Below are 47,152 nucleotides of genomic sequence, written 5' to 3' on the forward strand. Positions count from 1 at the left end.
TGGCCGCCTGCCTTGGCGGCGGCGCCTGTGCGCTGGCCCTGGTGGCCCTGTACCTGCCCGCGCCCTTGTGGCTGCCGCTGCTGCTCTGCTCGCAGCTCTGCGCCACGGGCCTGGCCACCCTCTCCGATGCCGCAGCCTCGGACACGGCGGAACGGCACGGCCATCCCACGCATACGCTGGCTTCCTATGCCTTCATCGTGGATTGCGGCGCGGCCGCGGGCCCGGTGCTGGCCTACGGCGTGCAGGGGCTTTGGGGCATGGATGCGGCCTACCTTACGGCAGCGGCCCTGCTGCTCTGCCTGCTGCCGCTCTGGATGCGCAGGGAAACATCACAGGCCCACTCCTGAAAAATAACATAAGCGATTTCAAGTAGATGAACTCCTTGCAGGCAAGGTCCCGGAGAACTACAATAAAAAAATTTGCCGGAAAATGATTTTTTTATTGACAGGCAGGGGGCTTTTGGCTAGAAAGGACTTCTCGCACGGATGACGTGCGAATGCTACCGCGTCGCGGGGTGGAGCAGCTCGGTAGCTCGTCGGGCTCATAACCCGAAGGTCGTAGGTTCAAATCCTGCCCCCGCAACCAGAAAGATCAAAGGCTTCCGATTTTCATCGGAAGCCTTTTTTCGTAAGCGGGATCTTTTCCCCTCTTCCTATCCCCAATATCCATGTTTCAGTCGCGGAACTACGCAGCTGTCGAGCTGCGGCAGTATCGCCATGCGCTCTCCGGCGAACGACACTCCCCCTGCGCCGCTGTCCCGTATTTTTTGCCGGTGGCGCGCTCCGGCACGCCTCATCCCCGCAAGGAGATGCCAGCCCGGGCAACCGGACGGCTCGCCACCACTAACAGCGTTGACGAAATACCCTGCCGGCCCCAAAAGAAGCAGCCGGACGATCGTCCTCCATGGCGTGCCGCTTCTTTTGCCGCCGTCTACTCCTGGTCGAACAGGTCCTCGACACGTTGCAGGGTCATGCCCAGCTCAGAGGCCGCCGCGAACGCTTCCGCGACCTTGTCGCTCGGTACGACCATAAAGACATATTCATCACCGCCCGTATCCCACAGCAGAATCGTCAGGCCATAGCGGTCATGCAAGACGGGGCTGCAAGCGCGGAGCACCTCCTCGGGGTACGCGTCTTCATCGTCGCAGGGGGGCAGGTGTTCCTTTGCCCCCGGCGGCAAGAGGCAGCACAGGGAGGCGAAAACTTCTTCCGGCGCTTCCTTCCAGTCCACCCAGTCCAGGCGCTTCCGGTCCCGCAGGGCCAATCGCATCAACGTAACATGCCAGCCGGTGTAGGCTTCTTCCATGTCGAACTCTTCACAAAGCTCGGCACACTGTGCCGGTGTCGTGGCGGCGGCGTGGATCTTGTCCGCCAGCGCTTCGGCATCGGCAACACCGAGCAAGGTAAAGAACGTGAGCAGGGCCGGGCGCGATATGGGCACAGGCGCCGGTATCCTGGGCTTATTCGCATCCAGGAGCATTGCCAGCGTGCGCTCCATTTTAGCTATGACGGCAGGATCCGTGACTTCGGTATCCCGTCCCACCGTCTCATACCACGGACAGTCCCAGCGTACATAGCGCAGTTCCACGGCATCACCGCAAAGCACCACGAAGTAATAATCGACGGCCCAGCCGGCGTTGACGACTTCCCCCATGCAGATGCTTTTTGGGATATAGAACGTCCCTTTCTCATACACATATTCGGAATCCGTGTCTTCCCCCATATCGATATCGCATTTGGGAAAGGCGTTAGCAACGCGCAACGTTTCTGCGGAAGGGATGGTACGCGATCTTTTTCCCTGAAAAAATGCGAACAGGTCTGTATTGATGATGTCGCTGTGATAGGAGTTTCCGCGCAGTCCCTTGGTGGTATAATAGATATGCATGGCTCCCTCCTTGATGAACATTCTATCCGTGAAAACGGCGCGCCAGAAAGACAGGCAGCAAAGGAACGTCGCCGCATCCGGGAATTCCGCCTCGCTTCCCCCGGGATGCGTCCCCGCCAAAGCGACGCTCATAAAGGTGCCGCACGCCATGCCCATGCTGCCGACTTTTTCCTTGTTGTCACCCTTCAGGGAAAGCATAGCCGAGAATGCCCGTTCTATCAAAAATGGCGGGCAACCGTGGGGCGGCGGCATGTACGGCCAGTCTGTTTTGCGGTGCATTCTGGATACTGTCAAAGCAGGACGCCATCCGTACCATCCGGGCCGGAGGCGGACAGCATCCGGGCGCTCATTGACACGGATGGAGCGAAGGTGTTCCGGCGGTTCGCGGATCCCGGCGACCTTGGCGGCCAGACGTTCAGATCCCGCCCCCGCGACTGGAATGAAAAAGCCCTTACGGTAAATGCCGTAAGGGCTTTTTCGTTTGGGCTGTCCTCTTTTTCATCCTGCGGCAAGGCCCTGTGCCCTGCTGCCGCTTTCAGGCGCCCGCTCCCTGTTGCTAACGCAGCTTCAGCACGAAGCGCGTCCGGGTATCCGTCGCTGCGTCCTTTTTATAGTCAAGGACGGCCCCGATGGGCACATCCTTGTCGAAACCGAAACGCTCCTTGAGCTCCCTGATACTGCGGGAAGCGATGGCGGAAAACTCCGCCCGCGTCATCTTCCGGTCAGCCGCGACGAAGACGATGTCGATGCCCTTGGCATAGGCGGCGACATCCACGGACCTGATCCCCTTGTCGGCATAACGGGCCAGCAGCTCCTCCTCAAAAGCGGTAAAACGATCACTGTCGTCCACGAACACTTCGGAATCACTGTTCTCCGTGACGGTATCCGCCTGCTGCTCCGCAGACAGGGCGATGCCGGGCAAGACAGCGGAAAGGACGCACGCGACCACGAGCAGGCAAAAGAATTTCTTCATGGCACCTCCGGCCAGACAAGAGGGAATGGGCTACAGGGGCTCACCACAGGTCGTGACGCCAACGACTTCACACCAAACTCTGATGATATCGTTTTGATTCAGATGATACCCCTACTCACTATAATTAATAATTTCTATTTAAAATATCGTAACTTATTAAAAAAAGATTTAAGATATATGTAGCCATGTTTACTTCAACTCAATTATATAATATAAAGTATAGTATAATCTTATTTAGCAAAAGAGGTCTAAAATGGAGATTAACATCTTAAAGGGAAATATTTCAGTTTTTTCAAATCAATTCGTCAAATTCCAAGAGAAAGATTATCAAGAAGACTGGTTAGAAACTCTTAGAAAAGGAACAGATTTTATAAAAATAGTCGTTGATTTTATAAACAATCAACATAATTTAGATATACTACAAAAATATAGCACAAATAATCATAAAAATATAGAAGAATGTCCGTTAGGGAAATTGAGTAAAGATATTTTAGAAAGCTTATCTAACTTGAATGATTTTATAGAAAAAAAATGTACTTTCAGATGAAACACAATTTACGACGTCATATGACGTTATTCAAATCTATGTGAACCTAATCAATACATTTAATCAATTAAAAAATAAATTAGCTGCGTATAAAATTTTAAAACATCTAGACGGCCACAATAAAACTCTAATAATTCTAGGACCTAATGGAAGCGGCAAAACTTCTCTTGCAAATCATCTTAAGAATCTAGAAGAAAATGTTAAGGTAATTCCAGCATCAAAACCAATAAAAGCTATAGGATATATTTCTCATTTATATGATTCAACACTACTACGTTTTAATGATAGCCTATATGGAGGAGCATCAGATACAGAATTACTTCAAAAATTAATAATTGGATTATGCAAAGAACACGATGATATTGCTCGAAAATTTTACGATACGGAAATTAAAGATCAAGAATCTATTTATATAAAAGTAAAAGCTATATTTGACGATTTTTTTGAAGTGAAACTAAATAATTCGGCATTTTCAGAAAAAGAAATGAAAGCTCAAAAAGGAACAGAGGATCCTTTTGATTTTAACAATATGAGCGATGGAGAACGTGTCGCATTTTTCTATATTGCCACTGTACTGGCAGCACCTCGTCAAGCATTTATTATTGTTGACGAACCAGAAAATCATTTAAATCCAGCAATCTATAATAAAATTTGGGATAGACTGATAACAGCTCGAAATGACTGCCAATTCATTTTTATTTCACATACCATTGGCTTCATCAGAGCGAGAACAAACTTTGAGCTTGTCAAAATAAAAAGCTTCGTACACCCAAATGACTTTGAATTTGAATTTCTTGGATGTTCACTTGAAGATATACAAACAGAGCACATTGTTGAAATAATAGGAAGCCGCAAGAAAATTTTATTCTGTGAAGGTACAAAAACTGACTATGACTATAAAGTATATGAAAAACTCTTTGGAGAAAAATTTACGGTAATTGCCACAGGTTCATGTACCTCTGTTATTAATAGTGTTAGTTCCTGCAATAAACATGCACAGACATACAGCATACAGTCTGCCGTTGGCATTATAGACTCAGACTTAAAAAGTGAAGAATCTTTGGAAAATTTTAAAAAACAGTCTGTTTTTTCATTAAGATGCAATGAAATCGAGATGCTGCTTTTAGACGAGTTTATCTTCAAAGCAGTGCTAGAACATTCTTTTAAGGAGTCTCAATTATTTGAACAATTTAAGAAGGAGTTTTTTAATAAGCTTAACAACAGGAAAGAACATATCATCAGCAGACTTGTCAAAACACAAATCGATGACAAACTTAGAAGTTCTGTTATAGACGATAAGCAGCACAAAACAAAAGAAGGAATGAAAGATAATATCCATAAAATTTTTACTCAAATAGATATCGACAAGATATGGAATACATGCGATGAAAAAGTAAATAATATAATTGAACGTAAAAATTACGACGAGGCACTCAAATTCTGCTGTTTAGGACATGGAGAGATAATTAATGGCATCGCGAATACATTTGCCCCAAGATACTCTGAACTTGCACTGGGACTATTAGGGAGTAACAAAGGTTTAGCTGACAATATACGCAACAAGTATTTTCCAGAATTATCGTCATAGCATAATGCTATATATTTAAAATGCCTCGTACTCCCCGATGGCGCAGCGATCCTGCAACGCGGGCAGCGTGCGCTCCAGCAGCACGCCGTCGCTGTGGCGGGTGTCGTAGCCGTAGGTGACGCGGATGCCCAGGGTCACGAAGCGCACCGCGCGCTCCAGGGCCACGGGCAGGCTGTCCCCCTGAAGGAACGCCCCCACCAGCACGCTGGAGAAGGTATCGCCCGTGCCGGGATAGAAGGCCGGGATATAGGGCGACTCCATCTTCCAGAAGCGCCCCTGCCCGCGGTCGTAGGCCACGGCCGCGCAATGGCCGGAGCGGGCCGCCGGGGCACTGGTGATGACCACCCTGTCCGGGCCCATGGCCGCCAGACGTTGCAGCTGCTCCTTGAGGCCGTCGGGCGAGATGTCCGGCCGGTAGGGCTCGTCCAGCAAAAAGGCCGCTTCAGTGAGGTTGGGCGTGATGACGTGGGCATGCCCGATGAGCTGGCGCATGGCCTCCACCATCTCCGGCGTCTGGGTGGGGTCCAGGGTGCCGTTGTCGCCCAGCACGGGATCTACCAGTGCGAAGCCGCCGGGCTTGAGGAAGTGACCGATGCAGCGGGCCGCTATCTCCAGCTGGAGCGGATTGCCCAGAAAACCGGAATAGACGGCGTCGAAGCGCAGGCCCAGCTGCTGCCAGTGATCCAGCATGGGGCCCATCTCCGCGGTCAGGTCATGGAAGGTGAAACCCTCCACGCCGGAGGTCTGGGAAGACAAGACCGCCGTGGGCAGGGGGCAGGTCTGGACGCCCATGCTGGCAAGGATGGGGATGACCACAGTCAGCGAGGCACGCCCGAAACCGGAAAGATCATGGATGGCGGCCACACGTTGCAGGGGGATCTCGTGCATGGGTACCTCGGCGGGAAGGGGGTTGGGGACCGGCGCCTAGATCTTCTCCAGCGCCAGCCGGAAGGCGAAACAGATGAAGATGAGCCCCGTGAGCCGGTGCAGCCAGGCCTGGAAAGCGGGCCGGGCGAACACGCGACGGATGCGGTGCAGCAGGCTGGCCAGCAGCACGAACCAGCCCAGACAGAAAAAGGCCATGATGCCGCCCAGCTCCAGGAATTGCGGCCACAGGGCGGCATGCGGGTCCAGGAACTGCGGCAGCATGGTCAGGAAAAAGACCACGGCCTTGGGGTTGAGGGCATTGGTCAAAAAGCCCTGCCGGAAGGCCCGGCGCCGCAGGCCGCGGACAGGCGGCGCCTCCGCTTCCTGCCCCCCGTGGCGCACCACGGCGGCCGTGACCTCGCGTCCGGCCCGCAGGGCATGGATGCCCATCCAGAACAGATAGGCGGCCCCGGCATAGCGCAACAGCGTGAACAGGGTGACGGACTGGGCGATGACCGCGCTGATGCCCAGCATGGCAGCCGAGGTATGGACCATGATGCCCAGCGCCACGCCGCAGGCCGCGGCCTGGCCGGAAGACCGTCCCTCCGTCAGGGACGTGCGGACGATGAGGGCAAAATCCGGGCCGGGCAGCATGACCAGCAGCGCCGCCAGCGGGATGTAGAGGAGCAGGTTTTCCAGCGAGACCATGCGTCGTTCCTGTAGGACACCCGTGGGCACGGGGCGGGAAACAAAGGGAGGAAGGGCCCTTCCCGCAGGGATGCGCCCTTCCTCCCGGATGTACGAAGATCGTGCGAAATGATGCGTCCGCCTACAGGCAGGCGCCGATGATCTCGCCGAATTCCTGGCAGCCCACCACGCGGGCGCCTTCCACCTGGGCGGCCAGGTCCACGGTGACGGCGCGGCCGGCGATGGCCTTGCTCATGGCGTTGCGGATGCGTTCGGCAGCCGCGGGCACGCCCATCTGTTCCAGCATCAGGGCGCCGCACAGGATCACGCTGCCGGGGTTGGCCTTGTCCTGGCCGGCGATGGTGGGAGCGGTGCCGTGGGTGGCCTCATAGAAGGCCAGGGAGTCGGACATGTTGACGCCCGGGGCCAGGCCCAGACCGCCAACCTGCGCGGCCAGGGCATCGGAGATGTAGTCGCCGTTGAGGTTGGGGGTGGCCAGGATCTGGTACTGCTCGGGACGCAGCAGGGCTTCCTGGAACATGGCGTCGGCGATGCGGTCCTTGACCACCAGACGGCCTTCCACGGGTTCCTTCTCGGTGCAGGTCAGGTCGCCGAATTCCTGGGCGGCCACATCGTAGCCCCACTGGCGGAAGCCGCCTTCGGTGAACTTCATGATGTTGCCCTTGTGCACCAGGGTCAGGCTCTTGCTGCCGGTATCCAGGGCAAAGCGCAGGGCGCGGCGCACCAGACGCTTGGAGCCGAACTCGCTCATGGGCTTGATGCCCACGGCGGCTTCCTCGCGGATCTTGGTCACGCCGAACTCTTCACGCAGGAAGGCGATGAGCTTCTTGGCTTCCGGGGTCTGGGCGGCGTATTCGATGCCCGCGTACACGTCTTCGGTGTTCTCACGGAAGATGACCATGTTCACGCGCTCGGGATGCTTGACCGGCGTTTCCAGGCCTTCGAAGTGACGCACGGGACGGATGCAGGCGTACAGGTCCAGCGTCTGGCGCAGGGCCACGTTGAGGCTGCGGATGCCGGTGCCCACGGGGGTGCCCAGGGGGCCCTTCATGGCGAAATCGGCGGTGCGCAGGGCGTTCATGGTCTCCTCGGGCAGGGGGGAGCCGGTCTCGGCCGTGGCCTTTTCACCGGCCAGCAGTTCCACCCACTCGATGCGCATGTCCGATTCCTTGGCCAGCGCGGCGTCGATGACAGGGCGGGCGGCGCGCCAGATTTCGGGGCCGATGCCGTCGCCTTCGATCCAGTAAACTCGTTTGCTGCTCATTGTCTGCATCCTTTTCTGTATTCCTGATTGCGGCCGCCACGGGGCGAGCCTGTAGGCAAAAAACGGCGCACCGGGGACACCGGCGCGCCGTCATGCGTCTAGTCTTCGGCTGCGCGGGCTTCCTGCTGCAGGGCCTGCGAGCGCTTGAGCAGCTGCTCAAGCTGGATGTCCACACCGATGACGCCCACGATGTTGTCGTCATCGTCCGTCACCGGGCAGGACACGGTGATGACCAGCTTGCCCGTGAACTGGGACTGGTACACGTCCATGATGTGCATGTCGCCGGTCTGCATGGGCATCTTAAACCACTCGCGCTGCGAGAAGTCGAAGCCGATGGGCAGGGCCTCGTACTTTTCACGGTAGGCCGGGTCGGTGATGGCCGCGCACTTGAGGCTGCCCTGGGTATCCGTGAGGTAGAGGTACTGGATGAAGGGGTACTCGCGCGAGAAGCTGTCCAGACGGGCGCAGGCGTTCTTGCCGAAGTCCCGCAGGTCCGCGTTCTGCGCCAGACGGGCGATGAGATGGGCGGCCAGCTCGTCGGCCAGTTCCTTCATGTGGTCGAACTCGGTCTCGAACAGTTCCGGCATGTAGCGCTGCACCAGGGCGGCCATCTCGTCGTGCGACAGGTGCGTGGTGCGGCCGGTGTCGTAGATGGCCACGATAGCCTCGTAGATCTGGCCCACGGCGGGGTGCTTCTTGGAGATCTGCTTGCCCTCGGGCAGCTTGAGGTTGACGTTGATCCAGTAGGCCACCCCGGCACGGCCGGTCTTGTCGGTGATGATGATGGGCACGGGACGGCCCAGCAGGTGGTTGGTGTCGAAGATGTTGTAGATCTCTTCGTTCTTGGCCAGGCCGTCGGCATGCACGCCGGCGCTGGTGGCGTTGAAGTCGCGGCCCACGAAGGGATAGTTGTAGGGGATGTTGTAGTGCAGTTCCTTTTCGAAGAACTCGGCCACCTCGCTCAGGATGGTGGTGTCGGCGGCGGCATCGTCACCGGTAAGCGAGATGTATTCGATGATCAGGGCTTCCAGCGGCGTGTTGCCCGTGCGCTCGCCAAAGCCGAACAGCGTGCTGTTGACCGCGCCGCAGCCGTTGAGCCAGGCCGTGACGCCGTTGACCAGCACCTTGTGGAAGTCGTTGTGGCCGTGCCATTCCAGCCATTCGCCGGGCACGCCGGCCTCGTCGGTGAAGGCCCGCACGATGCGCTGCACCGAGCGGGGCAGGGCCGCGCCGGGATAGGGCACGCCGTAGCCCATGGTGTCGCACAGGCGGATCTTGACCGGCATGCCGCTCTGCTGGCTCAGCTCCATGAGCTTCTGGGCAAAGGGCAGGCAGAAGCCGTAGATGTCGGCGCGGGTGACATCCTCGAAATGACAGCGCGGGATGATGCCCCATTCCAGGGCCTGCCGGGCCAGGTCCAGATACATGTCCATGGCCTGCTGGCGGGTCTTGCCCAGCTTGAGATAGATATGGTAGTCCGACACGCTGGTCAGCATGCCGGTCTCGTCGAACTCCATGTCCCGGGCCAGCTTGAGGTCTTCCTTGTTGGCGCGGATCCAGGCGGTCACGCGCGGGAAGCGGTAGCCGCGCGCCCGGCAGACGTCGATGCACTTGCGGTCCTTGGCCGAGTACAGGAAGAACTCCGACGCCGTGATGAGGCCCGTCTTGCCGCCCATGCGGTGCAGGAAGTCGAACATCTTGGCCACCTGCTTGACCGTATACGGCGGCCGGGCCTGCTGGCCGTCACGGAAGGTGGTGTCCGTGATGCGCATCTGTTCGGCAGGACGCGGGGCAAGAAGCACCTCGTCGAAAGTCGTGCGACAGATGCTGGTGTAAGGAAAAAGCTCGCGGTACAGCTGGGGCTGTTCCCGTTCCTGAAGCGAAAGCGGGCGAACGCTGCCCGTCTGATGGATGATGCTGCTCATGGAACTCCGTCCGGCCTGAAAAGTGACGTACAAGGTAAGGAACATACCCTGTTAGCGACGGCGCGTCAAAGGGCCGGCTGGACGGCGCTCCGGCCTTCGGACGCATCAGGGGACATGCCGCCGGGACTTGCCAGAACAGGCAAAATGACGGATTGTACCGCCTATCGGAGCCCATCCTCCGGTTGAAGGAGCTTTTATGTCGGTTTGTGTGCAGTACCCCTCGGCGGGCTGCATTGTGGAATATCTTGAAGGCAATGCCATCCAGATCGCGCTGGTCACCGAAGAATCCGGCGGCAAACTGCGTCTTTTGCTGCCCAACCGGCGCGAGACGCGTCTCACCACGTCGCGCCTGCTGCCCTGGGCCGGGCCCGCGCTGGGCTCCGTGCCCGGCAAGGACGAATCCGCCCGCGTGCTGGAACAGCACCGCGCCCGCCGCGAAGAACTGGCCGCGGCCCTGCCCGTGCTGGAACTGTGGGAGATGAGCCAGGGCGAAGTGCCGGAAGCCTCGGCCCAGTGGTTCGCCGAACTGGCCGGTCAGGCCGGGGACGCCGACAGCGTCGCCGCCTGCGGGCGTGCCCTGCTGGCCTGCAAGAGCCACTTCCGCTTCCAGCCGCCCGTCTTCCAGATCTTTTCCGCTGAGATGGTGGAGAAACGCCTCAAGGAACAGCAGGAACGCGCCGCCCGCGAGGCCCTGGTGCTGGGCGGCAACAGCTTTTTCCGCCTGCTCTGGGACGTGGCCTGCAAAAAACGCGCGCTGCCGCCCCAGCCCGGCGAGGACACCCGGGGCATCTCCGAATGGCCGGCCCCCGAAGTGGCCGAACGCCTGAAGCAGATCCTGTTCGCCCGCATGGCCGACCCCGAGAGCCAGGAATACGACGAATTGTGGCGCATGCTCTCCAAGGGCCTGCCCGACGTGCCGCATCTGCCCGTGCAGCTGCTCATGGCCTGGGAGCAGGTGCCCGCCCATTACAATTTCTGGTATGACCGCGCGGGCTACGCCCCCGGCGACGACTGGTGGCAGCCCCTGGCCCCGGCCGTGGAGGCCCTGCAGCAGGCCGCCCGCGAGGTGGAACTGCCCGTCTGCGGCCTGCCCTTCATCAGTATCGACAGCGCCACCACCCGCGACGTGGACGACGCGTTCCACATCCTGCCCACGGACGACGGCGGCTTCGACCTGACCCTGGCCCTGGCCTGCCCGGCCGCCTGCTGGCCTTTCGGCGAGGCCCTGGACAAGGCCGTGTTCCGTCGCGGCACCAGCATCTACCTGCCCGAAGGCGACAGCCACATGATGCCCGAGGCCCTGGGCACGGACGCCTTCTCCCTGCTGGCCGGCCAGGACCGCCCGGCCTTCTGCGTGCGGACGCGCATCTCGGCCGCGGGCGAGATCCTTTCCTGCGAGCCCTGGGCCGCGCGGGTGCGCCTGGCCGCCAACCTGACCTACGACGACACCCAGGCCGTCCTCGACGCCCTGGCCGCCGGTGAGGCCCCGCAGGCGGACAATCCCGCCGCGCCCTGGGCCACCATGCTGGCCTGCGGCAACGACTTTGCCCGCGTCTGGCAAAAGGCCCGCATCGCGCGCGGGGCCGTCATCATGGACCGGCCCGAACCGTCCATCGTGCTGGAAGGCCAAGGCGCGCAGACGCGCGTGTCCATCGAGCCCGGCCACGAGACCCCGGACTCCCAGCCGCTGGTGGCCGAGATGATGATCCTGGCCAGCGCCGCCGTGGCCCAGTGGGCCGCGGAACGCGAGATCCCCATGCTGCACCGCACCCAGGACGTGGCCCTGCCCAAGGAATACGCCGGTGTCTGGAAGGAGCCCCAGGACATGACGCGCATCATGCGCGCCCTGATCCCTTCCAGCCTCGAAGTGCAGGCCCGGCCGCACGCCGCCCTGGGCCTGGCGCGCTACACGCCCATGACCTCGCCCCTGCGCCGCTATCCCGACCTCATCAACGAGGCCCAGCTGCTGCACTGGCTCACCCACGGCACGCCCCGCTGGGACAGCGAGGCCCTGTCCACCCTGTTGGTCAGCCTCAATGCCGTGCTGGACGCCGCCGGACAGGTGCAGCGTTTCCGCCCGCGTTACTGGAAGCTGCTCTACTTCCGCCAGCAGGGCGACAAGGTCTGGTGGGACGGCGTGGTCACCGAAGAGAACGACATGTTCGTCAATGTGAGCCTGCCCGCACAGGGCATGTACGTGCGCGGCAAGCGCCGCATGTTCGACGAACGTACCTGCCCCGGCATGGCCGTGCAGGTGCGCATCGGCCGCGTGCACCCGCTGTATAACGAGATCCAGATCCTCGAGGCCGTCAGCATGGACGGCTGATGCCGGGGGCCTGGGGATATGTTTCCGGGGGATGATCCGTGCTGAGGGGAGGTGTGACCCCTCTGCTGGCGCGAGAGGTGTCCCCCCTCCCCTTAAACTCCCCACCCCCTCCCCAGCGCGCTTTGCTTCGGAGGGTGAGGATAAAAACTGGCAGAGACGACAACGCCATGGCAGCCGCTGTGGCGGGGCAAGGACAGCCCCGGTTCAAGGAGGAGGAATATGACGGCCTTTTTGTGTATCGTTCTGGGTTATGTGCTGGGTTCCGCCCCGTGGGGGCTGGTCATCGCCCGCACCTTCTGCGGCATCGATCCCCGCAATGACGGCAGCCGCAACACCGGCGCCACCAACGTGGCCCGTCTGTGTGGTTTCCGCTGGGGCGTGCTGACCCTGGCCTGTGACCTGGGCAAGGGCGCCCTGCCCGTGGCCCTGGCCCTGTGGCTGGGCCTTTCGCCTCTGCTGGTGACCTGCGTGGCCCTGGCCTGCGTGCTGGGCCATGTGTTCTCCTGCTTCATGGGCTTCCGCGGCGGCAAGGCCGTGGCCACCAGCATCGGCGTGTTCCTGCCGCTGGCCTTCTTCCCCCTGCTCTTCTCCTGCGCGGCCTGCGTGCTGGTCATCTGGCGCAGCGGCTTCGTCTCGCTGGGCTCCCTGACCCTGGTCACGGTGCTGCCCTTCGCCCTGCTGGCCGCCACCAAGTACGCCTGGGTGCCCCTGTCGCTGTGCATCTGGGCCCTGGTGGTCTGGAAGCACAAGGAAAACATCGCCCGCCTGCGCGCCGGCACCGAAAAGAGCTGGCTCAAGAGCCGCCAGAAGTAACATCCCCCAAAAATGACCAAAGGCCTCTCCTCCATGCGGAGGAGAGGCCTTTTTTCTACTGCATAGATTCTTGATTCATTTTTTCAAAGAAATCTAAATAAGGACTGCCATGTTCAATATAAACCACCAAATTAACCGATGCTCTTGTAATCGCTGTATATATTATTTCCAATGAGTCATCTTTATTAAAGATACAAAATATATTTTTATTTTCCATCCCTTTAAAACTTTGTATTGTCGAAATTTTGATAACCCCACTATTAAGATTAAAACCATATTTTTTGGCCCGCTCCATATGCAGCAGATTAACTTTTCTTTCCATCTCGCTGCGGCATCCCATCATATCTATACGACGTTTTTCACTTTTTGTTATAAACGTCGTTAGCACCTTCTCCCTAGTGCTAAAAAATTCTTCGATTTCCTCTAAGATCTTCTTTTGAGAAGATAATATAGTTGTATCATTAGGAATAAACTTATATTGCCGCATCATTTTATCGATATCCTCTGCAATCCAACCGACATCATCGATATTATATACATTACACCTAAATATGTCAGACGTGAGTATTCCTATACTATCATCAAAAAATTCAATATTTTTATACTTATTTAATAAAAATACTTTCTGAAATTTATAAAACATAGATGGTAAAAATCTATTCTTGGAACGCAAACTTTTTGTCATTGCAAACCATCTTCCAAAACCATCTATACGTGGAAATAAAAAATCATCTGCTGGTGGCGGGCTTTTGTCCTCAAGTAAATTTCCTTCGCAAAGGGAGACTTCTCTATTATATATATTTTGACAAAAATCTCCCCACAATACCATTTCGCCATCTTTTGCCAAAAAATAATCTCGAATTATATAGATCCATTCTTTCTCATAATCTTGTATTTCATCGATAAATATAGAATCATATTTTTCAATTTCGCAGCCCTTAAAAATATTTCGTTTTATATATAAATTAGGATCATACAGCCCCTCATCGGGCTCTATACCATACTCATTAAGCTTGCTTACAAAAAAGTGGTGATAATTGGATATTTCGATTCTATTAACGTCAATTTCATTGTTATATAAATGATAATTGAGATAACTCAATCTATCACGAATAAGATTTCTCAATGTTAAGTTAAAGGTTAGAATAAGTACATTTTTATGCTGGGAGTAAGCATCTAGAGCGCGCGCCCCCAATATCATGCTTTTTCCACACCCAGATACTCCCCTGATTCTTTTACGCTCCCCCTTAATACTTTTTATATATTTTTTCTGCTCCTTAGTGAATTCTATAGGAATCCCTTGTTTACCAGTCCACTCTGAAGGAGATAGTCTACGTTTAAAATCATTATATATACTATCATCAAACAATACATCATATTTACTACCGACTTTGAGCACCTTTCTTATAAATTTATCGACGTTTTCCCTACAAAATGACATATAAAAATCTCTTTCAAGCTTATACTGCTTACTTTTTAAAAAAATATATCTATTTTCATATTCCTGTTGACACTTCTCATCACACCCCATATTTCTTCTATCTTTATTTAATACTGCCATATCATTGCGGACAGTTTCAAAAGCGAAAGAGTATATCTGGTTTAAATCCTTTACAGTAGCGTTATGGAAATAAACAAATGGCGATATTATTTTATAAAAATTTTTATTTATAATATTTTGATATCCAAGAGACGGTATATGTAGATTATAAATGTTATTTTTATAATGAAAAACTTGAGCCATTGGAGATTTTATTTTAACTTCTTTCCCTGCACTATTATGTATAAACCATTTGTTATTGGCATCAATATTATAAGAAGAAAGATTCCAATCCTTTACTTCTACAATAATTACACAACACCCCTTTTTCAATATTACGATATCAGGACGATCCCCATCCAAAAAAGGATTAAAAAATATCTCATAATCACTCGACAAATTCGACGCTAGGCATTCAAGAATATAAAACTCACCTTCAGTCGCAGGTGTTCTTAAGCGAGAAATAGTTGTAAAATCTGGGAAAACAGTTGCCATAAGCCCCCCAAACTAAAGTAACTATTTAAAATAGCTACTATTATGTATTTTTCAATTTAAATTACAAACCAATATCTTGTCAGTTTTTTACCTAAATAAAATAAACCTATCAAACTAAAGTGCACTAGGGAAGAGGTACTTTTCACGCGGGTGCCAACACCAAAAAGGCGGCCGTGGATCGTGCCATCGCACGAAGCCACGACCGCCATTTTCTTCCCCATAATAAAGCGCGCTGGGGAGGGGGTGGGGAGTTTGAGGGGAGGGGGGACCCCTCTGCTAGCGCGAGAGGGGTCCCCCCTCCCCTCAAGTCATCCCGTCCCTAGCGTCCTAACAGCCCCCGGATGGCGCCGCCGGCGTCACGCACGGCACCGCCGATGCTGCTGCCGGCGTCACGGGCCGTATCGCCAGCCGCGCTGCCCGCCTTCTTGCCGCCCTCCAGCAGGTTGTTGCCGAGGCCCTTGACCGCGTCCAGAGCGAACCTGGAGTCCAGCGAGAACGAGAGGTTGTCGAAGGGGCCTTCGTAGTTCACGGGGATGTTCAGGCCCAGCGTGGTGATGGTGGCCGTGCCCTTGAGATGCTGGCGCGGCAGACTGGCGTGGGCCTGGCCCTTGGCCTGGAGCTTGGGCGAGGTGGCCGTCATGGGCGCCAGGTCGGCTTCGCCCTTGCGCAGCACGAAGGGCACATGCACCTGCTCGAAGGTATCGGAAACGGCCCCCTTGAGGCCGGGCACCGAATGCAGCAGGGAGGTCAGGGCCGGGATGTGCATGTTGCGCAGCCGCAGATCGCCCGAACCGGACAGAGCGGCCATCAGGGCATCGGTACTTGTGCCGCTCGTGGTGCAGGAGGCCTTGAGGGCCGCCAGACCTTCCACGGAGCGGGGCTTTTCCAGAGATTCCTGCAAGGGGCCCAGGGCCACTTCGGCCGCATCCAGATCCAGCGCATACTTGTGGGACCGGAGCTCAGCCCGGCCGCCGGCGGACAGGCGGCCGCCGCTTTCCAGCACGCCCTGGAAGGAGGTCAGGCGGTAATCGCCCTTGCTGCCGCTCAGGGCCAGGGAGATGTCACGCAGATGCATCTTCTTCCAGCCCAGGGACGACATGGCCAGCCGCAGATTGATCGTGGGCCAGCTGGTGGCGTCCTCCTTGTCCGCGGCCGCCACGGCCTTGCCTTCCCTGGCCTTGGCCGCTCCCGCATCCTTGCCGCTTTCGGGCAGGGGCAGATATTCGTCCAGTTGCAGCTTGCCCAGGCTCAGGGAGCCTTCCATGGCGAGCACGTCCCGGAAGTGCAGGCGCAGTTCCGCCCGCAGGGGCGTGGCGTCCAGCTTGCCCTTGCACTGGGAAAGCGCCAGCGTGTCACCTTCCCAGGCCACGGAGCCCTTGAACAGCAGGGCATCCTGCGCATGGGGCTTCAGTTCCACGCCCAGGGCCGAGGCCAGCTTGCGCGGCGAGCCTTCCAGCAGGGCCGAACCCGTGAAGGTCGGGCCGTCCAGGCCCAGCGTGCCCGTGAGCCCCACGCGGCCGTGCGGCACGGAAAGGCTCAGGCGTGACAGATGCAGCTGCCGGGCCGCCGTATCCAGCGAGGCATCGCCCTGCAATTGCACGGGCCCGAGGCCCGCGGGCAGAAGGCCCCGGCGGGAAGGTGTGATGGTCAGGGAAAGGTTCTGCACACGCGGGGCCATGCCGAAGAGCCCGGCCTGGGCATCCAGGGCCAGGGTCCCGGCCAGCGTGCGTCCGGCGGTGAGCAGATCGTAGGTGAAATCGCAGCGCAGGACGGCGTCCTGGCCGTTGCGCAGGTTCTCCACGGAAAGATTGATGTCGCGCAGGTCGTAGCGCTCGCCGCCCTTCTCCACATGCAGGCTGCCCTTGCTCAGGGTCAGGCGGCCCAGCTCCAGCGGCAGGAGAACCTCGCTGCCGGGCTTGTTGCCGGCAACCTTGCCGGAGGCCACACCCGCAGGCGCGGCGGCCTTGCCTTCAGGCAGCAGCAGGCTCAGCGAGGGGCTATCCAGACGAACTTCCCCGATGACCAGCTCGCCGTGCAGCAGCGGTTCCAGCTCCAGATGGGCCTCGCCGCCCCTGGCCGTGAAGCGCATGCCCTGCCCGTCCTGCACGCCGTCCCAGCTGACGGAAGCGAATTTGGCACCGGGGGGCAGCAGGGAAAGCTCGGGCGGACTGGCGAAGCGCACGGGCGTGCCTGTGGCTTTTTCCACCGCGGCCGAGATCTGGCCGCTGATGAATTCCGTATCCAGCTGGCTGATCACGATGGCCAGTACCGCCGCCAGTACCAGAACGATACCTCCGATCCAGCAAAGTACGCGCTTCATATCTGCCTCCGATGGCCTGTCTGTCCTGTGGTCGGGCTACAGGACAACTGTAGGGCATCGCCAGTCCCGAGGCAAGCCGGGCCACCGCCGTCGCAGGCTCCCCGTATGCGGGAGAGGGGCGCCCCGCGGGAAGGCAGGCCGTATCCCATGTTGCCCCGCGGACGCAAAAAGGGGGAGCCTTGCGGCTCCCCCTTCCTATTCGCAAACCGGTCCGTGAGGACTAGTTGCTTTCCTGAGCGGCCTTCAGCAGGTCGCCGAGGCTCTGACCGGCTTCCTGGGGACCAGCGTGGAATTCTTTGGGCTTGCGGCGGTCTTCGTCGTCCTTGATCTGCTTGATGGACAGACCCAGGCGGCGTTCTTCGGCGCTCACGTGGATGACCTTGGCCTGGATTTCCTGACCTTCCTTGTAGAGCTCGGCAGGGCTCTTGATCTTCTTGCTGGAAAGTTCGGAAACGTGCACCAGACCTTCGATGCCTTCTTCCACTTCCACGAACAGACCGAAGTCGGTGATGTTGGTCACCACGCCCTTCACGGTGCAGCCCACGGGGTAGGTGCTGGGCACGTGGCCCCACGGATCATCGACCAGCTGCTTGATGCCCAGGGTGAACTTTTCGTTTTCCTGGTCAACGGTCAGCACCTTGGCCTGCACGGTGTCGCCCACCTTGTAGATCTCGTTGGGATGACGCACCTTCTTGGTCCAGCTGATGTCGGACACGTGGATGAGGCCGTCGATGCCGTCTTCGATACCGATGAACATACCGAATTCGGTGATGTTCTTGATGACGCCTTCGAGGATGGTGCCTTCAGGATACTTTTCGGCCACCAGTTCCCAGGGGTTGGGACGGACCTGCTTCATGCCCAGGCTGATGCGCTTCTTCTCGCCGTCCACACCCAGGATGACGACTTCGACTTCGTCACCGGTGTGCACCATCTGGGAAGGATGACGCAGCTTGCGGGTCCAGGACATTTCGGAGATGTGCACCAGGCCTTCCACGCCGGGTTCCAGTTCCACGAACGCACCGTAGTCCACCAGGTTGGTGACCTTGCCGGTGCACTTGGCACCTTCGGGGAAGCGGGCGGAGATGTCCTGCCACGGATCGGGCACCAGCTGCTTGAGGCCCAGGGAGACCTTGTTGTTCTCGCGGTCGAAGGAGAGCACCTTCAGGGTCAGGTCCTGACCCATGGTGATCATTTCCTTGGGATGGCGGATGCGCTTCCAGCTCATGTCGGTGATGTGCAGCAGGCCGTCCAGACCGCCCAGGTCCACGAACACGCCGTATTCGGTGATGTTCTTGGCCTTGCCGTGCACGATCTGGCCTTCTTCCAGGGTGCGCAGCAGATCCTGACGCTTGGAATCACGCTCTTCTTCCAGCAGCACGCGGCGGGAAACGATCACGTTGCTGCGGCGGCGGTTGATCTTCAGCACGCGGAATTCGAATTCCTGGTTGACCAGAGCGTCCATGTCGGGCACGGGACGCAGGTCCACATGCGAGCCAGGCAGAAAAGCTTCAACCCCGCCGATGTCCACGGTGTAGCCGCCCTTGATGCGACGCACGATGTGGCCCTTGATGACCCGGTTGTTTTCCTGCACGTCTTCGAGCTGGTCAAAGACCTGCATGCGCTTGGCCTTCTCAAAGGACAGCGTGATGGTGCCTTCCATTTCGTTCTTGCGAACGACGTAGACATCCACACGGTCGCCCACGCTGACGGTCATGTTGCCGGCGGCGTCACGGAACTCGCTGGCCGGGATCTGGCCTTCGGACTTGAAGTTCACGTCCACCAGAACATTGTCGTCATCCACGCGAACGATCTCGCCCTTGGTGATAGAGCCTTCTTCGAGGTCGCCGAAGTCGGGATTGAGATAGTTTTCAAGGGCGCTTTCGAAACTCATTTCGTTTTCGTGCCCGGTTTCCTTGTCTGCCATGCTTGACATGCCTCCAAACATAATTTGTCCCCTGTGCGGGGGTGAAAGAAAGTAGCAAAAGGAAAGGCAAAGCACAAGGCGAAAATGGCCCGGACACGTGTCAGGGCACGCGAAACGGCCTTTTCCCCGTCATGGACGGCAAACGGAACGTCGTGAAAGGACAGGGAAAAGAGCCCTCCTTTCCTGACAATGGTTCCTGAAAAGAAAAAGGGATGCAGCACCCGGCAACGCAGGGCCCATCGTCCCGGACGGCCGGGCCGGACAAGGAGCCCCTCCCCCGCCTGCCCACCGCGCTCTGTCCATCGCGGCCTGCTCACCGCAAGAAGGCCGGAAAAACGAAAAGCGGGCACACCGTCCGGCGACGGCATGCCCGCATCATGGCGATGGAAAGGATGGCCTAGTCGGCCAGCTTCACGAAGGTCAGCTCATGCTTGTTGCAGGAAAGATGCAGCAGGCGGCCCCCCGGGATGGCCGCGAAGGCCCGCGCCGTCTCGTGGTCGGTCTGGGCCTGGAACTTGAGCGTGCAGACCACGTTGCGGCAGGCATCGGCCGCCAGCCATTCCTGCACGGTCTCCAGCAGGCGGTCGGGATAGCAGATCATGTCCGAGAACAGCCAGTCCACCTGGCCCACATGGCGCGGCTCAAGGCCGAAGCCGCTGCCCAGGCAGTGGTTGACGCCGGGCATGGCCGCCACCTGGGGCGCCAGCTCGGCCTTGTCCACGCTGAACACGCGGCAGCCCAGCCGCCCCAGCACCCAGGTCCAGCCGCCCGGAGCGGCGCCCAGGTCGATGCACAGTTCCCCCGGCGCGGGCGTGCGCCCGGTCAGGGTGAAGACCTCCCACAGCTTGAGGTAGGCGCGGCCCGGCGGGTCCTCGCGGTTCTCCACGAACTGCACTTCCCCGTCGGCAAAGGGCGAGGTGGTGCGCGGCGAGGCCAGCATCAGGTCTTTTTCCCACAGGGTGAAGGCCCCCAGCGGCGCGGACGGGGCGGGCGTGCCGAAATGCAGGGGCCGTGCCGCCACATAGGGCAGCTGCTCCTGCATGAGACGCAGGCGCCGCACATGCCCGCCGAGGGTGGGGATGTGGGCCCGCCAGTTGCGTTGCAGGGCCGAGAGCTGCCGCGCCCCGCTGCCGATGGAAGTGATGGGGATCCAGCGCGGTTCCGTCCAGACGTTCTGGGCCCAGGCCGCGGGCTCCGTGCCCCGGGCCAGCACCAGACGCCCGCGCACGGTGATGACGCGGTCCCCCAGCTCTTCCAGCAGGGGCTGCATGTAGTCACGCGCCGCCACCTGCACGCTGAAATCTTCTTTGGGCAGGGCCGAACGGGGCAGGTCGGGCCAGCGACGGGCCAGAAACACCTGCTCCTGCTGCCGTGCCTCGCGCCGCTGTTCCCGGTGCTCCTGCCGCCAGCGGGGCAGGGAGTGGCCCTCTCCGGCGGCATGTTCCGGCTGTTCCGCCTTCTTGCCCCGGCCCGTTTTGGCCCGGGCGGGAGCCTGCGCTGCCGGCTCCCCGGAAACACGACGCCCGGAACGGCGGGACGGGCCTTGCCTGTCCGCGCCCTGCTCCGGGCTGGCCTTGCCCCCGCTGCGACGGCGGGGCGCTGAACGTTTTTTCTCTTCCCTGTCGGCTTCCTGCGGGGCCTGCTCCTCATGGAGGGCGCCACGTCGGGGCGCGGGAAATGATCGGCTGTGCGTACTCATGCGGCCAGCATAGCCCAAAGACCGGCCAAGGCCAAGCGTCCGCCTGCCGTTCCCGGCGCCCGGGGATGCTGCGTCCGGCGAAAAAGCCCCCCGTGCGTCCTGCGGCCTGCGTTGCCCGCGCCGCGACGACCGGCCGCACCGGGCCCTCCCGCGCATCCCCTGCCCCGCCATATCATCCGCCCGGCTTGACTTTTGTGCCCCAAACCGTTTCTGATGGCGCAGCCATGCGGGGAATTCCGTGTGAATCGGAAACAGTCGCGCTGCGGTAAGAGGGTACGGAGCTTCTTTGGCGACACGCCACGACAGCCAGCCGTCACGGTGAAGGCGAAGCAAAGGCCCGGAGGCATGCCTCCCCATTCCCTCAAGTCCGAATACCCGCCCCATCCCCAACCTTTCAACGCGTCATTGAGGAGGTTCCATGCGTCACATCCCCACAACACCCCTGCGCTCCACGCTGCTGGCCCTGCTGCTCACCCTCTGCCTGGCCCTGCCTGCCCTGGCGGCCCAGAAGGAAGGCCTGCTGCTGGTGGCTTTCGGCACCAGCGTGCCCGAGGCCCAGCCGGCCCTGACCGCCATCGACAAGGAATTCAAGGCCGCCTTCCCCCACAGCCCCGTGGTCTGGGCCTATACCTCCAGCATCATCCGGGCCAAGCTGGAAAAGAGGGGCGTGCACATCGGTGACGTGACCGCCGGTCTGGAAGAGCTGGCCCGGCAAAAGGTGGACGTGGTGCGCGTCCAGTCCCTGCACGTGGTGGCCGGTGAGGAATTCAGCGAGATGGAGCGCCTGCTCGTCAGCTGGCTGGCCCGTCACCCCGATACGTTCAAGGCCGTCTATCTGGGCCGCCCGCTGCTGGAATCCCGGCAGGACGCCGAAGATGTCTGCCGCGCAGTCCTCGGCGCCACCGAAGGCCAGCGCAAGCCCGGCGAGCTGCTGGCCCTCATGGGCCACGGCCAGAGCCACGGCCGGGGCGACATGGTCATCGAAGGCATGCGTTCCACCCTCTCTTTTGCCGACAACCTGGCCGTGCTGGCCACGGTGGAAGGCTCGCACGGTTTCGATCAGGTGCTTGCCGCCATCAAGACCAGCCGCGCGTCCGTCATCTGGCTCCAGCCCTTCATGGTGGTGGCCGGGGACCACGCCCGTAACGACCTGGCCGGTGACGAGCCCGACTCCTGGGCCTCGCAGATCCGCGCCCTGGGCCTCACCCCCCGCCCCGTGCTCACCGGTCTGGGCGAGCTGCCCGGCGTGCGCGCAGTCTTCGTGCGCCATGCCCGCGACAGCCGGGACGATCTGCTGAAGCAGTAAGAGAAGATGCCGCCAGGGGGAGAAGGGGCCCCTTTTGGAAAAGGGTCTCCCTTCTCCCCCTGGAACCCCCTCTTCCCCCCTAAAACTTTTTCTCCGGTCCGGCCGGATGGTCCCCGTCGCTGCCTGAAGGCCAGGGCATCCGGCACGGGACAGGCATCCCGCCCCCCCGCCAGCCGGACGACCGCAGGTGCGGCATCACATCTTTCAGCTAGCAAAAAAGGACGCCACGCGTGGCGTCCTTTTTTACTGGCTCTGTTCCGGTGTGCCGAAAACGGTACGTCCGTTTCCCCCTGAAGGCCGCTCCTTCCTCTTGATACCGAAAAGCAGCCGCTCACCACTCCGCCCACTTGCCGCCCTTCTTCCGTGCGACCGGGGGACGGACGCACGAAGAGAGCCCGCCGGGATCGGGCGGGCCGTCACTGATCCGAATAAAAGTTTTTGGGAGGGATGGGGGGAGCTTGAGGGGGGAAGGGGCGACCTTTTTTCAAAAAGGGCCCCCTTCCCCCTCAAAAAACGACCACCGCCTAGCGCAGGTCGGTGACGCGCTTGGACTTGCTGAAGGTACGGGGCAGGCTGGCGTGGTCGGCGAGCTTCACGGCCACGCGGGCCAGCAGGGACTTGTGCAGACGCTGCTCTAGCGCGGCCACCAGCTGGGCATCGCCGCCGGAGGTGGCGCCCTGGGCACGTTCCACGGTCAGGGTCATGTGGTCCAGCGAGCGGTCGTCGCGGGTCAGTTCCACATGATATTCGCCGCCCAGCTCGGGGAAGGCGCCGATGACGTCCATGATCTGGCCGGGGTAGATGTTGACGCCGCGGTAGATGATCATGTCGTCGGAACGGCCGAGGATGCGGTCATGGCGGGGCATGCTGAGGCCGCAGGGGCAGTCGCCGGGCAGCAGGCGGGAAAGGTCGTGGGTGCGGTAACGCAGCAGGGGCACGGCCTCCTTGCGCAGGCTGGTGACCACCATCTCGCCCACTTCGCCTTCGGGCACGGGCTGCAGGGTCTCGGGATCGAGGATCTCGATGATGAACATGTCGGCCCAGTAGTGCAGGCCGTTGTGCTCGTCGCAGTCGATGGCTGTACCGGGGCCGTACATTTCGGTCATGCCCGCGATGTCATAGCTGCTTTCCAGACCCAGTTTGCTCTCGATGGCCAGGCGCATCTTTTCGCTGCGGATCTCCGAGCCGCAGATGACCTTGCGCAGCTTGAGCTTGTCGCGGATACCGGCGCGCTCCACTTCTTCGGCCAGCAGCAGGGCCATGGAGGCCGTGGCGCCGAAACAGGTGGAGCCCATGTCGCGCAAAAGCTGCAGATGCATCTCCAGGTTGCCGGGGCCCACGGGGATGGTGAGCATGCCGAAGCGCTCGCTGCCCAGCTGGAAGCCCGCACCGGCCGTCCACAGGCCGTAGCCCACGGCCACCTGCATGCGGTCCATGGGGGTCAGGCCCGCCATCTCGTAGCAGCGGGCCATCTGCAGGGTGAAGTTGTTCACGTCATTGGCCGTGTAGGCCAGGATCTTGCGCTTGCCCGTGGTGCCGCTGGAGGCATGGATGCGCACCACTTCCTCTTCGGGCACGCAGAGCAGGGGCAGGGGATAGCCTTCGCGCAGGTCTTCCACGTCCACGGTGGGCAGACGGCGCAGATCGTCCAGCGAGGTGATGTCGTCGGGCGTGACGCCGCAGGCTTCCAGACGTTTGCGGTACTGGGGGGACTTGAAGGCCTGGCGCACGGTGAAACGCAGGCCTTCCAGCTGCTGGCGGGCGATCTCTTCGGGAGAAAGCCGGGGGATGAAACGGTGAGTCATGGAACTGTCTCCTTGAGATCATGGACCGGGGCAACAGGCACCACAGGGAGCCGCCGGGACACATCGCCGCAAGACGGTATCTGCCCTGTGCCGGGAACGGCAACCGGCTGAGCGTTTTCCAGCCGGAAAGGCCGAAAGCGCCCGCCACAGTTCGCCGCCCGTCATTGTGCGCGTTTTTGCCCCAATGGGCAACAGGGAGGAACAGGCGAAGGGAAGGGGCGCTCACGCTCCGTCGGGTGCGCCATAGGGATGAGCCCCGCGTCCCTCTCCATCGGATCCCCCCGGCAGAAGGACATCACAGCCCGGCGGGACGGGGCGCCACGGGCAGCAGGCCTTCCAGCTCGATACCGGCAGGGCTCACCGAGGCGCGGTAAGGATAGATCTCCACCCCGGCATCCATCGCCTCATAGAACAGGGCCGCATAGGCGGGGTCCACCACGTCCGCCGGACCGAAGCAATGGCCGTCCGGGCGCTGCACCAGATAGAACATGGCCGCGCGCTCGCCGCAGCGCACGATGTCCATGAGCTCGCGCAGATGCTTCTGGCCGCGCTCCGTGGCCGCATCGGGGAAGCAGGCCACGCCGTCTTCCACCATGGTCACGTTCTTGCACTCCACCCACAGGGGCGGCAGATCCGGCCCGGTGAGGCAGGCATCCAGGCGGCTCTCGCCGCGTTTGGCCTCCCGACGGCATTGCGTATATCCGGCGGCAAAGTCCAGCCGCCCGGCATGGAAGGCAGCTTCTATCATGCGGTTGGGCACGCTGGTGTTGACGCCCACCCAAAAGCCCCGGCCCGGGGCGGGCCCGTCCGTGTCATCCTCCCCGCCGGGCAGGGGCGGCACGGCACGCTCGGCCAGCCAGACGGCTTCCTGCGTATAGGGCAGTTTGCGCGCCGGATTGGCCGCGGGCGAGGCCAGCAGCGGGGCCCCGGCCAGGGTCAGGCCCAGCATGCTGCCGGAATTGTTGCTGTGCACCCAGACGTTCTGGCCGTCCAGCAGCATCTCCACACTGAAGCGCTTGTAACGCCTGATGAAACGCCCCACCACACAGCCTTGGGGAAGGGGCAGCAACGGTGTTTTTTCCATGGACCATCCTTGAAAGGGATACGGGGCCGCAGCGAAGGGCCCTCGTTTACAGTCAGATATGAACCTGATAGGCTATTGCGCCGTGACCGGAGCGGGCGCGCCGCAGTCCGGCCACTCCTATTCCAGGCAAGGAGCACCCTATGCAGATTTCCGAACGTGTGCGCACCATGAAGCCCTCGCTGACCCTCAGCGTCAACACCCGCGCCATGGAGTTGCGGGCCCAGGGCATACAAGTCACCAGCCTGGCCGTGGGCGAGCCGGACTTCCCCACCCCCAAGCATATCTGTGAGGCCGCCAAGGCCGCCATCGACGCCAACTTCTGCCGCTACACGGCCGTGCCCGGCATCCCCGAGCTGCGGGCCGCGGTGGGCGGTTACTTCAAAAAATTCTACGGCGAGGACATCGCCCCCGAATGCACCATCGTTTCCGCCGGCGGCAAGCATGCCCTGTACAACTTCATGCAGGCCTCCATCAACCCCGGTGACGAAGTGCTGCTGCCCGCCCCCTACTGGGTCAGCTATCCCTACACCATCCAGCTGGCCGGCGGCGTGCCCGTCATCGTGCAGGCCTCGCTGGAGCAGGGTTTCAAGGTCACGCCCGAGATGCTGGACGCCAAGTGCACCGACAAGACCAAGCTGCTGGTGCTCAACACGCCCAGCAACCCCACGGGTGCCGTCTACAATGCCGAGGAACTGGCCGCCATCCTGGACTGGGCCGACAGCCGCGACGTCTACGTGCTGACCGACGAGATCTATGACCAGCTGGTCTTCGCCCCGGCCAAGATGGCCAGCGCCGTGCACCACTTCGCCAAGAATCCCGAAAAGGTGGCCATCCTCAACGGCGTTTCCAAGAGCTTCGCCATGACCGGCTGGCGCGTGGGCTATGTGGTGGCCCATCCCGAGATCATCAAGAAGATGTCCAGCATGCAGGGCCACTGCACGTCCAACATCTGCTCCATCTCGCAAAAGGCCGCCCTGGCTGGCCTTACCGGCCCTCTGGATTTCCTGGGCGAGATGCGCGGCGCCTTCCAGCGCCGCCGCGACCTGGCCATGGACATCATCAACGGCTGGGATTTCGCCTCCTGCCCCTGCCCGGACGGCGCCTTCTACCTGTTCGTGGACGTGCGCAAATGCTTCGGCGGCACGGTCAAGAACTCCACCGAGCTCTGCACCTGGCTGCTGGACAAGGCCCGCGTGGCCGTGGTGCCCGGTGCCGCCTTCGGTGACGACAACTGCATCCGCTTCTCCTACGCCGTCAGCGACGACACCCTGCGCGACGCCCTGCAGCGCATCGGCGACGCCCTGTCCCAGCTGCGGTAGAGGATGTTTCTTGAGGGGAGGGGGAACCCCTCGCCTAGCGCGAGAGGGGTTCCCCCTCCCCTCAAACTCCCCTCCCTTTCCCCAGCGCGCTTTATTTGAAGGAGTTTTGCCCTCCCGTAAAAAGCGCTCCTATGAATGCCCGGCTGTACCCGCCACGCGGGCAACAGCCATCCCTCAAAGGAGGAGCTCCTGCAGGAGCCCCTCCTTTTTTCATTTTTTCCTGCCGGGGGACCGGCAGCGGGGCACGGCCATCATGCCACGCCGCCCGCCATCCACTCGGATAACATGCGTTTGGAGAGGGGTGGGGGCCCGGGGGAGGGGAGGCCCTTTTCGCATGGGCAAAAGGGCCTCCCCTCCCCCGCAAAAACACCTTCCGCGCCTCCCCCGTCCCTGCCTGCCCTCTCGACAAGTCACGGGAGAGGATGGTAAAAAACTCCTTTCCTCATCCTGTCCCTGCAAGGAGATTATCCCGTGTGCCAGAGTGATTTTCCCGCCTATCGCGGTCAGATGGAATATGTGTGCCTGCACTGCGGCCAGCGTTACCCCGGTGACAGCCTGCTCTACACCTGCCCGTCCTGCGGCGGCGTGTTCCTGCTGGAAAACACCAAGTTCGACGAACTGAAACAGCGCAGCGGCGCGGAATGGCGCGAGATCTTCGACCGCCGCGCCTCCACCCGCAGCACGGCCCTGCGCGGCATCTTCCGTTATTATGAACTGCTGGCGCCCCTGCTGGACGAGGAAGACATCGTCTACCTGGGCGAAGGCCTGACCCCCATCGTGGAAGCCGCTCCGGCCCTGCGCGACCGTGTGGGCGTGCCCTTTGCCTACAAGAACGACGGCCAGAACCCCAGCGCCTCCTTCAAGGACCGCGGCATGGCCTGTGCGTTCAGCTATCTGAAATGGCTCTGCCGCCGCCACCAGTGGGACGAGGTGCTGACCGTCTGCGCCTCCACCGGCGACACCTCCGCCGCCGCGGCCCTGTATGCCTCCTATGTGGGCGCGCCCCTCAAGAGCGTGGTGCTGCTGCCCCACGGCAAGGTGACCCCGCAGCAGCTCTCCCAGCCCCTGGGCAGCGGTGCCACGGTGCTGGAACTGCCCGGCGTGTTCGACGACTGCATGAAGGTGGTGGAGCATCTGGCCGAGAATTACCGCGTGGCCCTGCTCAACTCCAAGAACAGCTGGCGCATCCTGGGCCAGGAATCCTACGCCTATGAAGTGGCCCAGTGGTACGGCTGGGACGTGTCCGGCCTGTGCATCTTCGTGCCCATCGGCAACGCGGGCAACATCACGGCCGTCATGTCCGGCTTCCTCAAGATGCTGGAACTGGGCATCATCACCAGCCTGCCGCGCGTCTTCGGCGTGCAGAGCGAACACGCCGACCCCGTGTACCGCTACTATGCCGCCCCCAAGGACGCCCGCGTGTGGCAGCCCGTGACCGTCACCCCCAGCGTGGCCCAGGCCGCCATGATCGGCAACCCGGTCTCCTTCCCGCGCGTGCAGCGCCTGGCCGAGAAGTTCATCGAAAAGGGCGGCGAAAAGGCCTTCCAGGTGGTGCAGGTGACCGAACAGCAGATCATGGACGCCATGATCGTGGCCAACCGCCACGGCCACATCGCCTGCACCCAGGGCGGCGAATGCCTGGCCGGTCTGGTCAACGCCCGTGCGCTGGGCCTGGTGGGCGATGACGAGCACGCCGTGCTGGATGCCACGGCCCACGCCCTCAAGTTCTCCGGCTTCCAGGACATGTACTTCAACGACAGCTTCCCCGAAGCCTACGGCGTCAAGCCCCAGGCCGGGCTTTCCAACAAGCCCGAACTGCTGCTGCCCGAAAGCGCCCGCGAAGGCAAGGACGTGGCCACCTTCGCCCGCATGGGCGCCGATGCCGTGGTGGCCCGCCTGGGCCTGAGCCGCAAGTAGCCTCCGGCTCCTCCATAAAACGTCAAAAGCCCCTTTCCCGACGGGAAAGGGGCTTTTTTCATAACAAGCGTATTACGCTACTTGGCGGCCTTGGGGTCCGGCTCGGCCATGGCTTCGGGCCAGCACTCGGCGGCCATCTCGCGCAGCTTGAACTTCTGGATCTTGCCGCTGGCGGTCAGGGGGAACCCGTCCACCACGGCGATGTAGCGCGGGATCTTGTACCAGGCGATCTTGCCGCGGCAGAAGGCGCGCACGTCTTCGGGCGCCACGGGCACGTCGGGCCGGGCGATGATGAAGGCGCCCACTTCCTCGCCGTACTTGCGACTGGGCACGGCCACCACCTGGATATCCAGCACGCCGGGCATGCCCATGAGGAATTCCTCGATCTCGCGCGGGTAGACGTTCTCGCCGCCGCGGATGATCATGTCCTTGATACGGCCGGTGACGCGCACGTAGCCGTTCTCGTCCATGGTGCCCAGGTCGCCGGAATGCAGCCAGCCGTCAGGGCTGATGGTGCGGGCCGTCTCTTCGGGCATGTTGTAGTAGCCCTTCATGACGTTGTAGCCGCGGCACAGGATCTCGCCCACTTCGCCGCGCGGCAGTTCCTCGCAGGTCTCGGGGTCGCCGATGCGCACCTCGATGCCGGGCATGGCGCAGCCCACGGTCTCGCAGCGCAGGTGCAGGGGGTCGTCGGGGTCGGACTGGGTCATCACCGGCGAGCCCTCGGTCAGGCCGTAACAGATGGTGATGTCCTTCATGTACATGTCTTCCACCACGCGCCGCATGAGCGGCTCGGGGCAGACGGAACCGGCCATGATGCCCGTGCGCAGGCTGGAGACGTCGAAGCGCTTGAACATCTTGTGTTCCAGTTCGGCCAGGAACATGGTGGGCACGCCGTACAGGGCCGTGCAGCGTTCGCTGTCCACGGCGGCCAGCACATGCAGGGGGTTGTAGGCTTCGAGGATGACCATGCAGGCCCCGTGGTTGACGCAGGCCGAGACCCCCAGCACGCAGCCGAAGCAGTGGAAGAGCGGCACGGGCAGGCAAACGCGGTCCTCGTCGGTGAAGCGCTGGTTGCGGCCGATCCAGTAACCGTTGAGGCCCACGCCCACATGGGTCAGCATGACGCCCTTGGGGAAGCCCGTGGTGCCGGAGGTGTACTGCATGTTGATGGCGTCCCAGGGGTCCAGGCTGTCCTGCCGGGCCTGGTACTCGGCATCATCGGTCATGACGGACATGGACAGGATCTCGGGCACGGAATACATGCCGCGGTGCTTCTCCGCGCCCAGGAAACAGACGCGCCGCAGATGCGGCAGGCGCGCGAAGTTGAGCCGGTCGCGGCTCTGGTAGCGCAGCTCGGGGGCCAGAGTGTAGAGCGTGTCGATGTAATCATGGTCGCGCAGGCTGTCCATGATGAAGATGTTCTCGCACTCCGACTGGTTGAGCAGGTATTCCAGCTCATGTTCGCGGTAGTTGGTGTTGACCGTGATCAGGATGGCCCCGATCTTGGCCGTAGCGAACTGCAAGGTCACCCAGTAGGGCACGTTGCTGGCCCAGACGGCCACCTTTTCCCCTTTCTGCACGCCTAGCGCCATGAGTCCTTTGGCGAACAGATCGACGGTATCGGCAAACTCGCGCCAGGTCTGGCGGTAGTTGCGGTCGGCATAGACGATGGCTTCCTTGTCGGGGATGCGGGCCACCGTCTCGTCCAGGATCTGGCCAAGGGTCTTTTCACGCAGTTCGAACAGCGCCTGGCGCTGGCGCACTTTCTCGTCCATGGATCATCCTCATATACCGCGCGGGAGCGCGGGCTGTGTACGCAAAAGGGCCGGGGAACGACGGAGACTACGGCGTGTAGGTCACGGCCAGCAGCTGGGCCGGGTCGTCGCCGTGCGCGCCCACGTAGTGGGGCACGATGGAGTTGTAATAGATGGTCTCGCCGGCCTTCAGGTAATAGGTCTCACGACCGTAGACCACCATCAGCTCGCCCTTGAGTACCAGGATGAATTCCTCGCCCTGGTGCGAGATGGTCTTCCTTGCGTCATCCTTGTCAGGATAGATCTCGATGAAAAACGGCTCCATGTTGCGGTCGCTCTTGCCCTTGCCCAGCGCCTGGTAGATGTAGCTGGAACGGGGGGTGCGGCCGGTGTGCATGGCGGGGTCCACGCTGCCCAGCTGGTCTATGCGGGAAATGATGGGATCGCGGGTGAACTGGTCATCCAGGAAGGTGCCCAGGCGTACGCCCAGCGAACGGGCCACCTTCTGCAGGGGGCCGATGGTGGGATATATCTCGTCATTTTCCATGCGTTCCAGAAAATTGACGGTCAGTCCCGTATTCTGGGACAAGGTCTCAAGATCCACGTTCCTTTCCTCGCGGAACGTGCGGATGCGCTTTCCGACACTGCTTTTTCCGGCCATGTCTGTCTCCTGTTGCAGCCTGTGCAGAAAAACCAAGGGTAAAAAAGTGTTCTGAAAAATATCATAAAGTCTCATGGCCCCGCAAGGCGGCAGTCCGTGCGTAGCGCAAACGCCGAAAAAACGCTAGGCTCGTCCCATGACACAGCACAAACGTACGGCCTTACTGGCCGCAGGACAGGTCCAGGGCGTGGGCTTCCGCCCCTTCATCTACAGGCTGGCCGTGGAAGGCGGCCTTTCCGGCAGCGTGGGCAATACCTCTGACGGGGTGCGCATCGAGGTGCAGGGCCCCCCGGAACAGGTGGATGCCTTTGCCGTGCGCCTGCGCCGGGAGCTGCCGCCCCTGGCCCGGCTCACCCGGCTGGAGGTCACGGACCTGCCCACCGTGGACGGCGAGACGGAATTCGTCATCGTGGCCAGCCACGGCCATGCCGGCCACAGCGTGCTGGTCAGCCCCGATGTGGGCATCTGCGAGGACTGCCTGCGCGACATGCACACGCCCGGCAACCCGCGCTTCGGCTATGCCTTCACCAACTGCACCAACTGCGGGCCGCGCTACACCATCACGCGCTCCATCCCCTACGACCGTGCCACCACCAGCATGGCCTGTTTCCCCTTCTGCCCCCGCTGCGAGGCCGAATACCGCGACCCGCTGGACCGGCGTTTCCACGCCCAGCCCGTGGCCTGCCCGCAATGCGGACCGCACCTGTGGCTGGTGGACAACCCGCTGCTCCCGCCCGGCGGCACCCTGCCCCCGGACAGCGCTCCGGCGGGCTGGCCCGGCCCGGAGACCCTGCCGTCGGAAGCGTCCATGCGGGATGCCGTGGCACGGGCGGCCGCCCTGCTGCGGGACGACCGTCTGCTGGCCCTCAAGGGCCTGGGCGGCTTCCAGCTGGCCTGTGACGCCCGCTCCGCCCGCAGCGTGTCCCTGCTGCGCCTACGCAAGCGGCGTCCGCACAAACCGCTGGCCCTGATGGTGCCGGATCTGGCCACGGCCCGGGAGCTGTGCGACCTTCCCCCGGAGCACGAGGCCCTGCTGCTCTGCCCGGAAAAGCCCATCGTGCTCTGCCCGGCCCGCAAGGGCTGCCTGCCCCCGTCCATCGCGCCGGATACCGCCGCCATCGGGATCATGCTGCCCTACACTCCCCTGCATGCCGTCCTTTTCGACGAGCTCGTCCGCCTGACCGCCGCGGCCGGAGAGCCCGCGCCCGTACTGGTCATGACCTCGGCCAATGCCAGCGGCGAGCCCATCTGTCTGGGTAACCGCGAGGCCCTGCGCCGTCTGGCGCATCTGGCCGATGCCTGGCTGCTGCACGACCGTGACATCCTGGTGCGCGTGGACGACAGCGTGGCCGGTGTGCGCCCCCTGCCCGCCGACGGGGAACAACCCGCCGCGACGCCCTTTTTCTACCGCCGGGCACGCGGCTATGTGCCCCGCCCGGTGATGCTGCCCGAAGCCTGGGGCAGCGACCTGCCCTGCGTGCTGGGCGCGGGCGGCGAGCTCAAGGCCACGCTTTGCCTGACGCGCGGCAACGAGGCCTTCGTCAGCCAGCATGTGGGCGATTTGGAGAACGCCCCCACCTTCGGCTTTTATGAGGAAGTGGCCCGCCACCTGCAGGATCTGCTGGAGGTGCGGCCCGCCGCCGTGGTCTGCGACCTGCACCCAGATTTCCTCTCCACCCGCCATGCCACGGAACTGGCTAGGCGCGAGGGCCTGCCCCTCTGGCATCTGCAGCACCATGCGGCGCACGCGGCCTCCGTGCTCACCGAACACGGCCACACCGGCCCGGCCCTGGCTCTGGCCCTGGACGGCACCGGCCTGGGCACGGACAAGAGCATCTGGGGCGGGGAACTGCTGTTCATGGAGCTGGACGCGCCCCGCTGGCAGCGTCTGGGCCGTCTTGCGCCCTTCCGCCTGCCCGGTGGAGAGGCCGCCATCCGCGAGCCCTGGCGCATCGCCCTGGGCCTGGCTTTGCAGACCGGCATGGCCCCCGAAGTCCTGACCGGGATCTGGACGGCCGGCGGCGAGAGCGGGGACGATGTCCGTCGTGCCCCGCAGGCCATGGCCGTCACGGCGGTCAGCGAGATGTGGCGCCGGGGCCTCAACTGTCCCTCCACCTCCAGCGCCGGACGCCTGTTCGATGCCGTGTCCGCCGCGCTGGGCCTGTGCACGCACATCACCTATGAAGGACAGGCCGCCATCCGTCTGGAAGATGCCGCCGCCCGCAGTCCCCTGCCGGAACAGTGGTGGCGCATGGGGCCGGAAGAGCTGCGGGCCCCGCAGCCGCAGCACGAGCTGCTGTCCGCCCTGCCCCTGACGGAGGAGGGCGGTCTTTGGCAACTGGACGGCCCGGCCCTGTTCGCCGCCGTGCTGGCCCAACGCCACCGCCTGCCGGTGGAAGACCTGGCCGCCCGATTCCACTGGCAGCTGGCGCAGGGCTTCGCGGCCCTGGCCGTCAGGGCCGCCGGGCCCACCGGCGTGCGCGTGGTGGGCCTGTCCGGCGGTGTCATGCAGAACGCCCTGCTGGCCCGTCTGCTGCCGTTGCTGCTCGCGGCGCACGGCCTCACGCCCTTGTGCCAGCAGGAAGTGCCGCCCGGTGACGGCGGCATCGCCCTGGGCCAGGCCGCCTGGGCCCAGGCCTGTCTGCGGGCCGGTCTGCCCACGGAACTGGAGTAGTCCGTAGACGGTCCATGACGGTCCGGAAAAACCCTTCTGCGGGACGCCCGCTGTGCGCTTCCCATTTAATTTATTGGAATCAAAGGATAAAAAAGAAAAATCACTTTTTTTGATTTTTTCGTTGACAGGCAGGGTCTTTTGGGGCAGTATGCATTTCTGCCGAGGGGCTGTAGCTCAGTTGGGAGAGCGCTTGAATGGCATTCAAGAGGTCAGGAGTTCAATTCTCCTCAGCTCCACCAAAAAGGAAATCAGGGTTTGCGGAAACGCAGACCCTTTTTTCGTTTTCGGCTCCCGCCGTTTTTCCCATCCCCGCCATATGACGCCCTTGTGTCATTCTGTGACATTTTCAGGGAGCCCGTCTTCCACCGTTGCCCTTTTTCCCTTAGCGCGCTACTAGGAAGGAAAGGTCCGGCGATGTTCCGGCCCAAAGAAGGAGGAAGATGATGAAAGGACTGTTCGCTTCCCTGGCAATGCTCTGCGCCCTGTGCGTGGCCCTGCCCGCCGCCCAGGCCAAGCCCATCCCCGGTGCCAAGTACACCTACACCCTGAAAAGCGTCATGCCCGTGGCCGGTCGCCAGGGCGTGGCCTGCGACGGCAAGTTCATCTATGTGAGCTGCAGCAAGGCCCTGTACAAGTACGACATGAACGGCAAACTGGTGGCCGAGAACAAAAAGCCCTTCGAAGGCTACTCCATCCCCTCCAACCACATCGGTGACATCGACGTCTACAACGGCGAGATCTATGTGGGCGCCGAAAACTTCATGGACGGCGTGGGCAAGGACATCCAGATCGCCATCCATGACGCCAACACCCTGAAATTCAAGCGCACGTTCAAGTTCGAGCCCAAGTCCGGCCAGGAAGAAGTTTCCGGCATCACCGTGGACCCGGTCAAGAAGACCGTGTGGATGTGCTCCTGGGTGGGCGAAGAAAGCGGCCGCCATCTGTACGAATACGACCTCAAGGGCAACTACCTGCGCAAGGTGCACCTGCAGCCCGTGCCCCAGTGGGTGCAGGGCGTGTTCTACTACAACGGCTCCCTGTTCATGACCGCTGACGATGGCACCGCCGACGACAACGAGCCCGACCACCTGTACCGCATCGACATCACCTCGGACAGCAACGCCCATGTGTACATGGAAAAGGTCTTCGACGAAGCCATCAAGCAGGGCGAGATCGAAGGTCTGTGCGTGGATCCCTCCACCGGCGACCTGCTGGTGCACATGAACCGCGGTGCCCGCATCGTGCTGGGCATGGGCAAGGGCTTCTACCCCGGCTACACCGAAGAAGTCCACGAGATCTACCGTTACAGCATGGAAGCCAAGCAGCCCCCGCGCCGCTAGGCACCGTAGCTGACCAGTCTTTCCGGGCCGCCTTCGGGCGGCCCTTTTTCGTGCCCGCCTCCCTTGACGACGCCTGCCCCGCCCGCTATGCCCATGCCTCAAACATCCCGCAGGAGACAGGCATGGACCTTCGTAAAATACTGCTCATTTCCCTGGGGCACCTCAGCTGCGACCTCAACGGCGGCGCCTTGCCCTCGCTGATGCCCTATCTGGCCGCGGCCCACGGCTTCAACTATCAGGCCGCGGGCGCCCTGATGTTCGCCTATTCGGCCACCTCTTCCCTGGTGCAGCCCGTGTTCGGCTATCTGGCCGACAAATACGCCCGTTCCTGGTTCGTGCCGCTGGCCGTGCTGCTGGCGGGCGGCAGCCTGGGCCTGGTGGGCTTTCTGGACAGTTACTGGGCCATCTTCCTCACACTCATGCTCTGCGGCGTGGGCGGCGCCCTGTTCCATCCCGAGGGGGCCCGCTATGCCAACCTCGTCTCCGGCGATCGCAAGGGCGCGGGCATGAGCATCTTTTCCGTGGGCGGCAACAGCGGCTTCGTGGTGGGGCCGCTGCTGGTGGCCGGGGCCACCTTCGTGGCGGGCCTGCACGGCACGGCCGTGTTCCTGCTGCTGGCCCTGTGCACGGCCTCGTTCCTCTTTTTCCAGATGCGCGGCTGGCAGCGCCAGATCCCCCAAAGCCGCGCCGCCGCCGGACAGGCCGAACCCCGCAACGACTGGCATGCCTTCGGCGTGCTGACCCTGGTCATCGCCTCGCGCTCTATCCTCTTTTTGGGCTTCAATACCTACATCCCCATGTACTGGCATGACGTCTTCGGCCAGAGCAAGGAATTCGGCGCCATGATGCTGGCCTTCTTCTGCGTCTGCGGCGTCAGCAGCAACGTGCTGGGCGGATTCCTGGCCGACAGGATCGGCTATGCCCGCATCATCCGCCTGTCGTGGTGGCTGGCCCTGCCCGCGGCCCTGGCCTTCGCCTGGGTGGACAGCATGTGGCTGGCGGCCCTGCTGCTGGCTCCGCTGGCCGTGGGCCTGTTCGCGCCCTTCAGCTCCATGGTGGTGCTGGGCCAGAAGCTGCTGGCCCGCAACATGGGCTTCGCCTCGGGCGTGACCCTGGGCCTGCCCATGACCCTGGGCGGCATGGCCATGCCCCTGCTGGGCTGGATCGCGGACAATTTCGGCGGGCTGGGCACGGCCATGGCCTGCCTGGTACCCGTGGCGGCCCTGGGGGCGCTGGCCTCCCTGCGCCTGCGTGACGACGCTGCCGAGGACCGCGCATAATGCTGGTCGCCGGTCTGGAAAGCCCCGTGGGCCCGCTCTGGCTCACGGAAGAAGACGGGCGGCTGGTGGCCCTGGACAGGACATGCCCGTCCCCGGATCCGGCCTGCTGCCCGCCCGGGGGCATCGCCCTGCCGGGACAGCCCGTGGCGAGCCCCCTGCTGCAAGAGGCCCGGGAACAGCTGGCGGCCTATTTCGCGGGACGCCTGCGCCGCTTCGACCTGCCGCTGGCCCCGCGGGGGACGCCCTTCCAGCTGCGCGTCTGGCGGGCCCTGCAGGACATCCCCTACGGGCGGACCTGCTCCTACAGCGAGCTGGCCGCGGCCGTGGGCAGCCCGCGGGCCTGCCGTGCCGTGGGCCAGGCCAACGGCCGCAACCCCCTGATGATCGTCATCCCCTGCCACAGGGTCATCGCCGCCGGTGGCGGCCTGGGCGGCTACAGCGGCGGCCTGGACATCAAGCGTTTCCTGCTGCGTCTGGAGGCGGGGCTGCCCATGCCGGAAGATCGCTGACGTCCGCCCCCTGCCCCACTCCGGCGGTTGCCTCCTGTCGCGAGTGCAAGTATTATGGATAAGTTCGTATCTTTACTGTCGTTTTTGATACAGAACTGCAAAATGACAGTAAAAGTATGACATACTTTGTCACAATATCCTGTCCTTCAGCCCCAGAGTGCGGACCATGAATACGATCCATACCATCTGTATCGTCGATGACGACGAGGAAATCCGCTCCTTGCTTTCCGATTATCTGCGCCGCAACGGCTTTTCCACCTGTACGGCGGGGAATGCGACGGAGTTCCTCGAGATCCAGCGTCGCGTGCCCTGCAGCCTGATCGTCATGGATATCATGCTGCCCGGCATGAACGGGCTGGAGCTGTTCCGCAACCTGCGCGCCGAGTCCACGGTGCCCGTCATCTTCCTCACCGCGCTGGGCGACATCACCGACCGCATCGTAGGCCTGGAGCTGGGCGCCGACGACTACCTGAGCAAGCCTTTCGAGCCCCGCGAGCTGCTGGCCCGCATCCGTACCGTGCTGCGCCGCACCGAGGGCGGCGCCCGCCGCGACCAGCCCGAGACCACGCCCCTGCAGTTCGCAGGCTGGCTGCTGGACCGCAGCGCCCGCCATCTGGTGGCGCCCGACGGGGTGGTGGTCTCCCTGAGCGGCACGGAATACCGCCTGCTGGAGATTTTTTTGCAGAACCCCCAGCGGGTCCTCAGCCGCGACGAGCTGCTGGAGCGCACCCAGGGCCGCAATGCCGTGCCCTATGACCGCAGCATCGACGTGCAGATCAGCCGTCTGCGTACCCGCCTGCGCGACAACGGCCGCGAGCCCCAGCTCATCAAGACCGTCCGCGGCGACGGCTACGTGCTGGCCACGGACGTGCGCCCGCAGTTCGTGCGCCCGGCCCTGCCCGTGGATGCCCCCATCATGCCCGGAAAATAGCATGCGCGCCCTCCTTGCCCGTCTGCTGCGCAGCCTGTCCTCCACCACGCTTTCCGCACAGCTGGCGGGCATGCTCATCGGCGGCATCCTTTTCCTCCATGGCGTGGCCACGTTCACGGTCCAGCTGGTGGAAGAACGGCAGGCGGCGCGCTCCGCCCTGCTGGAGCAGGCCAACAGCCTGGCCCTCTCCCTCCAGCTCCTGCACTCCGAGCCCTTCGAGTACAAGCGCTCCCTGCTGGAGCGCCTGGAACGGCTGGACGTGGTCCACCTGAGCCTGAGCGATGCCCCCAATCCCGCCCGGCAGGCGCAGGACGAGCGAGCCCTGTACCTGCGTGACCGCCTGCGCAAGAACCTGAACAGCATCGAGACCGATCTGGACACCCGCGAGATGTTGACCGAGGTCCAGCGCGTGCACGTGGCCGACAGCATGAACCCCACCCTGCGCCGCCATGTGCCCTGGACGCATGTGTACGAAAGCCGGGTGAGCGTGCGCCTGGACGACGGCAAGTGGCTGTGCGTGGTCATCAGCAGCGACGCCTATGACTTTTCCCCCAGCCAGGCCTCCCTGACCATGCTCCTGCTGGAAGCGGGCCTGCTGATCCTGCTCATCCTCGTGGTGGTGCATCGCGTGGTGCGGCCCTTGCGGGTGCTCTCCGGCAAGGCCGAGAGCTTCGGGCGCAACCTTTACACCGCGCCCCTGCCCGAAGACGGCCCCACCGAAGTGCGCGAGGCCGCCCGGGCCTTCAACAAGATGCAGGAGCGCATCCGCGCCGGAGTGGGACAGCACGAGCGCATCCTGGCCGCCGTGGCCCATGACCTGCGCACCCCCCTGACCCGCATCCGCCTGCGTGTGGAGAGCATGGACCCCGCCTCCCCCCTGCGGGCCAAGCTGCTGGGAGACATCGACATCCTGGGCGGCATCATGGCCAACAGCGCCGAGCTCACCCGCGGCAGCGCCCGCGACGAGGCCGCCGTGCGCATGGACATGAACGCCCTGCTGGACAGCCTGGTCTCCGACCGGCAGGACATGGGGCAGGACGTCAGCCTCGAAGGCAGCTGCGCCCGGCCCTGGACGGTGCGGCCCAACAGCTTCCGCCGCTGCCTCTCCAACCTGCTGGACAACGCCCTGCGCTACTCCGGCAGCGTCCGCATCCGGCTCCTTGAAAAAGCCGATGTCCTGCAGATCGACGTGCTGGATGACGGCCCGGGCATCCCCCCCGAGATGCTGGAACAGGTCTTCGAGCCCTTCTTCCGTCTGGACGAGGCCCGCAGCCCCCACACCGGCGGCAGCGGCCTGGGCCTGAGCATCGCCCGCAGCATGGCCTGCCGCAACGGCGGGGAACTGAGCCTGCACAACCGGCCCGAAGGCGGCCTGTGCGCCCGCCTGTGCCTGTACCGTTCGGCCATGGAGACGGAGAGCCTGTAGGACGGGAGCGCCGGACGAGCCCCGCGCTGACGGCCGGAGCTTCCAGAGCGGTCACGGCCCCGGCGTCCCCTTTGTCCAGCGTCCTGCCGCATCCCCGGCGCACGGCCCTGCACGGCCTGCGGCCTCACGCTCCCTGCCTTCCGTGACGGCGTCCCCGCATCGGGCCGTCTTCCCCGGCGGGAGCGGCCGCACGTCCTGCTGCCGCCCTCTCTCCTCTGTGCCGCGAGCAGCAAAGGCTTTGCACCCGGCAGGCATTGCGGTATGCTTTTCTGCCGTCCGGCCCGTCACGCCGGTGCACAAGGAGAAGCCATGAAGAACTTTTTGACCCTGCAATCCGTGGAGACCGTGCTGGGGCATCTGCGCGCCCTGCCCGTCCTGCCCGCGGAGACCGTCCCCCTGACGGAAGCCCTGGGCCGCCGCCTGGCGGAAGCCCTGCACGCCCCTGCCGACCTGCCCGGTTTCGACCGTTCCACCGTGGACGGGTTCGCCGTGCGCGCCCGTGATGTCTTCGGCGCGCAGGAAGGTTCCCCCGCCCTGCTGGAATGCGTGGGCGACTGCCCCATGGGCGCCGTGCCGGACATCAGCCTCCAGCCCGGCCAGTGCGCGCGCATCCTCACGGGCGGCATGCTGCCCGAGGGCGCGGATTGCGTGGTCATGGTGGAATATTCCCGCCCGGCCGGCGGGGACATGGTGGAGCTCACCCGCACCCAGGCCCCCGGTGACCATGTGGTCATGCGCGACGAGGACGCCGCCGCCGGTGACTGCATCATCCCCGCGGGCCGCAAGCTGCGCCCGCAGGAGATCGGCCTGCTGGCCTCCTTCGGGCAGCAGGACGTGGCCGTGCGCCGTGCGCCCCGGGTGGCCATCATCTCCACCGGTGACGAGGTGGTGCCCATCGAAAGCGAACCCCGCCCCGGCCAGGTGCGGGACGTCAATTCCTACAGCCTTGCCGCCCTGTGCCGCAGTGCCGGTGCCAGCCCGACGCTGGCCGGTCTGGTGCGCGACGACGCCGAGGCCCTGCGCCGTACCGTGCTGGCCGCGCTGGACGAGGCCGATGTGGTGGTGGTCTCCGGAGGTTCTTCCGCCGGGATGCGCGACCATACCGTGGACGTCTTCACCTCCGTGCCCGGCAGCGAGCTGCTGACCCACGGCGTGGCCATCAGCCCCGGCAAGCCCTTCATCCTGGCCCGCAGCGGCGGCAAATGCCTCATGGGCCTGCCCGGCCATGTGAGCAGCGCCCTGGTCTGCGCCCGCGCCTTCCTCGTGCCCCTGCTGGAGCATCTGCAAGGCAGCGCCGGGGACGAGCTCGTCCCCTCCCTCACCGCCCGCCTGACCCGTGCCGTGGCTTCGGCCCAGGGCCGCCGCGACTACATCCGCGTCAAGCTGGTGCCCGCCAGCGCCGCGGCCCTCGAGGCCGCCTGGCTGCCCCAGGGCCTGGACTGCTCCGATGTGGACTGGCTGGCCCAGCCGCTCATGAAGCCTTCCGGCGTGGTCTCCGGCCTGGTGGAGGCCGACGGCCTCGTCATCTGCGCCGAGAACCGCGAAGGCCTCACCGCCGGGGAACGGGTGCGCGTGGAGCTGCTGTCGTAGTTTTTTCTTGAGGGGAAGGGCCCCCCTCGCCTGGCGCGAGAGGGTGTCCCCTCCCCTCAAACTCCCCACCCCTCCCCAGCGCGCTTTATTAGAAACGACGCGGAACGACTGCGAAAAACGTTCCGCATATCCGGCCGGACACGACACCATCCCGTCCGGCCGATGGACCTTTCCCGTCAGGGCCGTTCCGGGGAGTTGTCAGCAAAAAATTTTTTCGCCGGGGCACACGTCCCGCATACGGCGGGAAGCCCTTCCGGCCGCCCTTCGAGATATTGGGAGATATTTATGAAACGCGAACGTCATACCTATCTGACTTTGCAGACCGTGGAGGCCGCCCGTCAGGGCTGGCTGGACCGCATCAGTGCCGAGGGCCGCGAGCTGGCCACGGAGCGCGTGCCCCTGTCGGCGGCCCTGCACCGCGTGCTGGCCGAGCCCGTGGCCGCGCGCCGTTCTTCCCCGGCCTTCCACGGCGCGGCCATGGACGGCATCGCCGTCAATGCCGAATCCACCTTCACCGCCTCCACCCGGCGGCCCCTGCGCCTGACCATCGGCACCGACGCGTTCTGGATCAATACCGGCCATCCCCTGCCTGCGGGCACCAATGCCGTGGTCATGGTGGAGAACGTCAACACCGAGCCCGACGGCCGGCATGTGGTCATCGAGAAGGCCGCCTTCCCCTGGCAGCATGTGCGCAAGCTGGGCGAAGACATGGTGGCGTCCGAGATCATCCTGCCGCCCGGCGTCTGCATCGGCCCCTACGAGCTGGGCGCGCTGGCCGCGGGCGGCGTGCTGGAACCGCTGGTGTTCAAAAAGCCCCGCGTGGGCATCATCCCCAGCGGTACCGAGATCGTGCCCCTTACCGAGGCCCGTGAAGAAGACCTGTGCGCGGGCCGCTGCCTGCCGGAGTTCAACTCCTACATCTTCTCGGCCATCGTGCAGGAGGCCGGGGGCGAGGCCTTCACCCTGCCCATCGTGCCTGACGATCCCGAAGCCATCAGCGCGGCCATCGACGCGGCCATCGACCAGGGAGCGGATCTGGTGCTGCTCAACGCCGGTTCCTCGGCGGGCAGCCACGACTATTCCGCCGACGTCATCGCCCACAAGGGCGAGCTGCTGACCCACGGCGTGGCCGTCATGCCCGGCAAGCCCACGGCCCTCGGCATGGTGCGCGGGGTGCCCATCATCGGTTCGCCAGGCTATCCCGTCTCGGCCATCGTGGCCCTGGAAGAGTTCGTCCAGCCCCTGCTGGCCCTGCTCCAGAAGCGCTGCCTGGCCCATCGCGAAACGGTCACGGCCCTGCCCGTCAACCCGCTGCCCTCCCGCCCCGGCATGGAAGAACGCATCCGCGTCAAACTGGGCCGGGTGGACGACACCTTCTTTGCCGTGCCCCTGCCGCGCGGCGCGGGCACCGTCACCAGCCTGAGCCGGGCCGACGGCATCATCAGCGTGGCCCGCGACTGCGAGGGCATCAGCCGTGACGAGCCCGTGCAGGTGCAGCTGCTGCGCCCCCGCCAGCAGGTGGAAGGCACCCTGCTGGCCATCGGCAGCCACGACAACACCCTGGACCTCATCGACAGTTTCCTGCGCCGCGAGCATCCTCGCTTCCGTCTGGCCTCGGCCCATGTGGGCTCGCTGGGCGGCCTCATGGCCCTCAAGCGCCACCAGTGCCATCTTGCGGGCAGCCATCTGCTCAACGATGCCGACGGCGTCTACAACCGTCAGGCCCTGCGCGACAACCTCCAGGGCGAGCCCATGCTGCTGGTGCGTCTGGTGGACCGCGAACAGGGCCTCATCGTGGCCCCCGGCAACCCGATGGGCATCCATGACATCGCCGACCTGGCCCGCGAGGACGTGCGCTTCATCAACCGCCAGCGCGGCAGCGGCACCCGCGTGCTGCTGGATTACCGCCTGAAGCAGCTGGGCATCCGTCCGCAGCAGCTGGCCGGTTATGAGGACGAGGAATACACGCACATGAACGTGGCCGCCGCCGTGCTCTCCGGCCGCGCCCACACCGGTCTGGCCGTGCGCGCTGCGGCCTGCGCCCTGGGCCTGGACTTCGTGCCCGTGGGCGTGGAGGAATACGATCTGGTCATCCCGCAGCGCTACGCCGAGGACGAGCGCATCCTCGCCCTGCTGGATGTCATCCGCTCCGAGGCCTTCCGCAAGGAAGTGGCCGCTCTGGGCGGCTACGGCGTGGAAAAGACCGGTCAGGTCATCTGGGAATACGACGGCCGCTAGGCCGGGATAGTGTTGGGGAGGCAGCGGGGGATGGTGCCGATGGCTCACAGCCGGAACAAGCGCCTTCCCCCGTTGCTTCCTCCGCCATGACGCGCGCTGGCAGGGAAGTGCGAGGAAAACTCCGTACGGCACTGGCCGATGGCGCCGCAGTTGTCTCTTGGTGACGCAAACGTCCTACGACAAGCGGCAGGAGCTCCTGAGGGGCTCATCTTAAAGATATGTCCCGCAGGAGGCCGTGGATGCTGACCTTGCTGGCCCTGTACGGGGGCCTGTTCCTCACCGCGCTGGTGGCGGCCACTCTGCTGCCCGCGCAGTCGGAACTGCTGCTGGCCACCCTGCTGGTGCAGAGCGGGGAACCGGTCTGGGCCCTCATCACCGTGGCCACCCTGGGCAACAGCGCGGGCTCGGCCGTCAACTGGTGGCTGGGCCGTTATCTCACCCGCTTCCAGGACCGCCGCTGGTTCCCCTTCTCGCCGGAATCCCTGCGCAAGGCCGAAGGCTGGTACCACCGCTACGGCCGCTGGACCCTGCTGTGCAGCTGGATGCCCGTCATCGGCGACCCCCTGACCCTGGTGGCCGGTACCCTGCGCGAGCCCCTACCCTCCTTCCTGCTCCTGGTGGTGCTGGCCAAACTGGGCCGCTATCTGGTGGTGGCCGGTGTGGCCCTGGCGCTCTGGTGATATACGAAAAAAAGGACGCCCGAAGGCGTCCTTTTTTTCATCCCAGTATCCTTTTCTATAAGGTGATCAGTCGGACAGGGAAGATATAGACTTTGCGCTGATGCACTTCAAAAAGATGCATCGTTACGCCATTCCTATGCTTCTCCTTCATCTTAGAGCGTCATCCCCAAATGCCCCTATAAGCGGTTTTTGAAGGGGGTGGAGGAGTTTGAGGGGGCGGGGGGAACTTTTTTCCGCCAGGAAAAGTTCCCCCCGCCCCCTCGATATCTTCGCCAGTCAGCGTCCGACGGTAGGCATCGTTCCGCGGCCTATCTCAGCGCGGCGTCGCCGTCCAGCACCAGCACATGAGCATGGAGGCCGGCCTTGCGGGCCGCCGCGGCCCGGGCCTCGGCCTCGGCGCGGCAACGGGGGCAGGCGTGGCGGGGGATGAGCAGGCACAGGGAACGGGCCACGCGCTCGGAGCTGGTCTCGAAACAGCCCAAGCCGGAGCAGTCCGGGCACAGACGCCAGCTCTCACGCTGGCTCTCGCGCAGCATGTCCGTATCGTAGAAGATATGCTTGCGCCGCGTCCACCAGCCGTTCTCTTCCTCACCTTCCTGCGGCACGGACGGCGGGTTGTGGTACAGCTCCAGCAGGCCGTCGCAAAGGCGGGCGATGTAGTCGCTGATCTTCTGTTTCTGGCGGGTGCTCTCGGGCCGCCACTGGGGCTCGCGGATGTCGCCCGCGTCCAGACCGGCCAACGCCAGGCAGATGCCCAGGTTCACATAGGGCAGGGCGCCGCGGATGGCGTAGCCGCCTTCCAGCACGGCGATGTCCGGGTTCAGGGCGCGGTTGAGGGCCGCGTAGCCCTGGGCCGAGAGCTTCATGTTGGCCAGCGGATCCGTGAAGTGGTTGTCCTGCCCGGCGGAATTGATGACCAGATCGGGCTTGAAGTCCGCCAGCATGGGCAGCACGGCGTGCTCGATGGCGTAGAGGTAGCCCTCGTCCGAGGTCTCGGGCGGCAGGGGAATGTTGATGGTGCGGCCCAGTGCGCCCGGCCCGCCGCATTCCTGCGGGAAGCCCGTGCCCGGATAGAGGGTGCGGCCGTCCTGATGCAGGGAGATGAACAGGGTGTTCGGGTCGTTCCAGAAGATGTCCTGGCTGCCGTCGCCGTGGTGCACGTCCGTATCCACGATGGCGATGCGCAGGGGCCGCCCCGTGGGATGCGGATAGTGGTCACGGATGTATTCCACCATCACGGCTTCGTTGTTGATGTTGCAGAAACCGCGGTTGCCGTGGGTCACGCGCATGGCGTGGTGGCCCGGAGGACGCACCAGGGCAAAGGCCTTGTCTTCCTTCTTCTCCATGACCAGACGAGCGGCCGTGATGGCCCCGCCCGCCGAGGCCCGGTGCGAATCGGTGACCACGGCGCCGGTGGAGGGCAGGCAGAAGTGCACGCGCTCCACCTGGGCGTTGGTGGCGAGCTCCGGGCGGTACTCGGTGATGCCGGGGATGTCGAACAGGCCTTCTTCCGCCAGCTGGTCGCGGGTGTAGAGCAGGCGCTCCTCACGTTCGGGATGGGTGGCGGAGATGGCCCAGTCGAAGGCGGGGAAAAAGACCACGCCCAGCCGGTTACGGGCTCTCAGGGGATCAGTCATCGTCGTCCAGCATGTTTTCGGCAAAGATGTCGGCGCTGTAGCGCGCATAGGAGATCATCTTGCCCAGGCGGCCCAGGGCCATGGCATAGGCAAGGTTGGTCTCGGCCACGGCCGCGAAGAGCAGGCCGTTGTCGTCTTCCACCACGAAGACGCCGCCGGGCTTCTGTTCATGACGGAAGACCACGCAGTGCAGCAGCCCGGGATCGCCCAGGCGGGAAACGAATTCGCAGCCGGGCAGGGGGCTCTCGTCCAGCACGGCCTGCTCCAGAGCGGCATCGGTACGGGGCAGGAAGCGCAGGCGGCCTTCCTCGGCGGTGACGGTATACAGTTCGCTCATGGCAATATCCTTACGTCTTATTCCAGCCCGCTGCCGCGCCGCTTCAGATGCCGCTCCACGGCGGAGAGGCATTGCAGCACCACGTCCTCGGGCTGTTGCGATGCGTCGATGATGGCGATGCGGTCGGGCTCTTCCTCTGCGATGGTCAGATAGCCCTGGCGCACGCGCTCATGGAAATTGAGGCTCTCGCTGTCGAAGCGGCCTTCGGAAAGCACCGTGCCCTCGCGCCGGTTGCGCAGGCCCGCGCGCTCCAGCCCCACGGACACGGGCAGGTCGCAGAGCAGGGTCAGATCCGGTTGCAGGCCGCCGGTGGCCAGGTCGTTGGCCCGGCGCAGGCGGTCGGGATCGCGGCCGCGGCCGTAGCCCTGATAGGCCAGGGTGGAGTCGGTATAGCGGTCGCAGATGACGATCTGCCCGGCTTCCAGGGCCGGACGGACGATCTCGGCCACATGCTGGGCCCGGTCGGCCAGGAAGAGATAGAGCTCGGCCCGGTTGCACAGGCCGGCATTGCGGGCGTCCAGCAGGATGGGACGCAGGGCGCGCCCCAGACCGCAGCCGCCCGGCTCGCGCGTCAGCAGCACGTCGTGGCCGCGCTTTTCCAGTTCCAGGGCCAGCAGCTGCTGGGCCGTGGTCTTGCCCGAACCTTCTATGCCTTCGAATGTGATGAACATGGCAGCCTCACAGCAGGGAGAGCATCCCGTCATCCCCGGAGGCCTTCCGGGAAGCACGGGGCTTTTTTTCGACTTTTTCTTCCACCGGCGTCTGCATACAGCGGTGCATGGCCCGGCCCAGGGTGGCCTGATAGGGCGTCCAGCTCTCGCCTTCGCCCAGCTGGGCGAACAGGCCCCGGCACTGGGCCATCTTGGCATCGATGTTGTCCGCATAGTGCAGCACCAGGGCCTCGGCGGTCTGCGGCACGCGCACGGCCCCGAACTCCAGCGTGCCGTGGTGGCTCAGGACCAGATGCTTGAGGTGGCGCTGCAGCTCGGGCTCCAGCCCCGATTTTTCCAGATAGGGGGCCAGCATCTCCACGCAGATCTCCAGATGCCCCAGCAGACGGCCCTCGTCGGTATAATCGTTGGCGATGCCGCCGGAGAATTCGCGGATCTTGCCGAAGTCGTGGAACAGGGCCCCGGCCAGCAGGGTCTGGCGGTCCAGCTCGGGATACTGGTCGGCCAGACGGCGGCAGAGCTTGAAGACGCTCAGGGTGTGTTCCAGCAGGCCGCCCGCATAGGCATGGTGCACGCCCTTGGCCGCCGGGCAGGTGCGGAAGGCCTCGCGCAGCTCCTCATTTTTGAATACGCCGTCCACCAGCTTGCGCCAGGGTTTATAGCGGAACTCCTCGCGGATCAGGCCCATGAGCTCGTCCATCATGGCATCCAGCGGGTAGGGGCTGGCGGGCATGAAGTCGGCCAGGTCCAGGGCGGCGCCTTCTTCCGGCGAGAGCAGGCGGCCTTCCTCCACCGTGAACTGGAGCTGGTCGCGGAAGGTGCTCACCCGGCCATGGGCGTAGAAAAAGCTGCCCGTGTGCAGGGCGGGGAAAGAGGCGCTCAGGGGCGACCAGATCTTGGCCTCCACGCTGCCGCTGGCGTCGGCCAGCACGAGCCGCCAGTACGGCCCGTTGCGCGAGCTGCCCTGTGCGGCCAGCGTGATGACGAAGACGCCTTCCGCTTCGTTGGGGGCCGCCATGTCTTTGACGAAGATGCCTTTTTGCATATATCCTGACTCTGCGGCCAAAGGCCGCCCGTCTTGTATGTTCCTGAGGTTCCGGGGTATCCCCGCAGGCCC

34 protein-coding genes, 2 tRNA genes, 1 pseudogene and 1 riboswitch are annotated in these 47,152 nt (G+C 62.9%); of the genes and pseudogenes, 19 read left to right on the top strand and 18 right to left on the bottom strand.

What is annotated here, in order from left to right; genetic code table 11:
- Together DESPIG_RS14085 and DESPIG_RS07005 are read left to right on the top strand one after the other, a co-directional pair.
- Positions 1 to 347: pseudogene (locus DESPIG_RS14085) on the top strand (hypothetical protein); the annotation flags it as partial.
- A 161-nt stretch (positions 348 to 508) separates the two neighbouring features.
- Positions 509 to 585 (top strand) — tRNA-Met (locus tag DESPIG_RS07005).
- Between the two features lie 345 nt (positions 586 to 930).
- Here the strand turns inward: DESPIG_RS07005 and DESPIG_RS07010 are convergent.
- Positions 931 to 2,082 (bottom strand): DUF6630 family protein, encoded by a 1,152-nt coding sequence (locus DESPIG_RS07010; protein ID WP_006006759.1) that lies wholly within the window; start codon positions 2,080 to 2,082, stop codon positions 931 to 933.
- Positions 2,083 to 2,440: 358 nt separating this feature from the next.
- A complete protein-coding gene (locus tag DESPIG_RS07015) occupies positions 2,441 to 2,857 on the bottom strand; it encodes a DUF6981 domain-containing protein (RefSeq protein ID WP_006006762.1) in 417 nt (138 codons plus the stop codon).
- Positions 2,858 to 3,110: 253 nt separating this feature from the next.
- On the opposite strand from DESPIG_RS07015, the gene DESPIG_RS13755 reads away from it, so the two are divergent.
- Positions 3,111 to 3,404: a hypothetical protein gene (locus DESPIG_RS13755; RefSeq protein WP_006006764.1), complete on the top strand. Its 294-nt coding sequence runs from the start codon at positions 3,111 to 3,113 to the stop codon at positions 3,402 to 3,404.
- A 40-nt stretch (positions 3,405 to 3,444) separates the two neighbouring features.
- Positions 3,445 to 4,992, top strand: coding sequence for an AAA family ATPase (locus tag DESPIG_RS13280; RefSeq protein ID WP_006006767.1), 1,548 nt, complete (start codon positions 3,445 to 3,447; stop codon positions 4,990 to 4,992).
- A 15-nt stretch (positions 4,993 to 5,007) separates the two neighbouring features.
- Here the strand turns inward: DESPIG_RS13280 and DESPIG_RS07020 are convergent, their stop codons facing one another.
- The 4 genes from DESPIG_RS07020 to DESPIG_RS07035 form a co-directional block, all read right to left on the bottom strand.
- Positions 5,008 to 5,880: a pyridoxamine kinase gene (locus tag DESPIG_RS07020; protein ID WP_006006769.1), complete on the bottom strand. Its 873-nt coding sequence runs from the start codon at positions 5,878 to 5,880 to the stop codon at positions 5,008 to 5,010.
- Between the two features lie 36 nt (positions 5,881 to 5,916).
- Positions 5,917 to 6,567: a LysE family translocator gene (locus DESPIG_RS07025; protein WP_006006771.1), complete on the bottom strand. Its 651-nt coding sequence runs from the start codon at positions 6,565 to 6,567 to the stop codon at positions 5,917 to 5,919.
- A gap of 121 nt (positions 6,568 to 6,688) precedes the next feature.
- Positions 6,689 to 7,831, bottom strand: coding sequence for an NADP-dependent isocitrate dehydrogenase (icd, locus tag DESPIG_RS07030; protein WP_040369647.1), 1,143 nt, complete (start codon positions 7,829 to 7,831; stop codon positions 6,689 to 6,691).
- A gap of 98 nt (positions 7,832 to 7,929) precedes the next feature.
- Positions 7,930 to 9,756: a triose-phosphate isomerase gene (locus tag DESPIG_RS07035; protein WP_040369649.1), complete on the bottom strand. Its 1,827-nt coding sequence runs from the start codon at positions 9,754 to 9,756 to the stop codon at positions 7,930 to 7,932.
- Positions 9,757 to 9,952: 196 nt separating this feature from the next.
- On the opposite strand from DESPIG_RS07035, the gene DESPIG_RS07040 reads away from it, so the two are divergent.
- Positions 9,953 to 12,082: a ribonuclease catalytic domain-containing protein gene (locus DESPIG_RS07040; protein WP_006006777.1), complete on the top strand. Its 2,130-nt coding sequence runs from the start codon at positions 9,953 to 9,955 to the stop codon at positions 12,080 to 12,082.
- Positions 12,083 to 12,301: 219 nt separating this feature from the next.
- Positions 12,302 to 12,895 (top strand): glycerol-3-phosphate 1-O-acyltransferase PlsY, encoded by a 594-nt coding sequence (plsY, locus tag DESPIG_RS07045; RefSeq protein ID WP_006006779.1) that lies wholly within the window; start codon positions 12,302 to 12,304, stop codon positions 12,893 to 12,895.
- 55 nt (positions 12,896 to 12,950) lie between these two features.
- Here plsY and DESPIG_RS13285 read toward each other — a convergent pair whose 3' ends face one another.
- From DESPIG_RS13285 to DESPIG_RS07060, 4 genes are all read right to left on the bottom strand, one after another.
- Complete coding sequence (locus DESPIG_RS13285; protein WP_006006781.1) at positions 12,951 to 14,930, bottom strand: nuclease-related domain-containing DEAD/DEAH box helicase; 1,980 nt, start codon at positions 14,928 to 14,930, stop codon at positions 12,951 to 12,953.
- A gap of 319 nt (positions 14,931 to 15,249) precedes the next feature.
- Entirely contained in the window at positions 15,250 to 17,250 is a 2,001-nt protein-coding gene (locus DESPIG_RS07050; RefSeq protein ID WP_006006783.1) for an AsmA family protein, read from the bottom strand.
- Between the two features lie 220 nt (positions 17,251 to 17,470).
- Entirely contained in the window at positions 17,471 to 19,174 is a 1,704-nt protein-coding gene (locus DESPIG_RS07055; protein WP_147588991.1) for a 30S ribosomal protein S1, read from the bottom strand.
- 397 nt (positions 19,175 to 19,571) lie between these two features.
- The gene (locus DESPIG_RS07060) at positions 19,572 to 20,444 is read right to left on the bottom strand and encodes an SAM-dependent methyltransferase (RefSeq protein ID WP_050760317.1); all 873 of its coding nucleotides are present in this window, start codon (positions 20,442 to 20,444) and stop codon (positions 19,572 to 19,574) included.
- 628 nt (positions 20,445 to 21,072) lie between these two features.
- A riboswitch (cobalamin riboswitch) is annotated at positions 21,073 to 21,270 on the top strand.
- A 21-nt stretch (positions 21,271 to 21,291) separates the two neighbouring features.
- On the opposite strand from DESPIG_RS07060, the gene DESPIG_RS07065 reads away from it, so the two are divergent.
- Positions 21,292 to 22,179: a sirohydrochlorin cobaltochelatase gene (locus tag DESPIG_RS07065; protein ID WP_006006791.1), complete on the top strand. Its 888-nt coding sequence runs from the start codon at positions 21,292 to 21,294 to the stop codon at positions 22,177 to 22,179.
- Between the two features lie 524 nt (positions 22,180 to 22,703).
- Here DESPIG_RS07065 and DESPIG_RS07070 read toward each other — a convergent pair.
- On the bottom strand, positions 22,704 to 23,984 hold the full coding sequence (locus DESPIG_RS07070; RefSeq protein WP_006006795.1) for a phenylacetate--CoA ligase: 1,281 nt from the start codon (positions 23,982 to 23,984) through the stop codon (positions 22,704 to 22,706).
- Positions 23,985 to 24,279: 295 nt separating this feature from the next.
- Positions 24,280 to 25,068 (bottom strand): DNA/RNA nuclease SfsA, encoded by a 789-nt coding sequence (gene sfsA / locus DESPIG_RS07075; RefSeq protein ID WP_006006799.1) that lies wholly within the window; start codon positions 25,066 to 25,068, stop codon positions 24,280 to 24,282.
- A gap of 140 nt (positions 25,069 to 25,208) precedes the next feature.
- Between sfsA and DESPIG_RS07080 the strand changes: the two genes are divergently transcribed.
- Together DESPIG_RS07080 and thrC are read left to right on the top strand one after the other, a co-directional pair.
- Entirely contained in the window at positions 25,209 to 26,387 is a 1,179-nt protein-coding gene (locus tag DESPIG_RS07080; RefSeq protein WP_006006801.1) for a pyridoxal phosphate-dependent aminotransferase, read from the top strand.
- A gap of 507 nt (positions 26,388 to 26,894) precedes the next feature.
- Positions 26,895 to 28,304: a threonine synthase gene (gene thrC, locus DESPIG_RS07085; RefSeq protein ID WP_006006806.1), complete on the top strand. Its 1,410-nt coding sequence runs from the start codon at positions 26,895 to 26,897 to the stop codon at positions 28,302 to 28,304.
- A 77-nt stretch (positions 28,305 to 28,381) separates the two neighbouring features.
- Here thrC and DESPIG_RS07090 read toward each other — a convergent pair whose 3' ends face one another.
- Complete coding sequence (locus DESPIG_RS07090) at positions 28,382 to 30,082, bottom strand: AMP-binding protein (RefSeq protein WP_006006808.1); 1,701 nt, start codon at positions 30,080 to 30,082, stop codon at positions 28,382 to 28,384.
- A 67-nt stretch (positions 30,083 to 30,149) separates the two neighbouring features.
- Positions 30,150 to 30,722 (bottom strand): cupin domain-containing protein, encoded by a 573-nt coding sequence (locus DESPIG_RS07095; protein WP_040369652.1) that lies wholly within the window; start codon positions 30,720 to 30,722, stop codon positions 30,150 to 30,152.
- A gap of 136 nt (positions 30,723 to 30,858) precedes the next feature.
- Between DESPIG_RS07095 and DESPIG_RS07100 the strand changes: the two genes are divergently transcribed.
- The 10 genes from DESPIG_RS07100 to DESPIG_RS07145 all read left to right on the top strand — a co-directional run bounded on the left by DESPIG_RS07100 (position 30,859) and on the right by DESPIG_RS07145 (position 43,390).
- Positions 30,859 to 33,396 carry a carbamoyltransferase HypF gene (locus DESPIG_RS07100; RefSeq protein ID WP_006006812.1) on the top strand — a complete coding sequence of 846 codons (2,538 nt, stop codon included), beginning with the start codon at positions 30,859 to 30,861 and terminating at the stop codon, positions 33,394 to 33,396.
- 163 nt (positions 33,397 to 33,559) lie between these two features.
- A tRNA-Ala gene (locus DESPIG_RS07105) sits at positions 33,560 to 33,635 on the top strand.
- A 201-nt stretch (positions 33,636 to 33,836) separates the two neighbouring features.
- Positions 33,837 to 34,736: a hypothetical protein gene (locus DESPIG_RS07110; protein WP_006006814.1), complete on the top strand. Its 900-nt coding sequence runs from the start codon at positions 33,837 to 33,839 to the stop codon at positions 34,734 to 34,736.
- A gap of 122 nt (positions 34,737 to 34,858) precedes the next feature.
- Positions 34,859 to 36,016: an MFS transporter gene (locus DESPIG_RS07115; RefSeq protein ID WP_006006816.1), complete on the top strand. Its 1,158-nt coding sequence runs from the start codon at positions 34,859 to 34,861 to the stop codon at positions 36,014 to 36,016.
- Positions 36,016 to 36,525, top strand: coding sequence for a methylated-DNA--[protein]-cysteine S-methyltransferase (locus tag DESPIG_RS07120; protein WP_006006818.1), 510 nt, complete (start codon positions 36,016 to 36,018; stop codon positions 36,523 to 36,525). Before DESPIG_RS07115 ends, DESPIG_RS07120 begins: the two co-directional genes overlap by 1 nt.
- Positions 36,526 to 36,691: 166 nt before the next feature.
- Positions 36,692 to 37,456 (top strand): response regulator transcription factor, encoded by a 765-nt coding sequence (locus tag DESPIG_RS07125; RefSeq protein ID WP_006006821.1) that lies wholly within the window; start codon positions 36,692 to 36,694, stop codon positions 37,454 to 37,456.
- Position 37,457: 1 nt separating this feature from the next.
- Positions 37,458 to 38,882, top strand: coding sequence for an ATP-binding protein (locus DESPIG_RS07130; RefSeq protein WP_006006822.1), 1,425 nt, complete (start codon positions 37,458 to 37,460; stop codon positions 38,880 to 38,882).
- Positions 38,883 to 39,191: 309 nt separating this feature from the next.
- A complete protein-coding gene (locus DESPIG_RS07135; RefSeq protein WP_006006827.1) occupies positions 39,192 to 40,472 on the top strand; it encodes a molybdopterin molybdotransferase MoeA in 1,281 nt (426 codons plus the stop codon).
- A 285-nt stretch (positions 40,473 to 40,757) separates the two neighbouring features.
- Positions 40,758 to 42,710 (top strand): molybdopterin biosynthesis protein, encoded by a 1,953-nt coding sequence (locus DESPIG_RS07140; RefSeq protein WP_006006829.1) that lies wholly within the window; start codon positions 40,758 to 40,760, stop codon positions 42,708 to 42,710.
- Positions 42,711 to 42,949: 239 nt separating this feature from the next.
- Positions 42,950 to 43,390: a YqaA family protein gene (locus DESPIG_RS07145; RefSeq protein WP_246118336.1), complete on the top strand. Its 441-nt coding sequence runs from the start codon at positions 42,950 to 42,952 to the stop codon at positions 43,388 to 43,390.
- Between the two features lie 308 nt (positions 43,391 to 43,698).
- Here DESPIG_RS07145 and DESPIG_RS07150 read toward each other — a convergent pair whose 3' ends face one another.
- Genes DESPIG_RS07150 through DESPIG_RS07165 form a run of 4 tightly spaced genes read right to left on the bottom strand, consistent with a single transcriptional unit; the run spans position 43,699 to position 47,080 of the window.
- Positions 43,699 to 45,027: a histone deacetylase family protein gene (locus DESPIG_RS07150; protein ID WP_006006833.1), complete on the bottom strand. Its 1,329-nt coding sequence runs from the start codon at positions 45,025 to 45,027 to the stop codon at positions 43,699 to 43,701.
- Positions 45,020 to 45,364, bottom strand: coding sequence for a hypothetical protein (locus tag DESPIG_RS07155; RefSeq protein WP_006006835.1), 345 nt, complete (start codon positions 45,362 to 45,364; stop codon positions 45,020 to 45,022). Before DESPIG_RS07155 ends, DESPIG_RS07150 begins: the two co-directional genes overlap by 8 nt.
- Before the next feature lie 17 nt (positions 45,365 to 45,381).
- Entirely contained in the window at positions 45,382 to 46,035 is a 654-nt protein-coding gene (tmk, locus tag DESPIG_RS07160; protein ID WP_006006837.1) for a dTMP kinase, read from the bottom strand.
- A 7-nt stretch (positions 46,036 to 46,042) separates the two neighbouring features.
- Complete coding sequence (locus DESPIG_RS07165; RefSeq protein ID WP_006006840.1) at positions 46,043 to 47,080, bottom strand: 3'-5' exoribonuclease YhaM family protein; 1,038 nt, start codon at positions 47,078 to 47,080, stop codon at positions 46,043 to 46,045.
- Positions 47,081 to 47,152 lie beyond the last annotated feature (72 nt).

It is taken from the genome of Desulfovibrio piger ATCC 29098, from assembly GCF_000156375.1.
Lineage (GTDB): Bacteria > Desulfobacterota > Desulfovibrionia > Desulfovibrionales > Desulfovibrionaceae > Desulfovibrio > Desulfovibrio piger.

Excerpts from the sequence above, each read along its gene's own strand:
- icd (WP_040369647.1), bottom strand. The coding sequence starts at position 7,831 with ATGAGCAGCAAACGAGTTTACTGGATCGAAGGCGACGGCATCGGCCCC.
- DESPIG_RS07055 (WP_147588991.1), bottom strand. The coding sequence starts at position 19,174 with ATGGCAGACAAGGAAACCGGGCACGAAAACGAAATGAGTTTCGAAAGC.
- DESPIG_RS07090 (WP_006006808.1), bottom strand. The coding sequence starts at position 30,082 with ATGGACGAGAAAGTGCGCCAGCGCCAGGCGCTGTTCGAACTGCGTGAA.
- DESPIG_RS13285 (WP_006006781.1), bottom strand. The coding sequence starts at position 14,930 with ATGGCAACTGTTTTCCCAGATTTTACAACTATTTCTCGCTTAAGAACA.
- DESPIG_RS07015 (WP_006006762.1), bottom strand. The coding sequence starts at position 2,857 with ATGAAGAAATTCTTTTGCCTGCTCGTGGTCGCGTGCGTCCTTTCCGCT.
- DESPIG_RS07130 (WP_006006822.1), top strand. The coding sequence starts at position 37,458 with ATGCGCGCCCTCCTTGCCCGTCTGCTGCGCAGCCTGTCCTCCACCACG.
- DESPIG_RS07145 (WP_246118336.1), top strand. The coding sequence starts at position 42,950 with ATGCTGACCTTGCTGGCCCTGTACGGGGGCCTGTTCCTCACCGCGCTG.
- DESPIG_RS07010 (WP_006006759.1), bottom strand. The coding sequence starts at position 2,082 with ATGCTTTCCCTGAAGGGTGACAACAAGGAAAAAGTCGGCAGCATGGGC.
- DESPIG_RS07100 (WP_006006812.1), top strand. The coding sequence starts at position 30,859 with ATGACACAGCACAAACGTACGGCCTTACTGGCCGCAGGACAGGTCCAG.
- DESPIG_RS07165 (WP_006006840.1), bottom strand. The coding sequence starts at position 47,080 with ATGCAAAAAGGCATCTTCGTCAAAGACATGGCGGCCCCCAACGAAGCG.
- DESPIG_RS07115 (WP_006006816.1), top strand. The coding sequence starts at position 34,859 with ATGGACCTTCGTAAAATACTGCTCATTTCCCTGGGGCACCTCAGCTGC.
- DESPIG_RS07060 (WP_050760317.1), bottom strand. The coding sequence starts at position 20,444 with ATGCAGCCCCTGCTGGAAGAGCTGGGGGACCGCGTCATCACCGTGCGC.
- DESPIG_RS07120 (WP_006006818.1), top strand. The coding sequence starts at position 36,016 with ATGCTGGTCGCCGGTCTGGAAAGCCCCGTGGGCCCGCTCTGGCTCACG.
- DESPIG_RS07155 (WP_006006835.1), bottom strand. The coding sequence starts at position 45,364 with ATGAGCGAACTGTATACCGTCACCGCCGAGGAAGGCCGCCTGCGCTTC.
- DESPIG_RS07125 (WP_006006821.1), top strand. The coding sequence starts at position 36,692 with ATGAATACGATCCATACCATCTGTATCGTCGATGACGACGAGGAAATC.
- plsY (WP_006006779.1), top strand. The coding sequence starts at position 12,302 with ATGACGGCCTTTTTGTGTATCGTTCTGGGTTATGTGCTGGGTTCCGCC.
- DESPIG_RS07095 (WP_040369652.1), bottom strand. The coding sequence starts at position 30,722 with ATGGCCGGAAAAAGCAGTGTCGGAAAGCGCATCCGCACGTTCCGCGAG.
- DESPIG_RS07025 (WP_006006771.1), bottom strand. The coding sequence starts at position 6,567 with ATGGTCTCGCTGGAAAACCTGCTCCTCTACATCCCGCTGGCGGCGCTG.
- DESPIG_RS07110 (WP_006006814.1), top strand. The coding sequence starts at position 33,837 with ATGATGAAAGGACTGTTCGCTTCCCTGGCAATGCTCTGCGCCCTGTGC.
- DESPIG_RS07150 (WP_006006833.1), bottom strand. The coding sequence starts at position 45,027 with ATGACTGATCCCCTGAGAGCCCGTAACCGGCTGGGCGTGGTCTTTTTC.
- DESPIG_RS07020 (WP_006006769.1), bottom strand. The coding sequence starts at position 5,880 with ATGCACGAGATCCCCCTGCAACGTGTGGCCGCCATCCATGATCTTTCC.
- thrC (WP_006006806.1), top strand. The coding sequence starts at position 26,895 with ATGGAATATGTGTGCCTGCACTGCGGCCAGCGTTACCCCGGTGACAGC.
- DESPIG_RS07140 (WP_006006829.1), top strand. The coding sequence starts at position 40,758 with ATGAAACGCGAACGTCATACCTATCTGACTTTGCAGACCGTGGAGGCC.
- DESPIG_RS07080 (WP_006006801.1), top strand. The coding sequence starts at position 25,209 with ATGCAGATTTCCGAACGTGTGCGCACCATGAAGCCCTCGCTGACCCTC.
- tmk (WP_006006837.1), bottom strand. The coding sequence starts at position 46,035 with ATGTTCATCACATTCGAAGGCATAGAAGGTTCGGGCAAGACCACGGCC.
- sfsA (WP_006006799.1), bottom strand. The coding sequence starts at position 25,068 with ATGGAAAAAACACCGTTGCTGCCCCTTCCCCAAGGCTGTGTGGTGGGG.
- DESPIG_RS07065 (WP_006006791.1), top strand. The coding sequence starts at position 21,292 with ATGCGTCACATCCCCACAACACCCCTGCGCTCCACGCTGCTGGCCCTG.
- DESPIG_RS07135 (WP_006006827.1), top strand. The coding sequence starts at position 39,192 with ATGAAGAACTTTTTGACCCTGCAATCCGTGGAGACCGTGCTGGGGCAT.
- DESPIG_RS07040 (WP_006006777.1), top strand. The coding sequence starts at position 9,953 with ATGTCGGTTTGTGTGCAGTACCCCTCGGCGGGCTGCATTGTGGAATAT.
- DESPIG_RS07035 (WP_040369649.1), bottom strand. The coding sequence starts at position 9,756 with ATGAGCAGCATCATCCATCAGACGGGCAGCGTTCGCCCGCTTTCGCTT.
- DESPIG_RS07050 (WP_006006783.1), bottom strand. The coding sequence starts at position 17,250 with ATGAAGCGCGTACTTTGCTGGATCGGAGGTATCGTTCTGGTACTGGCG.
- DESPIG_RS07070 (WP_006006795.1), bottom strand. The coding sequence starts at position 23,984 with ATGACTCACCGTTTCATCCCCCGGCTTTCTCCCGAAGAGATCGCCCGC.
- DESPIG_RS13755 (WP_006006764.1), top strand. The coding sequence starts at position 3,111 with ATGGAGATTAACATCTTAAAGGGAAATATTTCAGTTTTTTCAAATCAA.